Below are 57,671 nucleotides of genomic sequence, written 5' to 3' on the forward strand. Positions count from 1 at the left end.
TACAGAAGTAACTTTGGTATCATTGAATTTTGCTTTCATGTTCAAAAATCTAATTTTCTTCTTTAAATTTTTTTGATTTTGTTGTAAACTATTCATAGAAATCACCCTTTTGTGTTTTGTTTTTTTTCAATTATATTTTAACACTTAAAAGGGATGATTTCTTTTAATTTTTTTGAACAAAAAATTCTTTAATTTCAATGCCTTTCGGCATTACTTGCCGAATCCAAGTTTAAATTCTTTACTGCTTCTAATATGTTGTATGTACCAATCATGTTCACCTTCATGGTAGTCACAGGATTTTTGATAACTGTATCTATTCCAGCTACCGCCGCTAAGTGAATTACAATATTAGGCCTGAATCCATCTATGACTGATTTCAGATAATTAAAATCTAATATATTACCTTGAACTAATTTAACATTAGTTTTGTCTAATAAATTTGTATTTTTAATAGAATTCCTGTTTAAGTTATCATAAATTAAAATTTCATTATTTTCATACAATAAATTACATATTCTTGTACCAATAAATCCTGCTCCACCAGTCAAAAGTACTTTTTTATTTTTAATCATTTTTTCCTCCTTAATTATGCCTTAAATAGATTTATATAAATCTAGCAGCTGTTTAGATATTACATTCATATCGTGATATTTTTCTACATACTTTCTTCCTTTATTACCAATTTCGCTTAACATATCTCTATTATTAATAACGTATTCTAATTTTTCTTTAATGTTATCTGGACTTGCTGATATTATTGGTAATTCTTTAGGATATGTGTCCTTTAAATGATCACTTATGAAACAAACTACTGGTTTTCCCATTGCCATGGATTCTATTGCAAACAAACCATATGAACCACATAATATTTGATCTATTATTATATCCGCTTTTTGATAAATCTTTTTTGCTTCTTCATGAGGCATACCTTGAATAAGCTTGAAATCAAAATCATATTTTTGTTTTAATTCTTCAATAGCACTTAAAATATATTTTGTTCCTTTAATTTCTGGTGATGATGGAGCATGAACAATAAATAACTTGTTATTTTTATAATTCTTAATTTTATACTTTTCTAAGTCTATGGCTTGTCTTATCAAATGAACATTAAAATAGAAATCTTTCACATAATTGTACAACTCATAGTCACTTACTACGCAATGAGATATATGCTTTGAAATAAATTCTAATTTTCTTTTAATGCTATCTTCATCCATATTTTTAACTTTTACATATGGATTAAATTGTATAGCTTTAGAATACATTCTCACATCCGATCCCCAATGATGCATTAAAACTTTTTTACCTAGCTCATTGAGTAAAGATAAGTCAGAATAATCTAAAGTTAAGCTAGTTCCAAAATGAAAATGAAACACATCATTTTCTGAAATTACTTTAGCTGCTAATTTTTTAGTCTCTATATTAGCTTCATTTACATTATTAAAAGAACTAATATCTAAAGTATAATCAGATTTATATCCTAAATAATTAGGATAGTAATTTAATGTTTTAGCATCAATTCTTATTCTCTTTAAACCTGATGTTAGCGTACACATCTGATTAGCGATCTCCATAGTTCCATGAATAACCTTTAAATTGTTATTATCAATAGCCTTTAAATCGCATATAATATCATTAACTTTTACATTGCTATTTGGGTTGAATAATTTTGCAGTACTAAAGCACTCTAATGATTTTTTATTTTTTTTAGTAATATCCATTAAATAACTCAAGTTGTATAATAAGTCTTGGTTAAATGGTTCTTTTTTTAAGCCACTTTTTAATATATTTTCAGCTTCTGAATATTTTTCTTCCATAATAGCTATAACAGCTTTTATTGAATAAATTTCTATATCATTATGAACTATATCTTCGTATTGTTTAATTAACTCTTTAGCTTCTTCTAAATTTCCACTACTTATTAAAGTGTTAATATTTGATTTAACTTGAGTTTTATATTCATCAAATTGTGATTTTTGTTTTTCTTCGATTATGTCTTTTTCACTAAATAACAAATCATTTTTATAAATATCAATATATTTAGCCATTGCTTCATAAGTATTTAAAGCTTCTAGTAAGTGATTTACTATAGCTTTTTTATTATCATTTAATAAATCTTGATTAACCAAATACATAATCAAAAAGAATCTATCTTCCATATTGCTTACGCTTTTATAAATTAAAGATGCTTTTTCTATTCTATATAGTTCAGATATAAACTTAATTCCACATTTTATATATTTATCAAAAATATTTTTATATTTATCATTTATTGTGCTATTATCTCTAGCATTTATTAAAAGTAAAACAGACATTAATACTATATTTACTCTTAATACATTTATATCTGCTGCTGATACTACTTCTTCCTCTAATTGTGAAACATATTCTTCAAAAGCATTTATAAATCTTTTATCTTTTTCAATTAAATATTGAAGTATTTTTCTTACATTTAATGTTTCAACTTTTGTTAATATATTAATAAGAAATGGAATATCTTCTTTAAAATTATTAAGTACTTCTGCATAAAACAGAGGTTCTTTATCTAAGTCTAAATTTTGCAATATTAATTTTATTAAGTTTGATTTTATATTTACATCATCGGTTAATCTCAATTGATTTAACAATCCATATATATCTGTATCAGAACTAAACCGTTTGTAAATTTCAACTCTATTATTATATTCTACTTCATCTAACTTGCTCTCTAAAGTTACTAAAAATGTATCTTTTTCTTTTTTATTTGTTAAAGAAATATATAAATCATAAAGTTCATCATGTTTCTTTAACTTTATTAATATATTTATACCTGAATAAATTTTTTGATTTACAAGTGTAATATGTTTATAATTTTTGTAAGCCTCCAGATATTTTTCCTCATTTAGATAATGCTGAAATATTTCAAAATATCCATTTGAGATAGAATTTTTATCCATATGATACATAATAGTTGTTAAATCTTTAGCTATTTCTAACTTATCATATTTTTTAACTAAATCAATATATTTATTAAAATATTTAAAGGATTCTTTTTTATTTCCTAACTGCTTTTCTGATACTGCAATAATATAATACATATCTACATATTCAGATTGTACACTTATAACTTCTTTAGCAACTTTTATTGATTCACTTAACTCCCCATTTGTATATGCTATTCTAGCATGTGAGCCAAGTATATAGGTATATATATTTTCTTTAATTAAATTTTTATTTTTTAATATATTATACGCTTTTCTAAATTCCTTTAACGATTCATTATGGTCTCCATGCATATCATAACTTACACCCAATTGATATAAGTAATATAGATTTTCTGGATCTTTTTTCAATTCATATTTAAGCAATTCAACGGTTCTTTTATACTTTTTTTCCATCAATTCTTTATCAGTACTAATATATCCAAAATGCGTCAAAGCAATATCCACACTCAAATTAGGGCCTTTAAAAATTGGTTGATTATGAACTGCTCCTTCATATCTAAATTCTCCATCATTTCTGAATAATCTTGGAGAAAGTATTAAATTATATCTATCCTCATCTTTATAATCATATAAATTCTTTACTTGTACTAAAACTGTATTAAAGTTATTTAGCTCATTTGAATTTAGGAGAGTTATCATTTTATCAATATCGTCTAATCTTTCATCCGCATCTATAATAAAAATCCATTCCCCTTTAGCATAAGAAATTGACTTATTTCTCATTTCTGAAAAATTTTTATTCCACTTATGAAAATAAACTTTATCCGTATACTCTTTAGCTATTAATACTGTATTGTCTTGTGATCCTGTATCTACTATAATGAGTTCTGCTAATCCTGTATTAATTATAGGTTTTAAATTTTCAAGACATCTTCTTATGTTCTTTTCTTCATCCTTAACCATCATACATATACTAAGTTTCATAACTATACCTCACAAAATTATATTATTATTTATATTATCGTAAATTTTAATAGAAACTTAAATAGATGACTATACACATACTTATCATTTATACTTTTTTATTAATCTATTTACTTAACTAATAAAAATAGTCAGAGATTTTCTCCGACTATTTTTATTAACAAAATTTAATTTTTTAATTATCTTAATAACTGAAGAACTCCTTGTGGTTGTTGATTTGCTTGAGCAAGCATAGCTTGAGCAGCTTGTTGAAGAATATTATTCTTAGAATAATTCATCATTTCTTTTGCCATATCAACATCTCTTATTCTAGATTCTGCTGCTTGTAGGTTTTCTGATGATGTATTTAAATTATTTATAGTATGTTCAAGTCTGTTTTGATATGCTCCTAATTTTGCTCTTTCTGTAGATACCTTATTAATTGCAGCATTAATAGTACTTATTGCTTTTGATATAAGTGTTGCACTAGTTGTATTATCAATTTTAACACTTGCTGCTGCTACACCTAATGATACTGCTGTCATATTTCCAATATCTAGTTCTATAATTTGATCTTTATTAGCTCCAACCTGGAATACTATAGTACCAGCTCCAGTATTAGTGTTTAATAATTTCTTAGTGTTGAACTCAGTTTGGTCAGCTATTCTATCAATTTCAGCTTGTAACTGAACAATTTCCTTACCAATTTGATCTCTATCTTCTCCAACATTTGTGTCATTTGCACCTTGAACTGCAAGCTCTCTCATTCTTTGAAGAATTGAGTGAGTTTCATTTAAAGCACCTTCAGCTGTTTGAATTAAAGAAATACCATCTTGAGCATTTCTAGATGCTTGGTCTAATCCTCTGATTTGTCCTCTCATCTTTTCTGAAATAGCTAATCCTGCTGCGTCATCTCCAGCTCTGTTTATTCTTAAACCTGAACTTAATTTTTCCATTGCTTTTGCTGCTGAATTAACGTTTGATGTCATGTTTCTGTGAGCATTCATAGCATTTAAATTGTGGTTGATAATCATAATAAAATTCCTCCTTGAATTTTTATTTACGGGAATCCTTTCCCGTTTTATTTTGTTTACACTTACTATATCGTCTAAATTTTATATTACTTTATATATTTTATTAAAATTTTTAAATTTTTTTATTAAAAAAAACGGAACCTATTGAATATATTTTATTATAGCTTTTATTGGCATTGTTACGAATAACAAGTTTATTCATATTATTTATCAAACTAGCTCTTTTTTCTTTTATAAGTTCTAGTAATTTTTGCTCAATCATTAATATATCCAATTCTTTACATACTTCTATAAACTCTTCTTTTGAATAGTCTAGTTTATCCATTGTGTTAATTATATTTTGCCTATTAGACATTAACTGTTCTAATGCATCATAGTTTTCTTTTTCTACGCTGCTAATTATATCTAATGTTATGTTCTTATACTCTTTTAAGCCATCCTTTAGTTCCATATTACTACCACTCATTTACAATTATTTTAACTCATTCCTAATTGGCTATATAGCCAATTTGCTTGAGAATTTAATTGATTCATAGCTGTTTCTAGGCTAGCAAACATTTTATAATAATTTTCCTGCTTTGTATAATACTTATTTTGTAGCTCTTGTATGGCTTCTTCCTTTGCTTGTATATTTTTATATAAAGTATTACTTGTTGCCCATCTAGTATTTGTATAACCTGCCTTTTGGATTAAACTACCGCTACTTCCTACATACGTATCTAATAAATCATCTATCTTCTGAAGTATTCCTTTTTTATTTTTATCAGTAGAACTTTGAGTAAATAATTTTTGTACCTGGTCTCCTCTTGTTTCTAAAGCTGTCTTTAATTTATCTTCATCTATCTTTAGTTTTCCATCTGTAGCTTGATATGTTGATATACCAATGTCTGTTATACTAATTCCAGCTCCTTCTACTGCGGAATAAAATATTTCTCTCATTCCATTCAAAATACTTGTTAACTGCAAATCTCCTCTTAATATGCCTTGCTTAGCTTTTTCATTCCACTTTTCTATATCATCATCTTCCATTTCTTCTTCCTGAGCTTTTGTAAGAGGTTCATAATTATAATTTTTCTTTTCTGTCAACTTTCCATTTATTTTATCTACTAATTTATTATACTTTTCAACAAACTTTTTAAATCTTTCCACAGTCTCAGTAGCATCAGCTTTTACTGTTATAGTAGTTTCCTTTAATCCATCTTCAGGATTTATTGGGTTAGTGTCGATGACTTCTGATATGGCTATTAAATTATATTGAATATTGTCAATTGTAAAACTATTAGAGCTCCTTTCTACTAGTGTAAAGTCACTCTCTCCTGGTGATTTTATATAAACTTTAGCATTCTGTCCATATACTGCTCCTGTTGTAATACCTAATTCGTTAGCAGCTGTACCTGTAATACTTAATTTTGCATCTGCACCCGTATCACGAGTTTGTATTGTTAACTTTCCTGTAAGTTCACTATAATTTACTGTTATATAATTTCCTAATACGTCAGAACTGTTATCATCAGCTTTTGCATTCCTAAAATTATTTATTAAATCGCTTAATGTTTCAGTTTTAGCTCCATTTTCGTCTTCAGTTTTATTTACATCAATTTTAAAAGTTTTACCTTTTACTTCTATTGTTATTTCTGAAGCTTCTATACCTAAATCTGAAAGCTTTGTAGCAGTTGTAGCATTAATATCTTTTCCATTTGGATCTTTTATGGTAAAAGCATTACTCTGCATTTTAGCAGCTTCTGCTACTTGATCTACTTTAACTTTATAAACTCCAGTTATTGCTCCTGCATATGTTGTAGCTGTAAGAACATTCTCATCTCCACTTGTAGCTTTGGTTCCAGAGTAAGATGCACTTTTCATCATATTAGTATCATTAGAAGCAGATATACTCAAGTAGTCGTCTTGAAACTCTTTTAAATCCTTTATTATATCTACATAAGCTTCTTGCTGCCATTCTAATTTTTGCTTCTCTTTATATGTCTTATCTATTTTTGACTGTTCAGTAGATAGCATAGACTTTACCATAGAATCCGTATCCATACCAGTAGCAAGACCTGTTATTCTATTACTGCTGCTAGTACTACTTACACTGCTTATACTACTCATTTAATCACCCCAAACTTATATTTTTTTATTGAGAATTGAAAACCTTATACTTATGGTTCTTATTCTTCATTATTAACTACTTTTTATCTCATTCCTTTTGAAGCCTTATACGCATCATTCCAAGTATCCCTCACGTCCTCAATTAAAGGAATAACTTCATTCATTATTTCAACACTCTTTTTTATATTAGCGTCAGTTAATCTTCTTACTATAAAATCATATATACTCATTAGCTGATTTCCCCAATTCCCAGCTTGTTTAACATCAAGGGTTGCCATCAATTCATAAAATATATCTTGAGCCTTTACTATGTTTGCATGTGCTTTAGGGATATCTTTATCAATTATTGCTTGTCTACCTATTTTAGCAAACTTCACAGCTCCATCTACAAGCATTAATAATAGCTGCTCTTTTGAAGCATAGTTTATACTATTATTTTTATACGTATTATATGCATTACTTGCGTACATTGAAAAACCTCCCATTGCATAGGTTGTTATATTGTTAAGTCATAGTTTTTATCGTTATATTCTGGAAAAACTTTAGCATGCAGTACTCACCTGCATGCGGTTATCGTTTGGTATCTAGAAACCTTCCTTGAACTAAATTTGTTTCTGCCTTTGATGCCTCTATATTTACTTTTTTTATTTTAACTGCATCTACAAATATTTTCTTTTTTTTAGTTTGCTTAGCTAATTCTTTTTTAAAACTTTTGGTGTTTTGCTGCTGTTTTTCTTTTTTGTCCCTATTAACCTTTGATGAGTCTTTACTTCCATGAACCTTTCCCTCTCTTGTAGCATCATTAACTATCCTATAAGTCTCAGGTTCTATTTTATTTAATTTATATTCCATATAGAAACACCCCATCTTTTTTAATATATTAAGGATCTAATCCGCAGAACCTAGTACATTATTTTTATTAGGCTTTTTCATCCACTATAATTCCAGCAATTTTGTACATTTCTGCTACCATATCTAAAATCTTTTTCGGAGGTATTTCTTTTATTACTTCTTTAGTGTCATTGTTTATTATTTTAATAATAAATTCATTCTTTAATTTATCATGTCTTTCATATTCTATATGAGTTTCTTCCCCTTGGAGAAACTTATTTAATTTATCTACAGCTCTTTTTATATGATCTTCTTTTATATTCTTTTCATTTCCATGATTCATATCCTTTGAGGATTTTTGGTTTTCTGTTATCGGTAAATCTATTTTTTGATTAATCACTTCAGACTTATTTATGAAATTTTCATTACTGGATATTGTGCTTGTATTTATCTGTCCTCCTTGACTTAATACATTAACACTCATTTTTCTCACTCCTTTGAGAATATAATTAATCTAATCATTTATAATTTTGTATATACATTGGAATCTACCTTTTCTTTAATGACTTTAGCATAGACGTATCCATATTAACTGCATTCTTATTCTCTTCTTCTATTTCTTTATATAGCTCTTTTCTTAAAATTGCTACATTTTTAGGTGCATTTATGCCTATTTTTACAGAACCATTTTCTATGCTGACTATGTTTATTTCTATATCTTCGCCTATAAGCAGTGATTCTCCTTCTTTTCTTTTAACAACTAACATTAGAGCTCCTCCTTGAATAATGGGTGTTTTATTAAGTATTTCTCATTATCCAATATTATTTGTTCCCCTAATTTTTCTTTTATATTTATAATGATTGGAGCACGTAAGTTTATAGTTATATTTTCAAGCTTAGAGCTTAATGTAACTGTATTTATAACTAAAACATCTTCAGCTTTTTCTATTTTTAGCCTTTTAATAGTCTCATCACTTAACTTAAATTCATATTCACTCATAACATTGAAGGGAGAAGTTACTATAAGACCTATGTTACTATCTTCAATAGAATGTAGTATGCTAAAAACCTCATTGTCCTTTACGGGAAAAATTATAAACTTAGTTAAATTGTCAAACCCGGGAATACCCTTTTTAAAAAATATTACATCCTTTTCACTATATTCTTGTATACCGTGATACTTTGTTTGTAGTTTCAATGTTTAACACCCCGTTCTTTTAAAATTGACAATTGTCAATTTGTTTCATTAAAGATAGTCTATAAGTGATGGCTGCAGTACTTTAGCGCTGGTTTGAAGAGAAGCTAGATAAACTGTTTGCATAATTGCGTATTCCATAATCTTTTCTGTTATATCTATATCTTCTGTCTCTGATAATATCTCCGTCATATTAAAGTTTGCGTCTGTATTTTTTTCTTTAGCACTGTCCATTCTGTTTTGTTTTGCACCAACCTCTGAACGAATCTTAAGTAAATTGCTTATGGCATCATCCATATTTTTCAAGTCTTCACCTGTTAACTTATCTACAGAATTTTCATCTCCTAAATGATTTACTATATCAGTAAGTATTTGACGAAGATCTAAAACTTCTCCATCGCTGTTGGTAAATTCTAGTATATCTATAGCGGATACACTATAATCCATGGTAACCCCTTGAGAAATTTGAACCTTTAACTTAGATGCTATCATTTCATATTGAATGTTTCCAATTGGTTTATCATATAGTTCATCACTTATATCTGCTACTGATGTGGAATCATCTTCTGGCTTAAGAAGCTTTATTTCATTGGTTTCAAGAGAAGTCAGTTTAATATAAGATTTTGCTCCTTCTTTCACTAATTCCGCCTTCATTTTTCCCTTTAAGTTCTCATTTTCGTTAATACCATTATTAATACTTTTTACTATCTTTTCTTCATCTGTTAATGGTTTAGTTGGTGGCTCTGGATCCTCTATTGTAGAAGTATCTATTACAACTTCTAAAGGTGTATCTTCACCATTAACTTGAAATACAAGTTTCTTTCCTTGCCAGTTATCTATGTTTGTATATTGGATTAATGTTTTAATAGGTAATTCACTTCCATCTTTATTGTAATATATTAATCTTGTATTTCCACTTTCAGCAATAGTGGTTGGTTTAACTGTTACTTTATCAGCTTCACTTGGTATTCCATCGATTACTATATTATCTCCTGTGCTGTTTATAAATCTAATAGAATTTTCGGAATAAACAGGCATTGCTTTTATTCCTTCTATGCCTGCAGCTTTTAATTGTTTGTTGATTTCATCGGATAAATCACTTAATGTAAATTTAGACATATCTATACCACTTAAATCTATTGAGCCATCACCCGTACCAAGTGGATTATCATCCTTATCAAAAAAGCTTATCTTCTTTTTCCAATCTTCAATATTATTTACTACTGTCTTGTAGTCTTCTTTATAAATAAGCTCTCCAGTTACATCCACAGGCTTAGTCGTTCCCCTTGTACCGCCAAATATATATGCTCCATCAAAGTTTGTATTTAATATCTGAGCTAATTCTCCTATTTTTTCGTTTATTTCATCTTTTATAGCTTCTCTTTCATTAGAACTATACCCAGCATTTCCAGCAGACACCAAAAGTTCTCTCACTCTTTGAAGAACATCTCCAATTTGACCTAAAGCTGTATCTGTTGTATTTAACCAGTTTATTGTATCTGTTATATTATTGTTATACTGCTTATTAGCATTAATATCTGTATGTAGCTGCATAGCACGAGCAACTTTAAATGGATCATCAGAAGGTCTTCTTATTTCCTTTCCCGATGTCATCTGCTCTTGCAGCTTTTTCATATTTTCAAGATTTACCCTCATGTCTGACAAAAAAGTGTTTGATAACATTCTGTTTGTAACGCGCACTTTATACCCTCCTCAAATTAATTGACAATGCACACTGGACAATTTAAATTATAAATTTATAGTCCACTGTCAATTATCTTTTTAAGCCATTTATCACCACATCTAAAAGTTCATCAACGGTTGATATAATTTTTGCATTGGCTTGGTAGGCATGTTGATATTGGATTAAGTTTGCCATTTCTTCATCTAGTGAGACCCCTGAAATAGAGTCTCTTCTCTGTTGAAAGCTTAAGAGAAGTGTTTCTTGGTTTTTTACAACTCTTGCTGCTTCCTGCCCCTGAATTCCTAATTTATCTATGGTATCTTTAAAATAGTTATCTATGGTCATTCCTTTTATGTCGCTTTTTATAGTATTTAATCCTAAATCCATATTATATTGAAGTTCTTTTATAAAGTCACTTCTGGTAGTTTCATCTCCAATGTTTTGTATCTGCAATAAAGTATTTCTAAGCTGGGCTATGGCTAAAGCTCTCTTACCATCTTTTTCACCATCTATACTATTCAAATCTGCAGTAGCAAACTTATCATCATTTGTTCTAGTCTTTATCTGCATTACATCATCCACAAGCTGCTTGTTAATGGATATGTTCCCTGCAGTTATTTCACTCTCATGATCTAAAGCTGAGGATAGATTATCTATTTCTCCATTATACAATACTCTCTTACCAGCAGCAGTAGTTTCATAAACAGTAGTTTCAGAATTTACAAAGAAAGGAGTATAATCCTTATCTACTTTGCCGTCACTTCCATCATTAGGAACCCCACTGTGAATGGCATTAACAGAAAAAGCTAGAGCTTTTGCTAACTTATTTAACTGATCTATATAATCATCCACATCCTTCTGAACAGACATATACCCTTTTAACTCTCCTCTAAATTTATCATCTTTCAGCTCAAAAAGGGCTAGATCATTTATGTCTACAGTAGCTCCATCTTCAATAGCCTCTCCATCTTTGGTGAGAGCTAATCCATTCGCAGCATCATTGTTATCATCTTTTTGAGACCATAGTATTCTACATTGATCTAACTGTTTAAACTTATCTTCACTATCGATTCCAGTTACAGTAATAGTTCCTATGTTATCTTTATCACCGTTTTTATAATAAGTAATCGTATAGCTAGATACTCCGCTATCAAAATTTTCAGGTTCTATGCTTTTTATATAAGAAAATCTTCTTACTGCATCGTTTGGATTTTTTCTAACTAATAGTGAATCCTCTCTATCAGTCTGTCCACTTTCATCTGTAGGTCTAAGATTTATTGAATAAAAGTCATCTTGTTCTATATTTATATTAAATTTTTCACTGAGTTCATCTAAGAGAAGATCTCTACTGTCTAACAAATCGTTAGGCTCCATTCCAGAAACTTTTACGCTGATTATTTGTTGATTTAATTTATCTATTTTTTCTAAAATAGCATTAATATCAAAAACTGCCTGACCTATAGATTCTTGAGCATTTTTTTTGATCTCAATTAATTGATTATAAGTATGATTTAGTTCATCTGCTAAAGCTGAGGCTTGAGTTATAAGAACTGTTCTTGTATTGGAGCTTTCAGGCTGCTTTGATACCTGCTCCCAGGCATTGAAAAATTGTCCTATTAAATTTGAAAGTCCAGTATCAGATGGTTCGTTAAACACACCTTCTACCTCGCTTAAGTATTTATCCCTTATTTCATATTGTCCTAGTGTACTCTTTTCATTTCTAACTTGAAAATCCATGAAAGTATCTCTTATCCTTTGAATTGTTGCTACATTTACTCCAGTTCCAATCTGACCTGGTCCTGATGCAGAATTCATGCTAGGCATACAAAAAGGTCTTGTAGTTTCCATTATGGCTCTTTGTCTTGAATATCCTTCCGTATTAGCATTAGCTATATTATGTGATGTTGTATTTATAGCCTGCTGCTGTGCAAACAATCCACTTTTTCCTATATTAAAAGTTCCAAATAAACCAGACATTTTAACACCCCTTTTTAATAACTAGTTATTATCTTATTATTTTTCCATATCCATTGTAGGTCTTTGCTTGACGATCAGGATTTAGTGTTAATAGCATCCTATTAGTAAAGCTAAGACCTTGTTTTATTAAAAGCTCATTAGTATCTTTTTGAAGTTGTATCTCATGCAATAAGCCTCTGATTTTTTTAAAACTATTTTCCAATTCTTTATCCTTCATTTCCTCAATTAATTTACCAAAAGTTTTATTTTCTAGTAAACCTTTTGTTATATCTCTTCTTCTGAGCTCTAAACTTGCTATTTGTTGATTACATTTTTGTATCTTCTCCACCACTGCTTCCATATTGAAAACATCATTTTTTACTATATATAAGTGCTGCTCTTCTAAAAGATTAAGCAAAACTCCAAAAACCTTTAATTGAAGCAGCATTAATTCCTTAAGCTGTAACTTTATTTCATTGTTAGTCATGGTGTCACCTCACTTTTAACGGCTAGTATTTTTTCATTGCTTCTATCATTTTTTCTGCTACAAGCCTAGCATCTACCTTATAAGCTCCTTTTGAAATTTCATCTCTTATTTTTTCTAGCTTTTCCTTAGGCATTGAGGTTATATCTCCTTCTGCAAAGGAACTTAGAGTTTTTCCAAGGCTTGATATTTCCACAGTGTCCTTTTTAGTTATCTCCTTGTTTTTTTCAAACCCTTTTTTATTTATTTCATACATATTTATAATTTTATTCACTGATGTTCCCGTAACCTTCATTTCTCTCTCCTCGATTCCATATTAATCTTAATTTATTATCGACTTGTATTTGTATAAGTTTATAGCAATATTATAAAAAGTCCATAAGCATGCAAGAATTAATTCATATTTAAACAAAGAATAAGAGTGTTGAATTAAACTTCCTTCAATTCAACACTCTTATTCTTTTTATATTAAACTTTCCATTAAACTTCTAAACGCTCTAAAATTCCAAAACATCTCCGCCACTCTTGTCTATCCTTTTAAAGATTTAATCCTTTCTTCATTACTTACTATACTTACAATCCTAACGCCAAAGTTTTCGTCAACAACAACAACTTCTCCATAAGCAACCTTTTTTCCATTAACATATATTTCCACAGGCTCCTCAGCAAGCTTATCAAGTTCTATTAAAGATCCTGTACCAAGAGCTAGAACTTCCTTTATGGTCTTTTTGGTTTTACCAAGAACCACCGAAATTTCAAGAGGTACATCCAGTATTAAATCTATGTTTTTAGGCGCTGAATTTACAGCTACCTCTTCAAGGGGCTGAAAATTTGCGCGCTGAATGTTTACAGGCTGCTGAGGCATAGTATACTGAGGCTGATAATAAGTTTCTGCCGGCTTAGGCTCCACAATAGATTGTGGTGATGCATTTGCAGCTTGATGATGAGCATGGGATTCATTCTTTTGTGCTTGTGATGGGATTTCATCCTTTTTTGAATTTGTTTGTGATTCATCTTCTTGTCCCATCATTATAGATACAATTTTTTTAGCAGTTTCCATAGGAAGAATTTGCATAATATTGCTGTCAACTAAATCGCCAATAGTAAGTTTAAACGAAACCTTAACTATTTCTTCATCTTCGTCTATACTTTCTGATAATGGCATATCAGAAGAGCCTGTCCATATTCTAGAAATTGGAGGAGAAATATTTACTTCTCTTGAAAACATAGTTGCCATAGAAGTAGCTGCAGAGCCTATCATTTGATTCATGGCCTCGGAAACAGCACTCTCTTCAATTTCTGTAAGTTCTTGCTTTGGCTCTATCTTTCCATCTCCACCCATCATTAAGTTTGCAATTACTGCTGCATCTGGAATTTTCATCACCAATAAATTTCCACCTACAATACCACTTGTGAATTTTACTTCTAGAGCTATATTAGGAATCTCAAAAGTATTTCTTAATTCTTTTAAAGTGGTCACTGTTACTTCTGGTGTGGTTATATTAACTGGATTATTTAATATTGTAGAGAGGGCTGTCGATGCTGAACCCATGGATATATTTCCTATTTCTCCTAGTAAATCTATTTCTATATCCGAGATAGAACAGTGTTTAGCAGATTCTTCTTTTTTAGTTTCTGATATGTTTTCTGAAGCGGAGTCTTCAGAAGATGGATTATCAGATGGATAAGTTTCGCCCCCATTTAGTAGAGCATCTATTTCATCCTGAGAAAGGAATCCATTATCGCTACTCATAGTTTTCCACATCCTTATCAATAATATCTAATATTTGAACACCTCTGTTTTTACCTATAATTCCTGGTTTCGCCCACATATATGGCTGATTTTCAACTACCATTTTAACAGGATCTGAAGTTTTATTATCTAAAGTTATTACATCCCCTATAGAAAGGTTTAAAAAATCCCCAACTGTAATGTTAGTAGTTCCAAGTATTGTTGTAAGAGGTAATTCAATAATATCCATTCGCTTTCTAAGTTTTTGTTTTGATTCCTCTAATATTTCTATATCGTTTTCTCTAAACCAGTATTGAACCACAAGCTTATCTAACAGTTTCTCTATGCTCAAATAAGGTATACAAATATTAATAAATGTATTATTTCCACCCATTTCTGCTGAAAAAGTGATTAATGCAACTGGCTCATTAGGAGCCAGTGTCTGATTCAATGCTGGATTTGTTTCCAAGCCTTCAATTTCTGGTTCAACATCTAGTATATCTTCCCATGCAAGTTTAAGGTTAGATATTAGCCCTTTATTTACTTGCTTTATTATATTTTTATCTATATCGGTGAATTCCCTCAACTTATATTGACCTACACCTGACCCTCCAAGAAGTACATCTATAATCTGGTAAACAAACTGTGGATTTGTTTCAAACAATATAGACCCACTAAGAGGAGGCATTTTAAATATAGTCAATATTGTAGGATTAGGGACTGAATGAATAAATTCCTCATAAGTTATCTGCTGTACAGTCTCTATCTTAATTTTAACATTGGTTCTAACTTGTGCTGTTAAATAGTTCGAAATTATCCTTGCAAAATTATCATGAACTAGCTCCAATGTTCTTATATGATCCTTTGAAAACTTCTGAGGACTTCTAAAATCATAGGGTTTAACCTTTTGTTTTTCTTCTTCATTTTCCAGTTCCTCAGGATTCAATTCACCAGAGTTCAGGGCAGATAAAAGGGCATCTATTTCACCTTGTGTTAAAATGTCTGCCATGTTTGTCCCTCATTTCTATACTAATTTGCAAAAAGCTTATCTATATCTATAAGGGTTACTACTCTATCCTTGAAATTAATAACACCTTTTATATAGGGCTTTTTATAATCCTCAATCTTTTCTATAATATTCTCCTCTATTTCTAGTACTTCATCTACTTGATCAACAGTTATTCCAACCTGCTCCTCTTCCATCTTTAATATAATTATATTGCTTTGTCCTTCATCTTGTTTTTTAGGAATGTTTAGCAATAGATTTATATCTAAAAGGGAGATAACGTTTCCTCTTAAATTTATTAATCCTTTTATATGGCTGGGTGCCTTTGGAACTTTTGTTATTTCCATCATATCATTTATACCTTGAATCTTTGATGTTTCAACAGCAAACTGTTCATCTTCAAGCTTAAATATAACAACTTGCATATTTATTCCCCCTATTAGCCTATAGCTTTTCTAATAGCCTCAAGTACCCTATCTGCTTGGAAGGGCTTTACTATAAAATCTCTTGCTCCAGATCTTATAGCATCCATTACCATGGTTTGTTGTCCCATTGCGCTGCACATGATTATTTTAGCTGAAGGATCAAAGGCCTTTATAGCCTTTACTGCCTCTATACCATCCATATCTGGCATTGTTATATCCATTGTAACCACATCTGGTCTTTCTGATTTATATAATTCTACAGCTTTAATACCATTACTAGCCTCTGCAACCACTTCATGTCCATTTTTTTCTAATATATCCTTTATCATCATTCTCATAAAAGCAGCATCATCAACAATTAATACTCTAGCCATGTGTCTATAACCTCCATTAATTTACTCCTAATGTATTTAATATTTTTTTCAATGAACCAGGCATTGGAATATAGTAAAAATGTCCACTGATTTCTTCATGTTTATTCTGCAGAAATCTAGTTTCCAAATCAAGAACCTGGTCATCAAACTGTCCTGATTCAATAAAAGTTGTAGATAATATAGCTCCCAACATATCATAAGTAACAGCTGGCACTGAAGGAATTATTACTAAGTTAGTAAATTTAGCTATAGAATTCATATATGAGGAAGCTATTATATTACCTATTTCACAAAGGACTGAATTGCCCATTTCTGTTTGTTGGTCTGATTCTTCTACAATTAAAGTTTTTATAATTTCATCTGCAGTATTTTTTTCAAGGACAAATAATATATTGCCAGGTATATCACCAAGAACTCTTACAATGATACCTATAACGACTTTTTCTGCTCCTTCCCCTGAAAAAACTTCATCAAAAGGCAAAATGTTAACTGCAGGTACTGTCATATCAATTTTTTTATTTAACAGCTGAGACATAGCTGTTGCTGCATTACCAGCTCCAATATTCCCTACTTCTTTTAGTGCATCCAACTGCATAGGCGTCATATCTAGGTAACTCATTCAAACTCCTCCTTATATTAGTGCAGCGACGTCCAATATTAAAGTTACAAGTCCATCTCCATAAATAGTTGCACCTATATATTCTTTTAAATTCTTAAGTGTCTTTCCTAAAGGTTTTATTACAGTTTCACGCTGTCCTAACAAGCCATCTACTAGAAGTCCTACGGTCTTTTCTCCTACCTGTACAATTACAATATAATTCTTTGAACTATCTGATTTTTCAAGACCTAACTTTTCATATACTCTTATTAGTGGTATAACATTATCATTATATATGATAACTTCTCTATTGTCAGTTTTCATTACTTTATCTTCATTATAGTCTATAACTCTATCTATATATCCTAAAGATATAGCCATAGTTTCTCCTCCTACCTTAACTAGTAAGGCCTGAATAATTTGTAAAGTTAAAGGAAGTCTTATTATAAATGTTGACCCTTTTCCTTCTTCACTTATAACATCAACTGTACCTCCAAGAGAACTTATTTTTGTTTTAACTACATCCATACCAACTCCTCTTCCAGATATATCTGTTACTACTTCATTAGTACTAAATCCTTGAGCAAAGATTAGATTTTTAATATCGCTTTCACTCATACCTTCAGTATTTATTCCCATTTTATTAGCTTTTTCACGAATCTTTTCTACATTTATTCCAGCACCGTCGTCTTCTACTTTTATGATAGCTTTAGTTCCTTCTTGGTAAGCAATAAGTTTAATAGTTCCTGTAGGATTTTTCCCCTTTGAAATTCTTTCTTCTCGGCTTTCTATACCGTGATCTGCTGCATTTCTTATTAAGTGAATTAAAGGTTCTCCTATTTCATCTATAACAGTTCTATCAAGTTCTGTATCTTGCCCCTTAATTATAAAATCGATATCTTTATTTAATTCTACAGATAAATCTCTTACCATTCTTGGAAATCTGTTGAATACTGTTTCAAGAGGCAGCATTCTTATCTTCATAACAAGATCTTGCAAATCAGAAGTAGTTCTTGCTACTTGCTCTAGAGTTTCATTTAATTCTGCAGATTTATAGTTTGCACTTATTTGTTCTAATCTTGTTCTATGAATAACAAGTTCTGAAACCATGTTCATAAACTTATCTAATCTTTCCAAGTCAACTCTTACAGATTGGTGAACTTTTTTGTGCTTCCTATTATCTGTGTTTTTATCTACTTCTTTTGGTTTTATACTGTTCACACTATTTTTCGAAGTTGCATCTTGCACTTTGTCTTGTTTTTGTACATTGGTTTTCTGTGGTACTTTTTTTATATTATTACTATCTGTATTTTTAGATATCTGCATATCTTTAACTTCTACTTCTGCAACTTCTGAAATATTTACCAAAAGTTCTTTAATATCTTTTTTATTTTTATGAGTTACATAAAGCAACTGTATCTCAAAGTCAAAATTTTCATTTTCTAAATCATCAGCTGAAGGAACACATTTAATGATTTCTCCAAATTCCTCTAGGCTTTTAAATATTAGGAATGCCCTTGCTGATTTTAATAAGGTATTTTCATCTAAAATCACCTTAATCTCATAAGCATTAAACCCCTTATCTTCTGCTTGCTTTATAACATTTATATCATATTCATTTATTTCTGATTCCAATTTGTTTTCAGCCTCTACTTCTTTCTTAGTAGAAGATAGCTCTTCCTTCTCTTCACTGCTCTGCTCTTCACCGCCTTGCACAATAGCCTCTAGGCTGCTCATTATATCCTCTATAGAAGTCGCTTCTTCTAATCCTTCTGATATATTGTTTACCATTTGTTCTAAAGTATCAAGGCATTTAAACAAAACTGTTACTACCTGCTGTGTTACCTTTAACTTCCCTTCTCTAAACTCAGAAAGTACATCTTCCATTTTATGAGTTAACTCAGCCATTTCATTAAATCCCATAGTAGCTGCCATTCCTTTTATTGTATGAGCAACTCTAAAAATTTCATTTAATTTGTCTATATTATCTGGTTCCTGCTCTAATTCTAGCAATGAATCATTTAAAGTTTGAAGATTGTCAATTGACTCTTCAAGGAACATTGATAGATATTGTGAAGTATCCACAGTTTCCCCTCCTTACAGTTTCTTGTATATAAACGTGGAAGCTTTTTCAAATCCATAATCTTTATAGTTATATATGCTCTCAGTAGCACCTACAAATAGCAAACCACCTTTTTTTAATGAAGCACTAAATTTTTTATAAATTTCATTTTTAACATCTTGATTGAAATAAATTACTACATTTCTACATACTATTAAATCGAAGCCTTTCTCATAGTTGTCCAATATTAAATCATGCCTTTTAAATGTAACCATATTTCTTATTTTGGGAGCTATGATAAACTTGTCTTCTTTTTTACCAAAATATTTTTTTATATATTCAGGTTTTACATTTTTCATTTCTCCAGCTGTAAACTCGCCTTTCTTAGCCCTTTCTAGAATGCTGGTATCTATATCTGTAGCTAGAATACTGTGATTTCCTTTTATTTTCAAATTATCTAATATCATTGCTATGGAGTAAGGTTCTGCCCCTATGGAACATGCCGCACTCCATATCTTTAAATTTTTTTCTCTTAATATTAAATCATTTTCTATTTTTTTCTCCAAATCATTAAAAATTTCTGGATTTCTAAAAAACTCTGTTACATTTATGGTTATGAAATCTAAGAATTTTTGTCTTTGGTTCTCATCTTTTTTTAAGAGAGTTATATATTCTTCTACAGAATTAACACCAACTCTCGACATAATGCTTAATATTCTCCTATGAAGCTGATTAGACTTATATGCTGATAAATCAATATTAAATTCTCTAAATACCCATTTTTTAAAGTCTTCTAAATCCATACCACTATCCTCCTAAAGCTCCTGTCGTATTCTTTACTATAGCCTCTGCAATCTCATCAATAGGTAGGACTTCATCCACTTTACCAGTTTCAAAGGCAACCTTTGGCATACCATATATGGTGCAAGTAGATTTATCTTCTGATATTGTGATTCCTCCTTTATTTTTTACCTCTATGGTGCCTTGAGCCCCATCCTTTCCCATGCCTGTTAAAACTATGCTTAAAAGGTTAGAGCCATAGACTTTAGCTGCAGATATAAATAGCTTATCTACTGCTGGTCTAACTCCCCATATAGGCGGTTCTGTTGTTAAATGAATTTTTTTGTCTAACCCTATTTCCATATGAAAACCACCTGGTGCCACATACACCACATTTTTTTCTATAGACTCTCCTTGAGTTGCTTCAACAACCTTTATCTTGCTATTAGAATTTAATCTTTCTGCAAAAGCTTTAGTAAAACCTACTGGCATATGTTGAACTACAAAAATTGGAACTTCTAAATTCTCAGGTAATTCAGTTATTACTTTATAAAGAGCCTTAGGACCTCCTGTAGACGCTCCTATGACAACTGCATTTATCTTTTGATTCTTTCTTTCTATTCTATGAGATAAATCTTTTCTTTTAACATGGATTTTAGATTTTAAAATACCTTTTTCTTCTTGACTTGTCTTGTAATAAGCTAGTCTTATTTTATTTATTAGCTCTTCTCCTATTTTTTCTATATCTAAAGATATAGCTCCTGATGGCTTGGCAACAAAATCGAAGGCTCCATTTTCGAGACACTCCATAGTAAGTGCCGTCCCATTTTTAGATATACTACTAAGCATAATTATAGGAACAGCATAGTTTCTTAATTTCATTTCCTTTAGAGTAGTTATGCCATCCATCTTTGGCATCTCCACATCTAAAGTTATTACATCTGGAACATCTTTGCTTAACTTTAAAAGCAAATCTTCTCCATTTCTTGCTGTGCCTATAACCTCAATGTCCTGCTGTGAGTTTAATATATCTGACACAATTTTTCTCATTAAAGCTGAATCATCTACAACTATAACTCTAATTTTTTTCAAAATAATATCACTCCATTAAATTTCTCTTATTCCAACTCCCACAGTTTTTATTTGAACGACACCATTTGTTGTATCAAAAATCATAGTTCTTCCTTTGTTTCCCCCAATATCTTCACTTATGATGGGTATATCAAGTTCTTTTAAAACCTTTTTTACAGAAATACTATTTCTATTGCCAATATCCATAATCATACTCTTATCTGAGAAATTAAACATAGAAGCTCCTCCAGCAATCTTAGCTTTTAAATTCCTCTTTATAGCTCCTTGTTTTTGCATTCTTTCTAAGAGTATTGGAATTGCAAGGTCAGCAAACTTCATAGGATTAGTAATATTATTGAACTGAGTGCTATCAGGAAGCATAATATGAGCAAGCCCCCCTATTTTATTATTTGGATCATATATAGCTATACCAATGCAAGAACCTAATCCTACAGTTATTAACTTTTTAGGAGAGACTGCAGTATTAAGGTCTGCAATTCCAACTCTTATTTCTTCGTTATTCATATGATACACCTTACTTTAAAATGGATTCTTTCTCTTCTTGAGTTAACACTGTAGCCAGGTTTAAAAATATTATTATTTTACCATTTAATTTTATAAGTCCTTTTATATAGCGTTTTGATATACCAGATACTATCTCAGGAGCTTCTTCTATGTTATCTGCCTTTATATCAGAAACTTCCGAAACCACATCAACAATTATTCCTATTTTACTATCATCCTGTTTTGCTACAATAATTTTAGCTTCATTATTAGCACCAGTATATGGAATACCAAACCTTTTTGCCAGACTCATTATAGGAAGTATTCTTCCTTCATAATTAATTACACCTTCTATAAAGTCAGGTGAATCGGGAAGCTGAGTTGGAGTTTCATATCCTAGAATTCTTTCTACTTCCATAATATCTGTAGCATAGTACTCATTATTTATGCTAAATATAAGTACCTTCACATCTTTATTGTTCATTTTATCTATCCTCCTATAACCTATAATACAAATTTATCTACTACTATTTCTTTATCCTTATCTAGATATGCATGAATATCTTTGCTTGCCACTTCCAAAGTATATTCTCTTTTTCCTATAATAAAAGTTGTGTTTTGATAAGCAACATCAACCCATATATGTCCTTTTTCTTCTACAATAAGTTTTGTACATACTCCTCCTTCACTACCTACACTTTTACATCTTATTTCATCTTTGGCCTTTATAACTCCGCCCCTGGCTAAACTTCCATAAGATTGAAATTCTATACTTCCATTAGCAGTTATCCTGGATACATATTCGCCTTTGCCTGTAATTGTTATATTACCTGAGCTTGTTATTATGGAATCTTGACAATAGCTTATTTTTATATTTACCGGTACACTCAATGAACCTTGCAATATATTTATATATTTATCTATTTTTTTTGTTAAATCATCAAGCTCTAAAACATTTTTAATATTTAAAGGTGAAAGGCCTATTAGAGTTTCTTTTAATTTTCCTACTATACTCCTTTCTTCATCATTACCATTTACTGCTACCTTCATTATAAAATCATTACACAGTTTTGCTATATACTTAAATTTATTTTCTATAAGAACTTTTATAATTTCTCCATCATGAACTTCTTTTCCCAGAAGATTAAATTTTTTAATACCATCCACTGTATTTATCAAGTTATAGATATTTTTATTTAAGCTCTCTAGTACCTCCAACTTACTAAGCTTAACTATATCTCCTCCACCTGCATTAAGATTTGAACCTATTACATTACCTAAAACTATCATATCTCCTTTTGAATATAACTTTGCATGTTCTACATTTTTATTTACTATAAGGTTATGACCGGCTCTTACTTCCATACCCTCTTTTATATTTCCGTATATTATAACATCACCTGTAAAATCTATATTGCCAGTTTTAATATCTACATCCTTGCTCACTTCATGAACCTTATGAACCCTTATTACATTGCCACTTATAGAAGGCTTGCCCTCTATTGATGCAACTATAGTATTCTCATCTTTGAACTCACAGCCTTCTCCAGCTTTTAGCTTTATCCTTTTAGCTATCTTATGTCTTTTTACTCCTCCTTTTACATCTATACCATCTTTACCTTCTCTTCCATCTATTTTTACTGCTAAAACTTGCCCTTTTTTTACTGTATTAACATATCCTATACTCTTATAATCTATCCTACCTCTATTGTCTTCTACAAGCTTTTTATCCTCATTTTTATCGAATTTTAAATCTAATATATCATCTGTAGCATCCAATGGTTCTTGCCCTTTTGCAACAAGAAGATTATTCACATTTTTAAGCTCAGTTAACCCTTCTAAAACGCTTTCTAATATACCAAACTTAACTCCAGCTAATCTGAGTTGTTCCTTTATTTCCTCTACAGTGTATATTGGGGGAAATATCTGTTCCTTCAACCTTAACTTAGGAGTTAATTCATGAACTTCTTCTGAATCCTCTATATCGTAAATATTTTGTGGTATATAGTATATATTTATATATGCTTTCATCTTATCAGGGCTTATATTTATATCTAATTTTCTTTCAGCAGTATTTTCATTAAAAAAGAATTCTATTTTGCTGCTTTCAAAAACTTCTACTTTATTTTTTATTTCCTCGCCATTAACAAAAACCTTAACCTCTTTATTTGGATTAATACAAGCTGGATTTCCACCCTCTTTAGGATTTTTAACTACAATTTTTCCGTCCTTTATACTTATACTTCCATTTATGTTTTCCTTAGGTTTTTCTTCTTCCACTTCAACAGAAATGGTAACCCTCTTTCTAAAAACACCTTGCCTTTTTTCTATTATTTTATAATTTAGGTTTTGCTTTTCTATTTTTAGCTCGGAAGCTGCTAATCTTAAACATTCATCTAGGGTTTTTGAGGTAAATACTTTTCTATCCAATTGACCAACTCCCTGCATCATTTATTATAAGAAAAGTATACCATATTTTTATCCATTATTTTAATTATTTTATCGTTATTTTATTTATATACTTTATAATCAAATCCATAAAGTGCTATTAAAGAGTAATTTTAAAAATAGGTAAAAAACAGAATGCGAACCAAAATTCCATAAAGAATTTTTAAATTCGCATTTTTAAATCTATCTATTACTATTTATATATTCTTCAAGAATTCTGTCGTACTCATTCATTATTGCAGTTATAATTTTATTTTTAGCATCAAATTTTTTATTTTCTACCTGAGAGACAGGAAGTACCTTAGGAGATGTGCCAGATATAAATAAACCTTCAATGTTTTCTATATCCTTATAATGTATACTTTCCTCTATAACTTCATATCCTAAATTTTCACAAGCCTTTATTATATAATCTCTTGTTATGCCTGGAAGCACTTTACAAACTGGTGCAGTATATACATTGCTATTTTTTATCATAAATATGTTGGACCTGCTTCCTTCTGTTATATATCCATCTTTATTGACTAAAATTACTTCATATACTCCTCTTTCCTGTATTATTCTATCTGTAGCTTCTCTAAGATTAGTATTTATAACTTTTGCAGTTGGATTTTCTCTTTCTGCTTGATATAAAACTGTTTTAACTCCCTTTTCATACATTTCCTTAGAAGGGTACTTTGTCCTTATGAAATAGCACAAAAAATTCTTATTATTATCCTTATTATAGTTAAATATTATCTTAACGTTTCCATTTTCTATGCTGTTTATCTTTGAAAGCTCTTTAATGCTTTTTTCTATATCTTCTCTTTTAAGCCATATTTCTAAATTTGTAGTCTCAGCAGATTTATATAATCTTTTTAAATGATCTTCCAAGAACAAAGGTACTCCTTTTATTATTCTTATTACTTCATATAATGACTTTCCATCATATAAAAATTTTTCATTGAACTCAGATTTTTCTTTTATACATTCATTTATAATAAATTTATCACTATAACATTCACTCATATTTTATCATCCTTATCTCCACTTTAAATTTTTTATATTATTATATTTTTTCTTAGAATTTATTAAATAAGCATTTCCAACTAATTTAAATAAAGGTAGGTCCGATAAAGAATCTGAAAACATATAAGAATTTTTAAAATCCACTTGTATATTTTGTTTATCCAGCACTTCCTTAAGCCTTCTTACTTTCTCTTCTCCTTTGTTGTTTTCGCCTTCGAATACACTCTTATATACTCCATTTTCTTTTTTAAGCTTTGTACCTATTATCATGTCAACTTCTTTTATATTATATAATTCTTTTAAATATAACTCTGGAGATGCTGAAATTAAATAAATCTTACACCCCTCAGCTTTTAACTTTTTCATAGTATCTATGGCATCTTTATATAATATTTTGCTTAGCCTTTTTTCATAAAACTCTTTTACCAAAGACTTCATATCTTCCTCGTGAATTCCTTCTAAGAATTTAATAAAAGACTGCTTTGCACGCCCTGCATCATATATTTTAAAAGCATAAAGGATTCCAGATATTATAGCTCTTGGTATATGTAATAATAATTTAGGATCTTTTTTCAACATAAACATATATAATTCCATTAATGTCTCTCGTTTAGTAAGAGTATAATCCACATCGAATATGGCCAGTCTTTCCAAAATACCACTCCCTATGTATATAAAATAAGCCCCTCTTCTGTATCCTTAGAGAATTAAAAAATAATCAAAAAATTATAATATTGAAATATATGTTTATGAAAAAAGTCGATGCAAATGCAGCGACTTTTTTTTCTATTCTTCGTTTTCTAATAAACTCTCATAGTATGCTGTAGCTTCCTTAAATTCATCATCCTCTGGTACAACTAATTCTCCATCTTCGTCTTCTCCAATGACTTTAAATAAATATACTGAACCATCCTCTGGATTTTGTACAAGGGCATATTCATTATCTTTATATTCAAAACCATCTACTACTTCACATGGAACTACATTACCGTTTTCATCTTCTAATTCAACAATTAAACTTTCATGATCGTGATCATGGCAGCCGCATCCACATCCGCAGCTTTCATCTTCACATCCACAATCATGTAATTTTTCATTATCCATATTATACCTCCTATAGTTACATTTCTTATTTTTAATAATTTATATAGCAATATTTTTATTGTAACCTTTATTTCACAATATTAAAAGTATTTTTTTCATTTTTTAATAAAAAAATAAAATACTTCATCAATCCTCATAAAACAAAAGTGCTGAATTAAGCAAAGCTTAATTCAGCACTTACAGATTTTTATTTAGAATTTTAAACTTCTAAATTACTTCTTTTAATATACTGTGCTTTTTATTGATTAGCAAGTCTCTTGTAGTTTTCTAATCTTTCGAAAGCATCCTTCTTAGTCTTTTCGAATAATTGTTCAGCTACTTCTGGGAATTGCTTAGCAAGTGAAGCATATCTTACTTCTCCCATTAAGAATTCTCTGAAGTCTCCTGTTGGTTCTTTTGAGTCTAGAATGAATGGGTTCTTTCCTTGTTCTTTTAATGCTGGGTTGTATCTGTATAGAGCCCAGTATCCACATTCAACAGCTTTCTTAGCTTCATCTTGAACCTTAGCCATACCACATTTTAATCCATGGTTGATACATGGTGAGTATGCGATTATTAATGATGGTCCTGGATAAGCTTCAGCTTCAGCTATAGCTTTTAATGTTTGATTTTTATCAGCACCCATTGATATTTGTGCTACATAAACATAACCATAGCTCATAGCCATCATACCAAGGTCTTTCTTCTTAGTTCTCTTACCAGATGCTGCGAATTTAGCTATAGCTGCTGTTGGAGTAGCTTTTGAAGATTGTCCACCTGTATTTGAGTAAACTTCTGTATCAAATACAAGAACATTTACATCTTCTCCTGATGCAAGAACGTGGTCTAATCCGCCGTATCCGATATCATAAGCCCAACCGTCTCCACCGAAGATCCAGTTTGATCTCTTAACTAAGAAGTCTCTATCTTCATATATTTCATTTAATAATTCATTGTTTCCTTTTTCAGCTTCAAGTAAAGCTATTAGTTTATCAGCTCTTTCTCTTGAGCCTTCTCCAATGTTCATATTTTCTTTCCAATCTATAAGAGCAGCCTTTAACTCTTCGCTTACTCCAGCCTTAATAGCTTCTTCAGCTTTCATAGCTAATCTTTCTCTTATTTGAGTAGCTCCAAGATACATTCCGAAACCATATTCAGCATTATCTTCAAATAATGAGTTAGCCCAAGCTGGTCCATGTCCTCTGTGGTTCTTAGTGTATGGAGTTGATGGTGCTGATGCTCCCCAAATTGATGAACATCCTGTAGCGTTAGCTATAGTCATTCTATCTCCAAATAACTGAGTTACAAGTTTAGCATATGAAGTTTCCATACATCCAGCACAAGATCCTGAGAACTCAAGTAAAGGTTGTTCAAATTGGCTTCCTTTTACAGTGAACTTGTTCATTGGGTTCTTCTTAGGAGATACATTCATAGCGAAGTCCCAAGCTTTAGCCTTTTCTAATTGGCTATCAAGCGGCTTCATTATAAGAGCCTTTTCTTTTGATGGACATATGTTAGCACAGCTTCCACATCCTGTACAATCAAGTGGTGATACAGCTATTGTAAACTTAAGTCCTTTAGCTCCTATAGCATCTTTAGCTTCAAATGAAGCTGGTGCTTTAGCTAATTCTTCTTCAGTTGTAAGAATTGGTCTTATAGCAGCATGTGGACATACATATGCACATTGGTTACATTGAATACATTTATCCATTTGCCATTCAGGTACAGTTATTGCTATTCCTCTCTTTTCATAAGCAGCAGTTCCATGAGGGAATGTACCATCTTCCATTCCTATGAAAGCACTTACAGGAAGTTTATCTCCTTCTAGTCTATTCATTGGATTAACAATCTTGCTTATGAATTCTGGAACTTCAACAGCTGCAGCTGCTTCTTCTTGTGCCTCAGCCCATGAAGCTGGAACATCTATCTTAACTAATGCTTCAATACCTTTATCAATAGCAGCATGGTTCATATCAACAATATCTTGTCCTTTTTTACCATAAGAAGCAACAACAGCATCTTTTAAGTATTTGATAGCATCTTCAACTGGAATAACATTTGAAAGTTTAAAGAATCCAGCTTGCATTATCATATTAATTCTTCCGCCAAGACCTATTTCTCTTGCAATCTTAACAGCGTTTAATGTATAGAATTGAATATTATTTTCTGCTATAAATTTCTTATAAGAAGCAGGTAATTTTTCTTCTAATTCTTCTGGAGTCCAGATAGTATTTAATAGGAATGTACCGCCTTTTTTCAATCCGTCTAATACGTTATATTTATAAACATAAGATTGGTTATGACAAGCAACAAAATCAGCCTTATTTATTAAATATGGAGATTTAATTGGCTTCTTACCAAATCTTAAGTGAGAAACTGTTACACCACCAGATTTCTTAGAATCATAGAAGAAGTATCCTTGTGCATACATATCTGTATGGTCTCCTATGATCTTAATAGCACTCTTATTAGCTCCAACAGTACCGTCTGATCCTAGTCCCCAGAACTTACAAGCTTTAGTTCCTTCTGGTGTAGTATCTATATCTTCTCCAGCTGGTAATGAAGTATGTGTTACATCATCAACTATTCCAACTGTAAATCCATTCTTTGGAGCATCTAATTTTAAGTTATCGAATATTGGAAGGATTTGACTTGGAACTGGGTCTTTTGAACCTAATCCGTATCTTCCTCCAACTATTACTGGTTGCCATTCTTTGCCATAGAACGCATTTTTAACGTCTAAGTATAAAGGCTCACCAATTGATCCTGGTTCTTTAGTTCTATCAAGAACAGCTATCTTCTTAACTGTCTTTGGTATATACTTGAAGAAATGTTCGATTGAGAATGGTCTATATAAATGAACAGTTAATAAACCAACTTTTTCTCCCTTTGCCATTAAATAATCTATTGTTTCTTCTATAGTCTCACATACAGAACCCATAGCTACAATCATTCTTTCAGCATCTGGTGCTCCATAGTAATTGAATAGATGATATTCTCTTCCTGTTAACTTAGTTATTTCTTGCATGTATCCTTCAACAATTTCTGGAAGTGCATTATAGTAATTGTTTACAACTTCTCTTTCTTGGAAGTATATATCTGCATTTTGAGCAGTACCACGAGTTACTGGATGATCTGGATTTAATGCATTTCTTCTGAAAGCTTTAACAGCATCCATATCAACTAATTTTGCTAAATCATCGTATTCTAATACTTCGATTTTTTGTATTTCGTGTGAAGTTCTAAATCCGTCAAAGAAGTTTAAGAAAGGAACTCTTCCTTTTATTGCTGATAAGTGAGCAACTGCTCCTAAGTCCATAACTTGTTGAACTGAGCTTTCTGCTAACATTGCAAAACCTGTTTGTCTTGCTGCCATAACGTCTTGGTGGTCACCAAAAATGTTAAGTGAGTTTGCAGCTAAAGCTCTAGCTGATACGTGGAATACTCCTGGTAGAAGTTCTCCAGCAATCTTATACATATTTGGGATCATTAGTAGAAGACCTTGTGATGCAGTATATGTAGTAGTTAAAGCACCAGCTTGTAATGATCCATGAACAGCACCTGCTGCTCCAGCTTCAGACTGCATTTCCATAACCTTTACAGTTTGTCCAAAAATATTTTTTCTTCCTTGAGCTGCCCACTCATCAACATGTTCAGCCATTGGAGATGAAGGTGTTATAGGGAAAATAGCTGCAACATCAGTAAATGCATAGGAAATATGTGCTGCTGCAGTATTTCCATCCATTGTTTTCATCTTTACCATCTTATATACCCTCTTTCTATAATAATTTTTAACTCACTATGATTTATGTTAGAAAACATAATAAGTTAACTGACTGATTATATTACTTTCTTTTACCAAAGAAAGTTTTGATTATTTAATATTTAAACGGAATACTCAAACATATGGAAAAATCAATAACGAATGTGTATTTCTTCCATATGTTTTTGCACTATATGATATTAAATAAATCTGACTTACTTGATATAAAATATTACTTCTTACAGTTAATATATTTTTAATATATTTTATTATATATTAATCTGTTACATATATTATATAAATCTGTTTCATTCTTTGTCAACCATTTCATATGGGATGTAAAGACTAAAATTCTATGAATTTCTAATGAATTCATAAAAATACTTGCTTTTATAATAAATAAAATCTATCTATCTCGAAATATCTACATTATTTTCTTATTTATATAAAGTTTATTTATCATAAAACTTTTTACCTATATAAAGGATACTTATAACAGATTTCTTTAACTCTATTTCTTATTTCATCTAAGTTTTTATCTTTATTATCTATTACATAATTAATTAAGTATGCAATTTCCTTCATTTCTTCTTCTCTGAATCCTCTAGTAGTTACAGCTGGTGTTCCTATTCTTATTCCACTAGTTATAAAAGGACTCTTAGTTTCAAAAGGAATAGTATTCTTATTTACAGTAATACCTACACTGTCTAAGAGTTTTTCTGCATCCTTGCCTGTTATATCCTTATTTGTTAAGTCTATTAAAAGCAAATGATTATCTGTTCCACCTGAAACTATTCTAAAATTATATTTTTTTAATTCTTCTTCTAAAACTTTAGCATTTTTAACTACCTGATTTATATATTCCTTATACTCTGGCTTTAGAGCCTCTCCAAAGCATACCGCTTTAGCTGCGATTATATGCATTAATGGCCCTCCCTGTATGCCTGGGAAAATTGCCTTATCTAAATTTTTCGCATATTTTTCTTTGCAAAGAATTGCGCCTCCTCTTGGACCTCTTAAAGTTTTGTGAGTTGTTGTAGTTACAAAATCCGCATAAGGAACTGGTGAAGGATGATACCCTGCCGCTACAAGCCCTGCAATATGTGCCATATCCACCATAAAATAAGCCCCTACTTCATCGCATATGGACTTTATTCTTTCAAAGTCTATTATCCTTGAATAAGCACTTGCTCCAGCTACTATCATTTTTGGTTTATGCACAATTGCCAAGTTTCTTAACTCATCATAATCTATAAGTTCTGTTTCTTTATTTACTCCATAAGATATAAAATTAAACAGCCTTCCTGAGAAGTTTACAGGACTTCCATGAGTCAAATGTCCACCATGGCTTAAATTCATTCCAAGTATTGTATCTCCTGGATTTAAAACTGAAAGATATACAGCCATATTAGCTTGAGATCCAGAATGTGGTTGAACATTAGCATGTTCAGCTTTAAATAATGTCTTAAGTCTTTCTATAGCTAGTTTCTCAACCTTATCTACTTCTTCACAACCACCATAGTATCTTTTATCCGGATACCCCTCTGCATACTTATTTGTAAGACATGAACCCATAGCCTCCATTACAGCCTTACTGGTGAAATTCTCTGATGCAATGAGCTCAATATTATGGTTTTGACGACGACTTTCCATTTCTATAATTCCGTATACTTCTTCATCTACTACTTTTAAGTTATCAAAATTCATATATTGTTCCTCCTCACTTTATTATTTCTAGCCTAAACTAAATTATTTTTCTCACATACAACTATGGTTTCCCCCCTATAGCTTCCTATACTCTTGAGATGAAAGTAAATCACTGTATAATTTAGTGTTAGTTAGATTATAATTCTTTATTCTCATATTTTCAACAAAGTAAGTATTATTTTCTTTGAATGCATTCATATGAAAATACTTAAAGTAAAGTCTAATAAAAAATTTATAAAAATTGTGATATAATATCATTATAATTTCCATAGAAAGGATTAAAATTTATGAAAGAAACTGATAGGGTAATTCATCTAGCTGCAGAGGCTGGAAGGATAATTTTACAAAGCGGTGGCGAAACTTATAGAGTTGAAGAGACTATACTCAGAATTTGTTATGCATTTAACGTAAAAAAAGCGGATAGTTTTGTTACTCCTACTGGGTTAATGATTTCTCTTACAGATAAAGATGGTAAAACCATTTCCCTTGTAAAAAGAATTAGCAGTAGGACTGTTAATCTAGAAAAAATTTCGCAAGTTAACGATCTATCAAGGGCCTTAAGTAGTAAATCTCTATCTTTAGATTATGTTGAACAAAGATTAGAAGAAATTGATAAAGCTCCTGGCTACAGCGATAAGATTTTAATATTAGCCTCAGCCCTTATTGCTGGTTTTTTTACTCTTCTATTTGGTGGAAACTTAAGAGACTTTTTTGTTTCATTGCTAATTGGTGTAATTGTTAAATTATTATCTTTATCACTTAATAATATACGTATAAATGAATTTTTTATAAATTCTCTTGGTGGAGCAGTAGCTTCTCTAATTGCACTTATAAGTGTATATTTAGGAATTGGTCAAAACGAAGATAAAATTATAATTGGTTCCATAATGCTCCTTGTTCCTGGTCTTATAATTACCAATGCTATTAGGGATACAATAGCAGGAGATTTGGTTTCAGGTATATCAAGAGCTGTGGAAGCGACTTTTATAGCTATTGCTATTGCAATTGGCTCAGGTACTGTTATAAAGCTTTGGTTTACATATCTTGGAGGGTTCAATATATGATTTTGAATTCAATATATGCTCTATTATCCAGTTTAGGTTTTGCATTTCTATTTAATATTAGAGGAAAAAACTTAATTTTTACCTCTTTTGGCGGAGCCATAGGTTGGTTTCTTTATCTTTTATTCATTAATCATTCTTTTTCAAAAGTATTTGCTTTATTCATAGCTTCTATATCCGTAAGCGTTTATTCAGAAATCATGGCAAGAGTTTTAAAATCTCCTGTTACTATATTTTTAATTTGTGGTATAATTCCTCTAGTACCGGGAGCCGGAATGTACTATACTATGTACGAAATCACCATGGGTAATATTAATGCTTCTCTATCTATAGGTTTAGAAACTATAAGCAGCGCTGGGGCTATTGCTGTTGCTACAGTTTTAGTAGCCTCAACTACGAAAGTTATAGTTATGTTAAAAAAGGCACATAATGCTTAAAACATTATGCGCCTTACTTTACTTCATAAACATAGTTAAAGTGGCTACTAACTCATCTATTTTGGCTTCGTAATCACTATCTTTTTTATCTCCCATGCATTCCTTAGCATAATTTTGAAGTATTAATGCACCTACTTTATTTATAGCAGCTCTAACTGCTGCTACCTGAACTAATACATCTTTACAACAAATATTACTTTCCATCATTTTCTCTATGCCTTTTACCTGACCTTCTATTCTTCTAAGTCTTACTTGTATATCTTTCTTGCTATTCTTCTCATTTGCCATGATATTAATCCCTACCCTTTATTACAGATTAGAAATTAAAAGTTAGAAACCCAAATCACTATTATTGTTGCCTTCTAACTTATAATGTATAATATCTAACCTTTAACACTTGAATTGTAATTTCTAACCCGAGCCTGTTATACCTATGCCCCGTATCTAACATTCAAATAGATTATATCATTATGCTTTTTTAATTTCAATAAAAAATTCCTGCTCTACCGTAAAGCAAGTAATAGTTGAACCTGTTCCTAAACAGGTGGGCATCTCCTTTTTGCTTCCTGTCCTTTAAATAATATTAAAGTTTCATTCCACAAAAAGAGTCCGATTCCCTCATTAATAAGTGTTGGGTCAATATATACTTGCATTACCAATATCGCAGGAATTTTTATTTCAATTATATTATACTACATTTTCTCTAAATTATAATATATATTTCATAAGATTTAATTATTTGATTGCAGATTTATTCCTAACTCTCTTAATTGTTTATCATCTACTACATTCGGAGCCTCAGTAAGAGGACAATAAGCATTTTGATTCTTAGGAAATGCTATAACATCCTTTATATTATCTGTTCCTGCTAAGAACATAATCATTCTATCAAATCCATAGGCTAATCCACCATGTGGAGGTGGTCCAAATTTAAAGGCATTTAGTAGGAACCCAAATCTTTCCCATGCGCTTTCCTTTGTAAACCCAAGGACATTAAACATTTTTTCTTGAAGAGCAGTATCATGTATTCTTATACTTCCTCCTCCAAGCTCTTCTCCATTTAATACTATGTCATATGCCTTTGCTCTAACTCTTCCTGGATCTGTTTCTAGATAAGGTATATCTTCCTCCATAGGCATTGTAAATGGATGATGTTCAGCTTGATATCTTCCTTCTTCTTCGTTATATGATAATAATGGGAATTCAGTAACCCATACAAATTTGAATTCTTTATTATCCTTTAGCATCTCTAATTTTTTAGCCATCTCCAATCTTAAAGCACCAAGAGATTGAAGAACCACACTATCTTTATCTGCAACTATCAATATTAAATCTCCAGGAACAGCATTTAGTTTTGAAATTATTCCCTTAATTTCTTCTTCTTTTAAGAACTTTGAAATCGGAGATTTAATTTCTTCTTCTTTATATGCAATCCATGCAAGACCTTTTGCTTTAAATGTCTTTACAAATTCAGTAAGCTTATCTATTTGTTTTCTTCCCATGTCAGCACTGTTAGGTACTTTTATAGCTCTTACACTTCCACCTGATTCTATTGCATCTTTAAACACCTTAAACTCAACATTCTTAACTACATCAGTTATATTATTGATCTCCATGCCGAATCTTAAATCTGGTTTATCAGAACCATATTTGTCCATAGCTTCTTTATATGTTATTCTTTGTATAGGAAGTTGTATCTCTACATTTGCTACTTCTTTAAAGACTCTTTGAATTAATCTTTCGTTTAAGTCAATAACATCTTCCATATCTACAAAAGAAAGTTCCATATCAATCTGAGTAAATTCTGGCTGTCTATTAGCTCTTAAATCTTCATCTCTAAAGCATTTAGTTATCTGGAAATACTTATCATATCCTGATACCATTAATAATTGCTTAAATAATTGTGGTGATTGAGGTAGTGCATAAAACATACCTGGATAGTTTCTACTTGGAACAAGATAGTCTCTAGCTCCTTCTGGAGTGCTCTTAGTAAGCATTGGAGTTTCTATTTCTAAAAACCCATTCTCATCCATAAAATCTCTTACTACTTTAGCTGTTTTATGTCTTATTTTAAATATTCTCTGAATATCTGGTCTTCTAAGATCTAAAAATCTATATTTTAACCTTACTGCCTCGTCCGTATCAAGATTTTCTTTTATGTATATAGGTGGAGTTTCTGATTCAGATAATATCTTTATACTTTCTCCTTTTAATTCAACCATTCCTGTAGGCATATTTTCATTAGGAGATTCTCTTCTAACAATTTCCCCCTCTACAGCTATACAATATTCTGACTTTACTAAATCAGCCTTTTCAAAAGCTTCTTTATTTATTTTTTCACCAAAGACAACTTGAAGAATTCCTTCTCTATCTCTAAGGTCTACAAAAACAAGTCCTCCTAAATTTCTCTTCCTCTGGACCCATCCCATAACTACATGTTTTTGTCCTATATGTGACTCTCTAAGTTCACCACACATTATGGTTCTCTTAAGGCCACCTAATGTTTCTCCCATTCTTTCTTCCTCCCATTCTTATTAGTAACCATTGACAATCTTCATTAAACTTCTTTTACAAGTTTTACTATTTCATCCAGGTTGTTTAGTGATACTTCAATCTGGTTTCCATCTTCCATTCTTTTAAGTTTTGCTTTGCCTTCTGATATTTCTGTATCCCCTATAATCATACTATAAATTGCGGCAATTTTATTTGCATATTTCATTTGAGCCTTGACAGATTTACCCATATGGTCACAATCTGCTTTTATACCTTTTTGTCTTAAAGCATTAGTTATTTTTAAACTTTCTATTTTCCCTTTTTCGCCCATAGAACCTATATATACATCCATATAATTTGGTTCAGGAATTGATATGTTATTTTCTTCTAAGGTCAAAAGAAGTCTTTCAATTCCCATACCAAATCCTACTGCTGGTGTTGATTTTCCTCCTATTTGTTCAATAAGATTATTATATCTTCCACCACCGCACACAGTTATATCATTATTGATTATTTCAAATACTGTTTTTGTATAATAATCAAGACCTCTAACTATATAAGGGTTAACTTTATATGTAATATTAAGAGCTTCTAAATATTTTTTTAAATTTTCAAAATGCTCCTTGCAATCATCACAAACATAATCTAATATTATAGGAGCATCTTTTCCTACTTCCTTGCATTTTTTGTTTTTGCAGTCCAAAATTCTCATTGGATTTCTATCGTATCTGCTCTTACATGTATCACAAAGCTCTTCATATCTTTCATTGAAATAATTTTTTAAAGCTTCATTATACTTACTTCTACATTCTGGACAACCTATGTTATTTATGTTTAATTCCAAATTATTTATACCAAAATTTTTAAAGGCTGTCATAGCTAAATTTATAACTTCAGCATCCACAGAAGCTTCTGTAGAACCAAAAATCTCTATCCCAAACTGATGATGCTGTCTTAATCTGCCTTTTTGAACATTCTCATATCTAAATACTGGAGTAAAATAATACATTTTTATAGGTAAGGCTTCATTAAAAAGTCCATGTTCAATAAAAGCTCTTGCAGCTGGGGCTGTTCCTTCTGCCTTTAATGTAACACTTCTATTTCCTTTATCTAAAAAAGTATACATTTCCTTTTGAACTACGTCTGTAGTTTCACCAACTCCTCTTTCAAAAAGCTCAGTATGCTCGAATATAGGAGTTCTAATTTCTCTGCATCCATATAGTTTTGCTATGTTACTTAGTTTTTCCTCTATATACTGCCATTTATATGAATCCATAGGAAGCAAATCCTTTGTACCCTTTGGAGCTTGGATGGCCATATTTTCACTCTCCTTTTGTTTCATGAATTAGTCATTGCACTAAGTATAAATTATAAAACCAAAATGAGAAACTGTAAACTGTTTACTCATAAAGAGCTTCTAAAAACCTTATTTTTCCTTCTACTTTCTCTTTTATCCTATTTATATATTCTTTAACATCTTTTAAATTTCCAAATCTCTCTATTTTATTTGTTTCTAAGAAAACTGCTTTAGTTACAGCATCTGCTCCTAGGGCTATTATAGTTTGTTTATCTTCAATCATTTCAATATTATATAATCCTTCTTTGTTAGGCTTACAATATCCCACATTCTCCATATTGCCAACCATATTCTTTTGTCTATACATATAATAAGGTTTCATATCAAGTCTTTTAGCCAATTCAGCAGTTTCCTCATACATTTGAATCAATTCATCTTGCTGTTTCATTTCTAACTTTTTATTAAAAATCTGCTCATGAAGTATTGAGGCTCTCTTTAAAGACATTCCATGTACCGTTATACTATCTGGATTCAGTTTTAAAATTTCCGAACAAGTTTTCTCTATATGTCTTAATCCCTCATTTGGTAATCCAACTATAATGTCCATATTAATATTTTCAAAACCTAACTCTCTAGCTAAGTTAAACTTATCTATTATATCTTGAACAGTATGATTTCTCCCAATAGCTTTAAGAGTATCATCATTCATAGTTTGAGGATTAATGCTTATTCTGTTCACATTGAACTCTTTCATTGACTTTAGCTTGCCTTCAGTTATACTATCAGGCCTTCCACATTCTACATTAAATTCCTTTACAGCTCTTCCTTTCACAAAGCTTTCATATATTTTACATAAAATGCTTCTAAATTCTTCATCGTTTATAGCAGTTGGTGTGCCTCCTCCAAAGTAAACGCATTCTATATTAAGTCCTTTGATTTCAATAAACTTTTTTATTTCTTCAATTTCATAGCTTAAGGCCTCAAGATAAGGAGTTACTAAATTTCTACAGCTTCTTATAGGGTTTGAGGCAAAAGAACAATATAAACATCTTGTAGGACAAAATGGCATACCAATATATATGCTTATAGTTTTAGAATCCTTGTTTACCTTTTCTTTTTCAACCTTTGCTACATCTATACAAAGCTTTGCCTTATCTTCTCTTACGAATCTTTTATTCTTAAAAAATTTTATTATTTCATCTTCACTTAATCCTCTGTCCATCATGTCAAGAGCTATTTTTGTAGGTCTTATTCCTATAAGTATTCCCCAAGGAAGCTCTTTCCCTGTTCTATCTTTTAAATACCTAAAAACAGATTCTCTAACCTGCTCTTTAATATTCACTTCATTATTTATTTTAAAATTTCTAAACTTCTCATCTTTGCCCTTTATAGAAAGCTTATTTTTAATTATATCAACTTCATAATCATAATCTTTATCTACAAAATCAATATTTGTAAAGCTATAAAAAAGATTAAACATATGATATACATCATAGCGATAAGCTTCATCATTTAATTTTATCTTTATCATTATTTTTTGCTTCACCCCTTTTGGCATTAAGCAGCATCCAGTAACAAATTTAATTGTCAATTTTTAAAGAAATGGATTATGTTCTCTTTCAAAGCCAATGCTGCTTTTACCTTCGTGTCCAGGAAGAACAATTATATCATCACTAAGAGACATAAGCTTAGTCTTTATGCTACTTATTAACTCCCTATAGTCCCCTCCTAGAAAATCCGTTCTTCCAATGGAGCCATGAAATAAAGTATCTCCTGTAAATATTACATTGTTAACCAAAAAACACATTCCTCCTGGAGTATGCCCTGGGGTTTCAATACATATAATTTCAAGATCTCCAAGCCTTAATACATCTCCATCTTTTATATCCTTATCTTCCTCAGTTACATTCCAGAGAAAGCCGAAAACTCCTCCTCTTCCATTCATAAGTTCTTTATCCTTCCTATTTATATAAACAGGAATATTATAATTCTTCTTTAGTTCTTCAACGCCTCCAACATGATCTATGTGTCCATGTGTTAATAGTATAAATTTGGGTTCTATTTTAGAATTATTTATTTCTTTTATAAGTACATCTGCATCTCCACCTGGATCTATTACACATCCAACTCTTGTATTTTCATCATATAGTATATAGCAATTTGCACCATAAATTCCTGCAGGAATTCTCTTTATTTTCATTCTACTAACTCCTTTTTATAATAATATTCTAAAAAGTTTTTTTACTGTCTATCATTAAAGTAACAGGGCCATCATTTTTTATGTCAACTTCCATCTCTGCTCCAAAAACACCTGTTTCAACTTTATCCAGTTCTTGCCTACACAAATTTACAAAATCTAAATAAAGCTTTTTGGCTTCTTCTCCTCCAAGAGCTTCCATAAAATTAGGCCTTCTTCCTTTTCTACAGTCTCCATATAATGTGAACTGAGAAACAATAAGAAGTTCTCCTCCTACTTCTTTTAATGATTTATTAAGCTTTCCATCTTCATCTTCAAATACTCTTAGATTTATAATTTTATCCTTCAAATACTTAGCATCTTCTATAGTATCATTTTTTGATATACCTAATAATACGTTAAATCCTTTTTTTATTTCTCCAACAATATTACCGTCTACTTTTACTTTAGAACATTTGACTCTTTGGACCACAGCCCTCATTATTCTACACCCCATTTATATATTTTATAACTAAAATTAAAGTATATAGAACTAACACTCTAATTTTTAGTTCTATATACTGCAATTATTCCTTTTATTTTTCTCATTTTTCTCATAACTTCTTTTAGTTTTTCAATATCAGATATTCTTAGTTTAATAGTTATTATAGCTACATTAGCCTTAGAAGGTTTAGCATTTACTGCATATAAAGCAATTTTTGTATGGATAATAGCCTCCATTATTTCTGCTAAAATTCCATGCCTATCTTCCGCTCTAACTTCAATTTCCGTAATATATTCTGACTTTCTTGATTTCTCATCTTCCCACTCTACTTCTATAATTCTACTTCCATCATTTAGTATTAAGGCCTTTGCATTTTCACAGTCTTGTCTATGTACAGACACACCCCTGCCTTTGGTTATATATCCTGTTATAGCATCGCCTGGAACAGGGTTACAGCATTTTGCAAATCTAACCAACACATTATCTATGCCCTTAACCCTAACTCCCGGTGAATTGGCTTTCCTTTTATTACTAGATGCATGTTGTAGCTGTTGTTTTATCTCTTCTAAACTTTCTTCTTCCTTTTCTTGACTCTTTATAAAACCTATTAATTTATTTATAACAGAAGATGCATTCAGCGCTCCTATAGCAATTGCAACATATAAGTCATCTATTGTATTAAAATTATATTTCTTTAATACGCTCTCTAACGCTTCTCCTTTTGCAACTTTCCCAAAGTTAATTCCTTGCCTTTTGCATTCTTTTTCTATAATTTCTTTACCTTTTTCTATATTTTCTAGTCTTTTTTCTTTTTTGAACCAAGCTTTTATCTTAGATTTTGCCTGATTACTCTTAGTTATATTTAACCAATCTATACTAGGTCCTTTAGGCACTGATGATGTCAATACTTCTACTATTTCTCCTGTTTTTAATCTATAATCCAGTGGAACTATTTTACCATTTACCTTTGCCCCTATACATCTATGACCTATATCAGTATGAATTCTATAAGCAAAATCTATAGGAGTAGAATCATATGGTAAGTTTATAACTGCCCCTTTTGGAGTAAACACAAAAACCTCATCCGAGAACATATCAATTTTAAAGTTTTCCATAAACTCTTCAGGATTGGAAGTTTCTCTTTGCCATTCTAGCACTTCTCTAAGCCAAGCCAATTTAGTCTCAAAATCTTTATCTTCATTTTTAGCTGTACCTTCTTTATACTTCCAATGGGCTGCAATACCATATTCGGATGTATGATGCATTTCATAAGTCCTTATTTGTATTTCAAAAGGCTTTCCTTGAGGACCTATCACCGTAGAATGAAGAGATTGGTACATATTAGGTTTAGGCATAGCTATATAATCTTTAAACCTGCCTGGAATTGGCTTATACATTGTATGAACTATACCTAAAGCTGCATAACAATCTTTTACATCATTAACAAGTATTCTAACTGCTGTCAAATCAAAGATTTGATCAATAGTTTTATTTTTAACAACCATCTTTCTGTATATGCTGTAAAAATGCTTAGGTCTTCCCTCTATTTCCGCTTTTATATCCGCAGAATCAAGCTTATCTTTTAACTCTTTTATTATTTTACTTATATATTCTTCTCTTTCTCTTCTCTTTTCTGCAACTTTTCTCACCAAGTCATAGTATTCATTTGGATGTAGATATCTTAAAGATAAATCTTCAAGTTCCCATTTTATTTTAGATATGCCTAGCCTATGAGCTAAAGGTGCGTAAATATCTAAAGTTTCTTTTGCTTTTTCTTTTTGCTTTTCAACAGGCATATACTTTAAAGTTCTCATATTATGAAGCCTATCGGCTAGTTTTATCAATATGACCCTTATATCTTTAGTCATGGCAAATAGCATTTTTCTTACATTTTCCGCCTGTTGTTCTTCCTTGGTCTTATACTCTATTTTACCAAGCTTAGTTACTCCTTCAACTAAATTAGCTATCTCAGAATTAAATTTATCCTCTAAGTCTTTATAGGTAAATTCAGTATCTTCTATTACATCATGAAGCAAACTTGCTGCAATTGTATTTTCATCAAGACCCATTTCAGCTAAAATACAAGCCACCTCAACTGGATGTACAATATAAGGTTCTCCTGAAACTCTTTTTTGCATCTTATGTGCACTTTCAGCATAATTATAGGCCTTAATAATTATCTCTTTATTTACATTATTACAGTTTCTATCGATTACTTGTAATAAATCATCCAGCATACAAATTCTCTCCTAAAATCAAAAGCTGGTTTATATAACCAGCCGACATTTTTTATAATAATTATATAATATCATGTAGAACTTTGCAATAAAAACCGCACAGTAATACAATTAGATATCATATTTTACTAAAGACATTACATCATAATTTTTTAATCTTTCTCTTCCTTTTAAATCTGTTAACTCAATTATAAAGTCAACACTTACAACTTCTCCTCCAAGCTTCTCAATCAATTTTATTACAGATTCTATAGTTCCTCCAGTAGCAAGCAAATCATCTACTATTGCTACTCTTTGACCTGGCTTTATAGCATCTTTATGCATTTGTAAAGTATCAGTGCCATACTCTAAATCATAATCAACGCTTATTGTTTCGCATGGTAGTTTACCTTTTTTTCTTACAGGCACAAATCCAGCACCTAAAGCGTATGCAACTGGAGTACCAAATAAAAATCCTCTAGCTTCTGGTCCAACAATTATATCTATATTCTTATCTTTTAGATAGTCTACTATTTGATCTATAGAACTCTTAAAAGCTTCTCCATTACTTAATAGTGTTGTTACATCCTTAAAACTTATTCCTTCCTTTGGAAATCCTTCAATTATTCTTATATTTTCTTTTAAATTCAACTTATATTCCCCCTATATCTATATACAGATACACATTATTTTTTATTAATTCGTACTTATAAATTATATATTAAAGTCGCTCTTTTATTCAAGAGTAATTAACAATCTACGATGATATTTTAATAGTTTAATAATCCAATTTTCAATTTTCTAGTTTTATTCATGTATTTTGCTATCTGCTCTGCTCTTTCTTTATCTAAAGTTGTAAAAAGTTCAACGGCTATTCTGGCATCATCCATTCTTCCTATGGCATTTATTTTAGGCATAATAATATTGCTTAGATATAATAGCGCCTCATAATCTATATTATCTATATTATTAATCTTTCTTATAGCATTTATACCATAATTATTTGTATTAGATAGGTATTTCATGCCTTTTTTAAGCATAATAAGATTTTCTCCAACTAAAGATTTACCTGATGAAACTATACCTATGGCTACTAAATCTAAGTATTTTTCTATGCAATTCATATGATATTGCTTTGCTATAGCATAAGCCAGTTTATATACTACACCTACTGCATTTAAATCCTTAAAAGGGTAAGGACACCCTGGCTGATTGGGATTAATGACTATTGTATTAGGAATTAAATCTTTAGGATGATGATAATCTGTAATAATAATATCTATTCCAAGTTTTCTACATAATTCTACTTCCTCAAATGAATTAATACCGCATCCTACTGTAATTATTAAATCTGCACCTAATAATTTTATATGGTCCTCTATGACCTTGGAATTAAATATGTTTTCTTCTATAGTATCTGGTATGTAATATTCTACATTTGCATTTAAGTATTTCAAAATGAGCATAAGCAAAGAAACACTGGTAATTCCATCCACGTCATATGAACCATAGACAACTATTCTTTCTCTATGGTTAACAGCTTTAGTAATTCTACTTAGTCCTTTTTCTAATCCCATTAGCAAAAATGAATCATATAAATTTGTTAAATTTAATAAATCATTATACGAATCATCATAAGAATAATATTTTTTCATACATATAATCCCCCAGAATTTATAGGAAGCAAATAATATTATAATTTAAATTCTTCATTATTACAAATACTTTTTTATAAATCGACAATATGCATATAAAAATAAAGCTAATCCTGCAAAGAACTAGCTTTATTTTATAGAATCATTTTATTATGCTGCTACTTTTTTTCTATTTTTCTCATATTTTTTTAGAAGAACCCATATAGGACTTGCTACGAATATAGAAGAATAAGCTCCTGATACAATACCTATTATTAGAGGAAATGCAAATTCTCTAACCGATGGAACAAATATATAAACAGCCACTATTGTAATCAATGTAGTCAAACTTGTATTAATAGATCTTGACATGGTTTGAGTTACACTTGTATTAACAATTTCAGTTATATTTTTCCCCCTCATTTTTTTTCTATTTTCTCTTATTCTGTCAAATATTACTATAGTATCATTAATAGAGTATCCTATTATAGTAAGCATTGCTGCTATAAAAGGAGAATTTACCGGTATTTGAAAAATAGCATATACACCTATAGTTACTAGAACGTCATGAACTAATGCTAAAATAGCTGATATTCCAAATTTTATTTCAAATCTAAATCCTACGTATATAAGCATAGCTGCTGTTGCAACTAGCAGTGCATTTACTGTCTTTTTCTTCAGCTCATTACCTACAGAAGGACCAACATTGTTTTGTGATAATAGTGCTTTTTCTTCAAGTTTATATTTACCTTTTAGCTCGTTGAACATTTTACTTATGCTGTCACTATTTAGATTATTGCTTTTAATCTCTAATTGCGTCTCATTAGCTATATAAGTTAATGCTTGAGAATCGTATTTTTTTATTATTGTATCAGCTTCTTCTTTTACCTGCTGATTAAAATTTTTACCCATCTCTATTGTAACTACAGTACCACCTTGAAAATCTATTCCATAGTTTAAGCCTTTAACTCCTAATGCTATCATACCAACAACTATTGTGATGATTGATATAGCAAACCATACTTTTGTTTTTTCTACAATCTTTAGCATGCTCCTTACCCCCTCTTAACGCCGAAATGAGAAACATTATTTAAGATTCCCATTTCCATACCTAGTTTAATCAGTGCTTTTGTAATTGTAAGGGCAGTAAAAATACTTATTATTATACCTATCATAAGAGTAGTTGCAAAACCTTTTACAGCACCTGAGCCTAAATAATATAATACTACGGCTGCTATAATAGTTGTAATGTTAGAATCTAGTATTGAAGATAATGCTCTATTAAAACCTGCATCTACTGCCGTTTTAATACTTTTACCTAACTTTAGCTCTTCTTTTATCCTTTCAAATATAAGTACATTAGCATCAACAGCCATACCTACAGTAAGCAAAAATCCTGCAATACCGGATAAAGTTAATGTAACTCCAACTGCTGCAAAAGTTCCTAAAACTAATATAACATAAATAATTAAGGCAATACTAGCCATAATGCCTGGTCTTCTATAGTAAATAATCATAAATAATAGTATTAAACTTATTCCAATTGCTCCTGCTTTCATACTTAAAGGAAGAGCATTTGAACCTAGAGTAGCTCCAACTGTTTTAAATTCAACAGCTTCTAGGGTTACTGGAAGTGCTCCTGACTTTATTATGTTTGCTTGTCTTTTAGCTTCTTCTAGCGACTTACTTCCTGTTATAGTTGCTTTTCCATTTGTTATAACTGATTGTACTGTAGGACTAGTAAGCAATTCTTCATCCATATATATTGATATAGGCTGGTTAAGAAACTTTTTAGTAGCTTCTGCAAATTTTTTTGTTCCCTCAGATTTAAGCTCAAGTCCTATTGTTGGATTTCCCATATCATCTAAATATGCTGTTGCATTTTCAACATCGCTACCTGTTAAAATAACTTTATCATCTGGCCCTTTAAATTCAAGTTTACCAGTTTTTCCTATGCTATCTAAAACTTTTTTAGAATCAAACTCTCCAGGAATTTCAATTCTTATTTTATTTTTTCCTTCTCTTTGAATTGAAATTTCCTTTACTCCATCTGGATTAACTCTCATAGATAGCATCTCTATAGTTCTTTCTATAGTGTCATTATCTACATTATCAGCTTTAATTTCTTCCAGCACGGATATACCACCTTGTAAGTCTAATCCTCTATTTATAGCCTCACTAAATGGTTTTACTCTATATCCAAAAATATTTTTAATTCCTGCAAATCCACTATAAGCTAATAAGCCAACAAGGCATACTAAAACTATAAAAATAACTGTGCTTTTAGTCTTTTGGGACTTATTGCTTCTTACGTTTCTCATGTTTATCCCCCTTCGCACTTTGTTTTAAGCATAATTATAATTTATTATATTACTTTTAAACATTATAGTCAATAATAGGTAATTGTTGTACTATTCTTCCATTTTTTTTGCTTTTAGTGCAATAGCACATTCTATTCTCTTTTTTTGCATTTCACATCCTATTTCATAAGGCACATGGATATCTCCATTAAAATTATAGTTATTAGCTTGACATCCACCGCTGCAGTAAAATCTTGCCCAACACTCTTTACAAATTGGTTTGTTATATATATGTGCAGCTTTAAATTTTTTTCCAATATTCCAATTTATTTTTTCATCTTCATCGAATATAGTTCCTATTTTAAAGTCTTCATTTCCTACAAATTGATGACATGGATATATATCTCCATCTGGTGTCACAGCTATATATTCATGTCCTGCTCCACATCCTGATATTCTCTTATAAACACAAGGACCTCCTTGAAGATCTATATTAAAGTGATAAAATTTAAATTCATTTCCTTCCTTTTGTCTTTGAAGCATATCTTTATATAATTTATCATAATTTTCAAATATAGTAGGTAAATCTTCTTTTCTCAAAGATAATGGGTGCTCATCTGGAAGAACTACTGGTTCCACTGATATTTCTTTAAAACCTAAATCTGCAAAATGCTTTATGTCCTCATAAAAATCAGTGTTATCCCTTGTAAAAGTTCCTCTTACATAATAAGATTTAGATTTATCTCTTTTCTCTACCATTCTTTCTATTTTAGGAAGAATGTCTTCATAGGTTCCTTTCCCGTCTACCCTTATTCTAGCATTATCATTTACTTTTTTTCTTCCATCAATGCTTAAAACTATGTTCCCCATTTCTTTATCAATATAGTCCATAATTTCTTCCGTTAAAAGAGTAGCATTAGTAGTCATAGTAAATCTTATTACTTTATTATGAATTTTTTCTTGCTCTCTTGCATAAGCTACAATTTCCTTTATTTCTTTTAAAGCTATTAATGGTTCTCCACCAAATAAATCTATCTCTATGTTTCTTCTAGGTCCACTGTGAGAAATAACAAAATCTATTGCTTTTTTACCAACTTCAGGAGACATAACTTTTCTTGCCCCATGATACTTACCTTCATCTGCAAAGCAATATTTACACCTTAGATTACAATCATGAGTAATGTTAAGGCATAAGGCTTTTATAAAGTCTTTAGAATTTTGGCTACTTAATGCTATATCTTCATAGCTGTCTTTTGAATATAAATAGCCTTCTTTTTTAAGTTCAAGTATTTCTTCATAAGCTTCATCTATATCCTGAGCAGAATACTTATGCCCAAATTCTTTAATAAGTTCTTCCTTTGACTTAAGTATATTGTCATCTAACAAATCATAAACCAGTTCATCAACTATATGTACTGAACCTGTGTTTACATCTAATATAAAAAATTCTCCATCCTGAATAAATTTATGTATTAGTGCCAATTTCTTTTCCTCCTTATATAAGTACAAAGCAGTAACTTTGCGTTACTGCTCATTTTAAGATATTAATTTTCACAAGCTAAGTTAGCAACTGTGCAAGATGTTTTACATGCTGATTGACATGAGTTAGCACATTCTTTGCAACCTGGTTTATTTAAACTTTCTTTTATGTTTTGTTTGTTTACTGTTTTAATATGTTTCATATAAATCCCTCCATCGTCACTATAAAATTGTACTGTAAGATTATATCACACATTTTTTATTAAATAAAGCAATTTTATATATTTATACCTAGCATACCAGAAAGTGTACCTACAAAAAGAGCTAAAACTATTCTAAGTATTCCATAGCTTGAAATACTAAAACCCCTTCCGTTAAGTGCTGATACTAAAAAAACAACTAACATGTATATAATTGCAACAGAAAGTCCAATAAGCCATCCTCTTTTTTGTATCTTTTTTACAGAGTATATGGAACCATACATTACACTAAAGGCTGTTATAGCTACAAAATATACCGAATCTATTTTGGGATTGGATTTTACGAAGTACGTTACTACAGAATAGAGAATTAACATGGCCAGGGTAAGAAAAAATCCTCTAATTACTCCTTGCCCAATAAAGATTAGATTGCCCTTTTCCTCCACCTAAAACACCTCCTATCTACTAATATCTATGTATCTAAGAAGTGTTTTATTCCTGGCTTTAGACTATTTTTCCTCTAACTTTTCACTTAAGACAGCTGCAATACCATTCTTTTTTATTTTAAACCTTATTCTATCAGGCCCTGATTCTATTATAGCAAAATCATCTTCAAGTTTTACAATTTTGCCTATAATTCCTCCTCTTGTCAATATCTCATCATTTATTTTCATTCCTTCTAACATATCATTGTATTTTTTTCTTCTTTTTCTTTCTGGAACCAATATAATTATGTAGAATAAGCCTAACATAATTACAAATGGTAATGCAGCGGCTATAAGACTACTTCCTTGTGTCATAATTTCACCTCTTCTCTTTAATATAATATTTTCTGACTATGTCGTCTTAAGCTCTTCCTCCCCATTCTTCTAGTTTTTGTGCCTTAAAGTCTTCAAAATATCCTCCATCAATAGCATCTCTTATATCTTCCATTAACTTATTATAGAAATATAAATTATGAAGTACACAAAGACGCATAGCCAACATTTCTTTAGCCTTAAATAAATGTCTAATATAAGCTCTGGTATAATGTTGACACGCTGGACAATCACATCCTTCATCAATAGGTCTGCTGTCAAGTTCAAATTTAGCGTTCATCAAATTTATTTTACCATATTTAGTAAATACATGTCCATGCCTTCCATTTCTAGCTGGCAATACACAGTCAAAAAAGTCAACTCCTCTTGATACCGCTTCAAGAATGTTACTTGGAATTCCAACTCCCATTAAATATCTTGGTTTATCTTCTGGAAGATATGGATCTACAGCTTCTATAATTCTATACATTTCTTCATGAGTTTCCCCTACTGCAAGACCTCCAATAGCATAACCATCTAAATCCATCTTTGAGATCTCTTTAGCATGAGCTATTCTTATATCTTCATAAACTCCACCTTGATTTATTCCAAATAGCATTTGCTTTTTATTTATGGTATCTGGCAGAGAATTTAATCTATCCATTTCTATTTTACATCTCTCAAGCCATCTTGTAGTTCTAGCCACGGATTTCTCTACATAATCTCTTGGGGATGGGTTTTCTATGCATTCATCAAATGCCATTGCTATAGTAGAAGCTAAATTGCTTTGTATCTGCATACTTTCCTCTGGTCCCATGAATATTCTTCTTCCATCTATATGAGACCTAAAGGTTACTCCTTCTTCTTCTATTTCTCTAATTTTAGATAAAGAAAACACTTGAAATCCGCCTGAATCTGTAAGTATTGGTCTATCCCAATTCATAAATTTATGAAGTCCGCCTAATTGTTTTATAATTTTATCCCCTGGTCTTAAATGTAGATGATATGTATTAGATAGCTCTACTTGACATCTAATATCTTTTAAATCCATAGTGGATACTGCACCTTTTATGGCAGCTAAAGTCCCTACATTCATAAATACAGGAGTTTGTATAACTCCATGAGGAGTTATAAATTCTCCACGTCTTGCTCTTTTTTCCTTCTTATGTAACTTAAACACTATATTTTCTCCCTTCGTACTATTTTAAGAACATTGCGTCTCCAAAGCTAAAGAACCTATATTTTTCTTTTACAGCTTCCTCATAAGCTTTCATAATAATTTCTCTACTTGAAAAAGCACTTACTAACATGATTAATGTAGACTCTGGCAAATGGAAGTTGGTTATTAATGCATCTACTATCTTAAATTTATATCCTGGGTACATAAAAATACTAGTCCATCCAGATTGCTCTCTGACCCTTCCTTCTTCGTTTGCTATTGTCTCTAAAGTTCTGCAGGATGTAGTTCCTACTGCAATTACTCTTCCGCCTTTTTCTTTTGTTTCATTTATGATTTCTGCTGTTTCTTTAGACATAGTATAGTATTCTGAATGCATATGATGTTCTTCTATAGTATCAACTTTAACTGGTCTAAAGGTACCAAGTCCAACATGCAGTGTTACGAAAGCTAACTTTATTCCTTTATCCTTTATCTTAGTTAAAAGTTCCTCTGTAAAGTGCAGCCCTGCAGTTGGTGCAGCAGCAGATCCTGCTTCCTTTGAATATACTGTTTGATACCTCTCTTTATCCTCTAGTGTTTCAGTTATATATGGAGGTAGAGGCATTTCACCCAGTCTATCTAAAACTTCCTCAAAGATTCCTTCATATTCAAATTGAACTATTCTGCTTCCATCTTCTCCAATTTCTTTAACCTCTGCTTTAAGCTCTCCTCCACCAAAAATAAATCTTGCTCCAATTTTTGCTCTCTTTCCCGGCTTAACTAAAGTTTCCCATGTATTAACATCAATTCTTTTTAAAAGAAGAAATTCCATCTTTCCTCCAGTGCCTTCTTTTTCCCCTATAAGCCTTGCTGGAAGCACTCTTGTATTATTAAGAACAAGACAATCTCCTTCGTTTAGATAATCTATTATATTTTTAAATATTCTATGTTCTATATTTCCACTATTTTTGTCAACCACCATTAGTCTTGACTCATCCCTTTTTTCTAGTGGGTGCTGTGCTATCAATTCTTCTGGTAAATAAAAATCAAAATCTTTAACTTTCAAAGTTTTCACTCCTCTTATGTCAACTTAGTTTGTTCTCCAAATTTTCTTCCTACATGTCTATAAGCTTTTTCAGTAGCCTTTCTTCCTCTAGGCATTCTTACTATAAAGCCTTTTTGCAAAAGATAAGGCTCATATACATCTTGTATAGTATCCAGCTCTTCTCCTATAAAATAGGCTAATGTTTCAATTCCTACAGGTCCACCATTAAAATTTTCTATTATTGCCTCTAATATTTTATTATCTATCTTGTCAAAGCCTTCTTCATCAACTTCCAAAAGTTGCAAAGCTTCTTTTGCCAATTCTAAATCAATTTTTCCATTCCCTTTTACTTCGCAATAATCTCTAACTCTTTTTAAAATTCTATTAGCTATTCTAGGAGTTCCTCTAGATCTTCTAGCAATTTCTGAGGCTGCATCCTCCGTTATTGGTATTCCTAATATTTTTGAAGATCTTATTATTATTTCTCTCAGCTCATCCTCTTGGTAAAATTCCATAGCACTTAAGACTCCAAATCTATCTCTGAGAGGTGCTGTTAAAAGTCCTATTCTTGTTGTAGCTCCAATTAAAGTGAATTTAGGTAAATCTAGTCTTATAGACTTTGCTGCCGCTCCCTTACCAATTACTATATCTAAAGCATTATCCTCCATAGCTGGATATAATATTTCCTCCACAGTTCTGTTAAGTCTATGAATTTCATCTATAAATAACACATCATAATCATTTAAAGTAGTAAGTATAGCTGCTAAGTCTCCTGCTCTTTCTATAGCCGGTCCTGATGTTACTTTTAAAGACCCTCCCATCTCCCTTGCTATAATATTGGCTAAAGTAGTCTTACCAAGTCCAGGAGGGCCATATAAAAGAACATGATCTAAAGATTCTTTTCTCAACTTTGCTGCCTCTATAAAGATGCTCAGCATTTCCTTAACCTTTTTTTGGCCTATATATTCTTTAAGGGTTTGAGGTCTTAAAGAGTACTCTATTTCCGTATCCTCTTTTTTATAAGAAGAGGATAGAATTCTATTCTCCACGTCTACTCCCCCCTAGTTCATTAGATATCTTAAGCTATTTTTAATTATCTCTTCTAAGCTTTCATTTATATCTACAGTTTTAAGAGCTTTTTCCGCTTCCTTTTGTGAAAATCCAAGAGAAAGTAAAGCTTCAATAGATTCATTATATTTCTTAGAAGTATTATCCGATAAGCTTGCAGCAACTTCTAGGTAATCTTCCTCTTCATTTGTTATTGCTCCTATTTTGTCCTTAAGTTCTAAGGTTATCCTCTGTGCTGTCTTCTTTCCTATCCCAGGTGCCTTAATTAATGTATTATAGTCTTCAGACAAAATTGCTAATCTTAAATTATTTACATTACTAATGGAAAGAAGTGATAATGCAGCTTTGCTTCCGACCCCATTAATGGTTAAAAGTAAATTAAACATTTCTCTTTCTTCTTCTGTTAAAAATCCATATAAACCTATAAAATCTTCCCTCACTATTTGCTCTATGTATATTTTAACTTCTTCATTTATATTAGGCATCTTAGCCATAGTGCTCCCTGAAGTGTATATTTTATACCCAATATTATTATTTTCTACAATTATATAATCTTTATTTAATCCTTTGTATACACCCTTAATATAATCAAACAAGACAAATACCTCCAGAAATTTCTTTATACAATATAATACTTTATCATTTTGAATATAAATTATCAACTCTAAGTACCATCACATCATTAAATGAAATATAATTTATAGCAAAAATAAGATATGAAACACCTTATTCAGGCATCTCATATCTTATATCAAAATCCTTTATACCATCATTTAATTTTTCAATACTGTCAAACTGTATAGATTCATCTCCATTTATTATATTGAATATATCCTGCTCTCTTAAACTATATATTTTTGTTCCAGTACCTTCTCTTTTTATAATGTTTCCATTTTCATCAAATATACTTCCATTGTTATCACTTTTAGCTATTACAATTTCATTGTTTTCACATAAAAGCACATATCTATTTGGCTTATATTTTATGGGTTCCCTAATCATTTCTACTTTCCCGTTATCAATTTTCTTCAACTTATACCCATATTTTTTATACTTTTCTTCTAAATCTACTCCTTTTTTACCTACTAGTCCTTCTTCTTCAGCAGTTTTACTTCTCTCTACAATAAATTTTCCGTTTTTATTGCAATTAATTTCAAACAAAATCTCGTCACCTTTATTTACTTGTTTTTTCAAAGCCTCTTCATCATATATTTTTTTCGCATTTGTATCAATGGCTAGCCCTTGGTACTGACTCTTAGAAATATTTGATGAATCTTTTTTATTAGTTTTTACTATATAATATCCTACTGAAAAAGTAAGAACTAATAAAATAGCAACTCCTAAAGAAAATAACTTCTTTTTTTCCATAATATCACTCCCTTGGTGGATATTATGGACAAAAAATGTGATATTTATACATATCAAAAATATTTTTCAACAAAAATATTTTGATTATATTATTCTGTTTCAACTAACTGAGGAATTATATATTTTTGAACAAATCCTTCTATATCAACTTTTTCTTTTAACTTTGTTAGTGCCGATTCTGTTAATTGTCCTAAACAATTTATTAGTACATCTTGTTTTATATTTAATTTTTCTTTATTTTCCCTTTTATCATCTTCCATATAAACACTTCTTACCCCTGCCATTATTCCTGGAATTATGACTTCTTCTAACATATTTTCTTCTATAAACTTTTCTTTTGCTTTATCAAAAACATTTTCGCTTACTTCACTTATAGATGCTCCTATTTTATTTACTTTTTCCGCAAGTCTCTTTTTTGTCTTTCCTTTGTGTTCTTTATTTTCTTTACAATGTATATGCTTTTTAGAAAGAGGATTTAAGTAAAGTATATAGTTATATTTTATTCCATGTTCCAGATTATCTGTAATAATCTCAAATAACATATCTCTATATAGAATATATGGAAGCTGATGTCTTATTTTTCTATAAGTTTCTACTGCTTTTAACTCTTTAAATAAAGCTTTTCTTATACCTTCAACATAGGATTTAGGCTTTTCAACTTTCTCACAATTATCCACATCTATGTCTCTTCCAGTAAGATCTCTGTAAATTCTTCTAAGCATAATGTTATGTTTTTTCTTATCATCCTTTATAGACTTAATTATCTCTTTTTGTTCTTTTGTAGGTGCCATGTCCACAAGACAATCATAGAACATTTCATCTTCCTTTTCTCCTGATACAGTTCTTTTGATTAACTTTAGAACATCATTTAAAGCTTTCTTATAAAAATCCGCCATAACATATGGTCCCATATTATTTTCCATATGATTTCTTATATATGCCATTAAAAAATTACCTCCTATAGTTTACTACCATATATATTATGAAGTTACTTCTAAAGTTGTAACACTTAATATATTCTTAATAAAATTATAATTTCTATCAGGTTATAAACTCAAAAGGCGGAATCACCGATGCTTGAACTTGTCCTAATGCGGTTTCATCAAACAACACTTTTGTTGATATAACTGCACCTACTATACTTAAAACACTGCCTATAAATTTAAGCATATTCAATTCTTCTGGTATAGGATTCTCCGAATTTCTATTTTCATTCACGTATATCATAGTAGATTGAGTTAAAATAATACCTGCAACTAATTTTATTAGCGCCGCTTGTAAAATTGCTATTGGATCTGTTGTAGATACAACAATGGCATCCCCTATAAGCATTAATCTATATCCAATATTTGATAAAGCCTTGGCTTCGGCCAGTGCCGTTTCAGATATATTATTAAATCCTTTTGATCTTATTTTTTTTTCTTTTTTACTTCTATCACGATTCCCCTCCACCTATACCACCTTCCTTAATATATAATATTTTTAGCAAAATATAAATGTACTTGAAATTAAACTTTAACTTAGGAAATTTTGTTTCAATAAAATTTTAATTAAGATATTGTAAAATTCTACGGTTTGTATTAATATAAGTACTGCTGCATAAATATAAAAATACTTAGGAGGAAATTATGATAGAAACAACTAATAAAAAAGAGAATAAATATTCTCTTAAAAGCTACTTTAAATTTCTTATACCCTCTTTTATAGGTATACTTCTATTCATGACACCTATACGTTTAGATAAAGAGATTACAATACCAGTTGCATTTTTTTCTCAAAATATTCAAATTTTTCTAGAAGATTATTTACCTTTAATAATGATGATTTTAATAATAATATCATCTTTTATAACAATAATTACTAAAATATTTAAACCTAAATTTATAACAAATAATGATTATTTAAAAAATCTCTTTGATATAACTCCAGCTTGGTTTTTAACCAGAATCTTGGGAATGATATTTGTAATATCTACTTTCTTTAAAATTGGAAGTGAGATTATATACTCAGAAGATACTGGTGGGCTTTTATTATATAGTCTCCTTCCTATATTATTTGCTGTTTTTTTATTCGCAGGTTTGTTTCTTCCTTTAATACTGGACTTTGGACTGCTTGAGTTTTTTGGAACTTTGCTTACTAAATTTATGAGACCAGTTTTTAACTTACCTGGGCGTTCGTCAGTTGACTGTATAGCATCTTGGCTTGGGGATGGAACTATAGGAGTTCTTTTAACAAGTAAACAATATGAAGACGGCTACTATTCAGCTAGAGAAGCTGCTGTAATAGGTACCTCTTTTTCTGCAGTATCTATTACATTTTCTTTAGTAGTTATTTCTCAAGTTAGGCTTGGACATATGTTCATACCATTTTATCTTACAGTAACTTTATCTAGTATAATAGCTGCATTTATAGTCCCAAGAATACCTCCTCTTTCTAAAAAACCTGACACTTATTATAATAACAATAAAAAAGCTGCTAGCGAGCTTATTCCAAATGGGTATTCTGCTTTTAGCTGGGGACTTTCGCAGGCAATAGAAAGAGCTGATAAAAATAATGATATAAAAAAGTTTTTCTTGGACGGAATAAAAAATGTTTTTGATATGTGGTTTGGAGTTACTCCAGTAGTCATGGCCTTAGGCACTCTTGCATTGATGTTTGCTGAATATACACCTATATTCAACTTACTTGGAATGCCTTTTATTCCATTGCTTAAAGTTTTAAGAGTACCAGAGGCTGCTTCTGCCGCTTCTACTCTAGTGGTTGGTTTTGCAGATATGTTTCTTCCTTCTGTAATAGCTGCTGGAACTATAAAAAGTGAACTTACTCGTTTTATAGTAGCTTGTATTTCAGTAACACAGCTCATATATATGTCTGAAGTAGGAGGCCTTTTAATAGGTTCCAAGATTCCAGTTGATTTAAAAGATTTATTTATTCTTTTCATTGAACGAACTTTAATAACCTTGCCAATTATAACTTTAATTGCCCATTTTTTATTCTAAATAGTACAAGCCCCGAAAAAGCATATTTAGTTACTTTTACGGGGCTTTTATTATTAACTATTTTTATCCTTCCCATCCATCAGGAAATTCTGCATTGTGGTAAACACTTTGCACGTCATCATCATCTTCAAGCATATCTAAAAGCTTTTGAACCTTTGGTGCTGTTTCCATATCAACTGACGTCATAACATCTGGTATCATTGTTACGTCTGCCTCTATAAAATTATACCCTGCCTTTTCAAGTTCTTCACGAACTGAAGAAAAGTCTGCTGGATCTGTTGTGATTTCAAACACCTCTTCTTCAGCATTGAAGTCTTCAGCACCTGCTTCTAATGCTTGCATCATTAATTCATCTTCATCAATTTCATCAGTTTTTTCGATTATAATCTGTCCCTTTCTCTGGAACATATATGACACACATCCAGTTGCACCTAGATTTCCGCCGCATTTATCAAAAATATGCCTTGCACTTGCAGCACTTCTATTTCTGTTATCTGTTAAGAACTTAACCATAACCGCAACTCCACCTGGTGCATATCCTTCATAAATTATTTCTTCATAGTTTACACCGCTAAGCTCCCCAGCACCCTTTTTAATTGCTCTTTCAATAGTATCATTAGGCATGTTTGCAGCCTTTGCTTTTGCAATAACGTCTCTTAACTTAGAATTTGTTTCTGGATTTGAGCCTCCATCTCTAGCCGCTAAAATAAGCTCTCTACCTATTTTAGTGAATATCTTACCTTTTTTAGCATCATTTTTACTTTTTTTAGCTTGTATATTATGCCACTTAGAATGTCCTGACATAAAAATTCCCCCTAACTAGTTATGTATTACTTCAAATCGAAAATATGTTTATTCTAATAGATCCTCTTTGTTAAACAGTCGCCTAATATTATATCACAAGCAACAATTTCATTTCAAATTATTGTTCTACTATTCATATAGCCTGTTTCCAAGCTTAAAGTAGTATCTTTTCTCATCTTCTTTAAACTCTGATTTTCCAGAAGTGCATTCTGTAATTGTATTTTTTATTTCCTCCACTTTATCAATTTCAGTTAGAATAGTTAAGTTTACCTTGTCTGTATAATCTGTATTTTCAATATGCCATAGGTTTTGAGCACATACATATTGAACTTTACCTAATAAATCATAATCTAATTTTATGTTTAAAGGCAATCCTTCTACCTTTTCCACTATACCAGCCTTACTTATAGCTAATGCAGCTCCTTTTGAATATGCTCTTACTAATCCTCCTGCCCCTAACAAAATTCCTCCAAAATACCTTGTTACTACAACAGCAATATCAGTAACTTCATTTTTCTTTATTACTTCTAATACTGGAATACCAGCTGTCCCTTGAGGTTCCCCATCATCACTATATCTTTGAATTCCCATGTTTTCTCCAATTATGTATGCGTAAACATTATGTGTTGCTGTTTTATGTTTGTTTTTTATCTTATTTACAAATTCTTTAGCTTCTTCTTCAGTGTGTACTCTTTTAGCATGGCCTATGAAAATAGATTTTTTCTCTTCAAACTCTTCTATTGCTTCATCTTTTATCGTAAAGTATCCCATAAAATTCCCCCTTAAAAATTATGTATTCTGCTGCGGCAGTAAAGTGGATATACTCTCAAAATATTTCTCTGAAGCTCTTTTTAAATAAGACTTTTCAGTAGTATTTTTTATGTGTTCTATT

General features: G+C 30.6%; 57 protein-coding genes, 1 other RNA gene and 2 pseudogenes (1 of these 60 running past the window's edge). 3 read left to right on the forward strand and 57 right to left on the reverse strand.

The window, feature by feature from the left end:
• Nucleotides 1–194: 194 nt before the first annotated feature.
• The 31 genes and pseudogenes from CPAL_RS02780 to glyA form a co-directional block, all read right to left on the reverse strand.
• Nucleotides 195–572, reverse strand: coding sequence for a GDP-mannose 4,6-dehydratase (locus CPAL_RS02780; RefSeq protein WP_106024050.1), 378 nt, complete (start codon nucleotides 570–572; stop codon nucleotides 195–197).
• A gap of 21 nt (nucleotides 573–593) precedes the next feature.
• Nucleotides 594–3,908, reverse strand: coding sequence for a glycosyltransferase (locus tag CPAL_RS02785; protein ID WP_106024051.1), 3,315 nt, complete (start codon nucleotides 3,906–3,908; stop codon nucleotides 594–596).
• A gap of 179 nt (nucleotides 3,909–4,087) precedes the next feature.
• Nucleotides 4,088–4,921, reverse strand: a complete 834-nt coding sequence (gene hag / locus CPAL_RS02790) for a flagellin Hag (RefSeq protein ID WP_106024052.1) — start codon at nucleotides 4,919–4,921, stop codon at nucleotides 4,088–4,090.
• A 112-nt stretch (nucleotides 4,922–5,033) separates the two neighbouring features.
• Nucleotides 5,034–5,372, reverse strand: a complete 339-nt coding sequence (locus tag CPAL_RS02795; RefSeq protein ID WP_106024053.1) for a flagellar protein FliT — start codon at nucleotides 5,370–5,372, stop codon at nucleotides 5,034–5,036.
• Between the two features lie 26 nt (nucleotides 5,373–5,398).
• On the reverse strand, nucleotides 5,399–7,030 hold the full coding sequence (gene fliD / locus CPAL_RS02800) for a flagellar filament capping protein FliD (RefSeq protein ID WP_106024054.1): 1,632 nt from the start codon (nucleotides 7,028–7,030) through the stop codon (nucleotides 5,399–5,401).
• Between the two features lie 83 nt (nucleotides 7,031–7,113).
• Nucleotides 7,114–7,500, reverse strand: coding sequence for a flagellar export chaperone FliS (gene fliS, locus CPAL_RS02805; RefSeq protein WP_106024055.1), 387 nt, complete (start codon nucleotides 7,498–7,500; stop codon nucleotides 7,114–7,116).
• A 100-nt stretch (nucleotides 7,501–7,600) separates the two neighbouring features.
• Nucleotides 7,601–7,882, reverse strand: a complete 282-nt coding sequence (locus CPAL_RS02810) for a hypothetical protein (protein ID WP_106024056.1) — start codon at nucleotides 7,880–7,882, stop codon at nucleotides 7,601–7,603.
• A 67-nt stretch (nucleotides 7,883–7,949) separates the two neighbouring features.
• Nucleotides 7,950–8,345, reverse strand: coding sequence for a flagellar protein FlaG (locus CPAL_RS02815; RefSeq protein ID WP_106024057.1), 396 nt, complete (start codon nucleotides 8,343–8,345; stop codon nucleotides 7,950–7,952).
• Nucleotides 8,346–8,409: 64 nt separating this feature from the next.
• Nucleotides 8,410–8,628, reverse strand: coding sequence for a carbon storage regulator CsrA (csrA, locus tag CPAL_RS02820; protein WP_106024058.1), 219 nt, complete (start codon nucleotides 8,626–8,628; stop codon nucleotides 8,410–8,412).
• Complete coding sequence (gene fliW, locus CPAL_RS02825) at nucleotides 8,628–9,059, reverse strand: flagellar assembly protein FliW (protein WP_106024059.1); 432 nt, start codon at nucleotides 9,057–9,059, stop codon at nucleotides 8,628–8,630. The genes csrA and fliW overlap by 1 nt, the downstream gene beginning before the upstream one ends.
• Before the next feature lie 48 nt (nucleotides 9,060–9,107).
• A complete protein-coding gene (gene flgL / locus CPAL_RS14245; RefSeq protein ID WP_423237157.1) occupies nucleotides 9,108–10,757 on the reverse strand; it encodes a flagellar hook-associated protein FlgL in 1,650 nt (549 codons plus the stop codon).
• Nucleotides 10,758–10,830: 73 nt separating this feature from the next.
• Nucleotides 10,831–12,717, reverse strand: a complete 1,887-nt coding sequence (flgK, locus tag CPAL_RS02840) for a flagellar hook-associated protein FlgK (protein ID WP_106024060.1) — start codon at nucleotides 12,715–12,717, stop codon at nucleotides 10,831–10,833.
• A 28-nt stretch (nucleotides 12,718–12,745) separates the two neighbouring features.
• Nucleotides 12,746–13,183: a flagellar protein FlgN gene (locus tag CPAL_RS02845; protein WP_106024061.1), complete on the reverse strand. Its 438-nt coding sequence runs from the start codon at nucleotides 13,181–13,183 to the stop codon at nucleotides 12,746–12,748.
• 22 nt (nucleotides 13,184–13,205) lie between these two features.
• Entirely contained in the window at nucleotides 13,206–13,475 is a 270-nt protein-coding gene (flgM, locus tag CPAL_RS02850) for a flagellar biosynthesis anti-sigma factor FlgM (protein ID WP_106024062.1), read from the reverse strand.
• A 234-nt stretch (nucleotides 13,476–13,709) separates the two neighbouring features.
• A complete protein-coding gene (fliY, locus tag CPAL_RS02855; protein ID WP_207654913.1) occupies nucleotides 13,710–14,933 on the reverse strand; it encodes a flagellar motor switch phosphatase FliY in 1,224 nt (407 codons plus the stop codon).
• Complete coding sequence (gene fliM / locus CPAL_RS02860) at nucleotides 14,926–15,921, reverse strand: flagellar motor switch protein FliM (RefSeq protein WP_106024064.1); 996 nt, start codon at nucleotides 15,919–15,921, stop codon at nucleotides 14,926–14,928. The genes fliY and fliM overlap by 8 nt, the downstream gene beginning before the upstream one ends.
• Before the next feature lie 20 nt (nucleotides 15,922–15,941).
• A complete protein-coding gene (locus CPAL_RS02865; RefSeq protein ID WP_061856981.1) occupies nucleotides 15,942–16,343 on the reverse strand; it encodes a chemotaxis protein CheW in 402 nt (133 codons plus the stop codon).
• A gap of 14 nt (nucleotides 16,344–16,357) precedes the next feature.
• Entirely contained in the window at nucleotides 16,358–16,717 is a 360-nt protein-coding gene (locus CPAL_RS02870; protein WP_061856982.1) for a response regulator, read from the reverse strand.
• 16 nt (nucleotides 16,718–16,733) lie between these two features.
• Nucleotides 16,734–17,336 (reverse strand): chemotaxis protein CheC, encoded by a 603-nt coding sequence (locus tag CPAL_RS02875; RefSeq protein ID WP_106024065.1) that lies wholly within the window; start codon nucleotides 17,334–17,336, stop codon nucleotides 16,734–16,736.
• 12 nt (nucleotides 17,337–17,348) lie between these two features.
• Nucleotides 17,349–18,614 (reverse strand): annotated as a pseudogene (locus CPAL_RS14250) (chemotaxis protein CheA); the annotation flags it as partial.
• A 48-nt stretch (nucleotides 18,615–18,662) separates the two neighbouring features.
• A pseudogene (locus CPAL_RS14255) lies at nucleotides 18,663–19,400 on the reverse strand (Hpt domain-containing protein); the annotation flags it as partial.
• Nucleotides 19,401–19,412: 12 nt separating this feature from the next.
• Nucleotides 19,413–20,180 (reverse strand): CheR family methyltransferase, encoded by a 768-nt coding sequence (locus CPAL_RS02885; RefSeq protein ID WP_061856985.1) that lies wholly within the window; start codon nucleotides 20,178–20,180, stop codon nucleotides 19,413–19,415.
• Between the two features lie 4 nt (nucleotides 20,181–20,184).
• On the reverse strand, nucleotides 20,185–21,249 hold the full coding sequence (locus CPAL_RS02890) for a protein-glutamate methylesterase/protein-glutamine glutaminase (protein WP_061856986.1): 1,065 nt from the start codon (nucleotides 21,247–21,249) through the stop codon (nucleotides 20,185–20,187).
• A gap of 15 nt (nucleotides 21,250–21,264) precedes the next feature.
• Entirely contained in the window at nucleotides 21,265–21,753 is a 489-nt protein-coding gene (locus CPAL_RS02895) for a chemotaxis protein CheD (protein ID WP_106024066.1), read from the reverse strand.
• A 10-nt stretch (nucleotides 21,754–21,763) separates the two neighbouring features.
• Nucleotides 21,764–22,216: a chemotaxis protein CheW gene (locus CPAL_RS02900; RefSeq protein WP_061856988.1), complete on the reverse strand. Its 453-nt coding sequence runs from the start codon at nucleotides 22,214–22,216 to the stop codon at nucleotides 21,764–21,766.
• A 20-nt stretch (nucleotides 22,217–22,236) separates the two neighbouring features.
• Nucleotides 22,237–24,162 (reverse strand): DUF342 domain-containing protein, encoded by a 1,926-nt coding sequence (locus CPAL_RS02905; protein WP_242976278.1) that lies wholly within the window; start codon nucleotides 24,160–24,162, stop codon nucleotides 22,237–22,239.
• A 201-nt stretch (nucleotides 24,163–24,363) separates the two neighbouring features.
• Nucleotides 24,364–25,188 (reverse strand): aminotransferase class IV, encoded by an 825-nt coding sequence (locus CPAL_RS02910; RefSeq protein ID WP_061856989.1) that lies wholly within the window; start codon nucleotides 25,186–25,188, stop codon nucleotides 24,364–24,366.
• 12 nt (nucleotides 25,189–25,200) lie between these two features.
• Nucleotides 25,201–25,842, reverse strand: coding sequence for an HAD-IB family hydrolase (locus tag CPAL_RS02915; RefSeq protein ID WP_061856990.1), 642 nt, complete (start codon nucleotides 25,840–25,842; stop codon nucleotides 25,201–25,203).
• Nucleotides 25,843–25,974: 132 nt separating this feature from the next.
• Complete coding sequence (locus tag CPAL_RS02920; RefSeq protein WP_106024067.1) at nucleotides 25,975–26,292, reverse strand: DUF1292 domain-containing protein; 318 nt, start codon at nucleotides 26,290–26,292, stop codon at nucleotides 25,975–25,977.
• 238 nt (nucleotides 26,293–26,530) lie between these two features.
• The gene (gene nifJ / locus CPAL_RS02925; protein ID WP_106024068.1) at nucleotides 26,531–30,034 is read right to left on the reverse strand and encodes a pyruvate:ferredoxin (flavodoxin) oxidoreductase; all 3,504 of its coding nucleotides are present in this window, start codon (nucleotides 30,032–30,034) and stop codon (nucleotides 26,531–26,533) included.
• A 471-nt stretch (nucleotides 30,035–30,505) separates the two neighbouring features.
• Nucleotides 30,506–31,741, reverse strand: coding sequence for a serine hydroxymethyltransferase (glyA, locus tag CPAL_RS02930; RefSeq protein WP_061856993.1), 1,236 nt, complete (start codon nucleotides 31,739–31,741; stop codon nucleotides 30,506–30,508).
• 287 nt (nucleotides 31,742–32,028) lie between these two features.
• On the opposite strand from glyA, the gene CPAL_RS02935 reads away from it, so the two are divergent.
• Together CPAL_RS02935 and CPAL_RS02940 are read left to right on the forward strand one after the other, a co-directional pair.
• Complete coding sequence (locus CPAL_RS02935) at nucleotides 32,029–32,805, forward strand: threonine/serine exporter family protein (RefSeq protein ID WP_061856994.1); 777 nt, start codon at nucleotides 32,029–32,031, stop codon at nucleotides 32,803–32,805.
• A complete protein-coding gene (locus CPAL_RS02940) occupies nucleotides 32,802–33,239 on the forward strand; it encodes a threonine/serine exporter family protein (RefSeq protein WP_061856995.1) in 438 nt (145 codons plus the stop codon). The genes CPAL_RS02935 and CPAL_RS02940 overlap by 4 nt, the downstream gene beginning before the upstream one ends.
• 18 nt (nucleotides 33,240–33,257) lie before the next feature.
• On the opposite strand, the gene CPAL_RS02945 is transcribed toward CPAL_RS02940, so the two are convergent.
• From CPAL_RS02945 to CPAL_RS03055, 23 genes are all read right to left on the reverse strand, one after another.
• Entirely contained in the window at nucleotides 33,258–33,527 is a 270-nt protein-coding gene (locus tag CPAL_RS02945) for a metal-sensitive transcriptional regulator (protein ID WP_061856996.1), read from the reverse strand.
• 203 nt (nucleotides 33,528–33,730) lie between these two features.
• A non-coding RNA gene (gene ssrS / locus CPAL_RS02950) (6S RNA) lies at nucleotides 33,731–33,912 on the reverse strand.
• Nucleotides 33,913–33,970: 58 nt separating this feature from the next.
• On the reverse strand, nucleotides 33,971–35,752 hold the full coding sequence (gene aspS / locus CPAL_RS02955; protein WP_061856997.1) for an aspartate--tRNA ligase: 1,782 nt from the start codon (nucleotides 35,750–35,752) through the stop codon (nucleotides 33,971–33,973).
• A gap of 44 nt (nucleotides 35,753–35,796) precedes the next feature.
• Nucleotides 35,797–37,050: a histidine--tRNA ligase gene (gene hisS, locus CPAL_RS02960; protein ID WP_106024069.1), complete on the reverse strand. Its 1,254-nt coding sequence runs from the start codon at nucleotides 37,048–37,050 to the stop codon at nucleotides 35,797–35,799.
• An 82-nt stretch (nucleotides 37,051–37,132) separates the two neighbouring features.
• The gene (locus CPAL_RS02965; protein ID WP_061857294.1) at nucleotides 37,133–38,563 is read right to left on the reverse strand and encodes a coproporphyrinogen III oxidase; all 1,431 of its coding nucleotides are present in this window, start codon (nucleotides 38,561–38,563) and stop codon (nucleotides 37,133–37,135) included.
• 60 nt (nucleotides 38,564–38,623) lie between these two features.
• Nucleotides 38,624–39,229 (reverse strand): MBL fold metallo-hydrolase, encoded by a 606-nt coding sequence (locus CPAL_RS02970; protein WP_106024071.1) that lies wholly within the window; start codon nucleotides 39,227–39,229, stop codon nucleotides 38,624–38,626.
• Nucleotides 39,230–39,257: 28 nt separating this feature from the next.
• A complete protein-coding gene (gene dtd / locus CPAL_RS02975) occupies nucleotides 39,258–39,707 on the reverse strand; it encodes a D-aminoacyl-tRNA deacylase (protein ID WP_061857000.1) in 450 nt (149 codons plus the stop codon).
• Nucleotides 39,708–39,766: 59 nt separating this feature from the next.
• Complete coding sequence (locus CPAL_RS02980) at nucleotides 39,767–41,947, reverse strand: RelA/SpoT family protein (RefSeq protein ID WP_106024072.1); 2,181 nt, start codon at nucleotides 41,945–41,947, stop codon at nucleotides 39,767–39,769.
• Nucleotides 41,948–42,058: 111 nt separating this feature from the next.
• Nucleotides 42,059–42,577, reverse strand: a complete 519-nt coding sequence (locus tag CPAL_RS02985; protein ID WP_061857002.1) for an adenine phosphoribosyltransferase — start codon at nucleotides 42,575–42,577, stop codon at nucleotides 42,059–42,061.
• 119 nt (nucleotides 42,578–42,696) lie between these two features.
• Entirely contained in the window at nucleotides 42,697–43,581 is an 885-nt protein-coding gene (locus CPAL_RS02990; RefSeq protein WP_106024073.1) for a DHH family phosphoesterase, read from the reverse strand.
• 150 nt (nucleotides 43,582–43,731) lie between these two features.
• Nucleotides 43,732–44,610: a protein translocase subunit SecF gene (gene secF / locus CPAL_RS02995; protein ID WP_106024074.1), complete on the reverse strand. Its 879-nt coding sequence runs from the start codon at nucleotides 44,608–44,610 to the stop codon at nucleotides 43,732–43,734.
• 5 nt (nucleotides 44,611–44,615) lie between these two features.
• Nucleotides 44,616–45,881 (reverse strand): protein translocase subunit SecD, encoded by a 1,266-nt coding sequence (gene secD, locus CPAL_RS03000; RefSeq protein WP_106024075.1) that lies wholly within the window; start codon nucleotides 45,879–45,881, stop codon nucleotides 44,616–44,618.
• Nucleotides 45,882–45,971: 90 nt separating this feature from the next.
• Nucleotides 45,972–47,342, reverse strand: a complete 1,371-nt coding sequence (gene scfB / locus CPAL_RS03005; RefSeq protein WP_061857006.1) for a thioether cross-link-forming SCIFF peptide maturase — start codon at nucleotides 47,340–47,342, stop codon at nucleotides 45,972–45,974.
• A gap of 62 nt (nucleotides 47,343–47,404) precedes the next feature.
• Nucleotides 47,405–47,542, reverse strand: a complete 138-nt coding sequence (gene scfA / locus CPAL_RS03010) for a six-cysteine ranthipeptide SCIFF (RefSeq protein ID WP_061857007.1) — start codon at nucleotides 47,540–47,542, stop codon at nucleotides 47,405–47,407.
• Nucleotides 47,543–47,616: 74 nt separating this feature from the next.
• Nucleotides 47,617–47,985, reverse strand: a complete 369-nt coding sequence (locus CPAL_RS03015) for a TIGR04086 family membrane protein (protein WP_061857008.1) — start codon at nucleotides 47,983–47,985, stop codon at nucleotides 47,617–47,619.
• A 63-nt stretch (nucleotides 47,986–48,048) separates the two neighbouring features.
• Nucleotides 48,049–48,339, reverse strand: a complete 291-nt coding sequence (gene yajC, locus CPAL_RS03020; RefSeq protein ID WP_061857009.1) for a preprotein translocase subunit YajC — start codon at nucleotides 48,337–48,339, stop codon at nucleotides 48,049–48,051.
• A 46-nt stretch (nucleotides 48,340–48,385) separates the two neighbouring features.
• The gene (gene tgt, locus CPAL_RS03025; protein WP_061857010.1) at nucleotides 48,386–49,516 is read right to left on the reverse strand and encodes a tRNA guanosine(34) transglycosylase Tgt; all 1,131 of its coding nucleotides are present in this window, start codon (nucleotides 49,514–49,516) and stop codon (nucleotides 48,386–48,388) included.
• A gap of 19 nt (nucleotides 49,517–49,535) precedes the next feature.
• Nucleotides 49,536–50,561 carry a tRNA preQ1(34) S-adenosylmethionine ribosyltransferase-isomerase QueA gene (gene queA, locus CPAL_RS03030; RefSeq protein WP_106024076.1) on the reverse strand — a complete coding sequence of 342 codons (1,026 nt, stop codon included), beginning with the start codon at nucleotides 50,559–50,561 and terminating at the stop codon, nucleotides 49,536–49,538.
• 14 nt (nucleotides 50,562–50,575) lie between these two features.
• Complete coding sequence (gene ruvB, locus CPAL_RS03035) at nucleotides 50,576–51,589, reverse strand: Holliday junction branch migration DNA helicase RuvB (protein WP_061857012.1); 1,014 nt, start codon at nucleotides 51,587–51,589, stop codon at nucleotides 50,576–50,578.
• Nucleotides 51,590–51,601: 12 nt separating this feature from the next.
• Complete coding sequence (gene ruvA, locus CPAL_RS03040; RefSeq protein WP_061857013.1) at nucleotides 51,602–52,204, reverse strand: Holliday junction branch migration protein RuvA; 603 nt, start codon at nucleotides 52,202–52,204, stop codon at nucleotides 51,602–51,604.
• 130 nt (nucleotides 52,205–52,334) lie between these two features.
• Nucleotides 52,335–52,976, reverse strand: a complete 642-nt coding sequence (locus tag CPAL_RS03045) for a hypothetical protein (RefSeq protein WP_106024077.1) — start codon at nucleotides 52,974–52,976, stop codon at nucleotides 52,335–52,337.
• 89 nt (nucleotides 52,977–53,065) lie between these two features.
• Nucleotides 53,066–53,920, reverse strand: a complete 855-nt coding sequence (locus CPAL_RS03050; RefSeq protein ID WP_061857015.1) for a ferritin-like domain-containing protein — start codon at nucleotides 53,918–53,920, stop codon at nucleotides 53,066–53,068.
• Between the two features lie 97 nt (nucleotides 53,921–54,017).
• Nucleotides 54,018–54,428, reverse strand: a complete 411-nt coding sequence (locus CPAL_RS03055; protein ID WP_061857016.1) for a hypothetical protein — start codon at nucleotides 54,426–54,428, stop codon at nucleotides 54,018–54,020.
• Nucleotides 54,429–54,604: 176 nt separating this feature from the next.
• On the opposite strand from CPAL_RS03055, the gene CPAL_RS03060 reads away from it, so the two are divergent.
• The gene (locus CPAL_RS03060) at nucleotides 54,605–55,975 is read left to right on the forward strand and encodes a YjiH family protein (RefSeq protein ID WP_106024078.1); all 1,371 of its coding nucleotides are present in this window, start codon (nucleotides 54,605–54,607) and stop codon (nucleotides 55,973–55,975) included.
• Between the two features lie 63 nt (nucleotides 55,976–56,038).
• On the opposite strand, the gene CPAL_RS03065 is transcribed toward CPAL_RS03060, so the two are convergent.
• The 3 genes from CPAL_RS03065 to CPAL_RS03075 form a co-directional block, all read right to left on the reverse strand.
• The gene (locus CPAL_RS03065; RefSeq protein ID WP_061857017.1) at nucleotides 56,039–56,779 is read right to left on the reverse strand and encodes a YebC/PmpR family DNA-binding transcriptional regulator; all 741 of its coding nucleotides are present in this window, start codon (nucleotides 56,777–56,779) and stop codon (nucleotides 56,039–56,041) included.
• A 129-nt stretch (nucleotides 56,780–56,908) separates the two neighbouring features.
• Nucleotides 56,909–57,550, reverse strand: coding sequence for a YigZ family protein (locus CPAL_RS03070; RefSeq protein WP_061857018.1), 642 nt, complete (start codon nucleotides 57,548–57,550; stop codon nucleotides 56,909–56,911).
• 18 nt (nucleotides 57,551–57,568) lie between these two features.
• Nucleotides 57,569–57,671 carry the 3' portion of a HEAT repeat domain-containing protein gene (locus tag CPAL_RS03075; RefSeq protein ID WP_106024079.1) on the reverse strand. Its footprint extends 575 nt past the window's final position, so 103 of the gene's 678 nt are visible here — the last part of the coding sequence; its start codon lies beyond the right edge, outside the window; it ends in the stop codon at nucleotides 57,569–57,571.

It is taken from the genome of Clostridium thermopalmarium DSM 5974 (assembly GCF_002995795.1).
Classification (GTDB): Bacteria; Bacillota; Clostridia; order Clostridiales; family Clostridiaceae; genus Clostridium_H; species Clostridium_H thermopalmarium.

What these genes read in the sequence shown, in the direction of transcription:
- CPAL_RS02780 (WP_106024050.1), bottom strand. Translation starts at nt 572, where the DNA reads ATGATTAAAAATAAAAAAGTACTTTTGACTGGTGGAGCAGGATTTATT.
- CPAL_RS02785 (WP_106024051.1), bottom strand. Translation starts at nt 3,908, where the DNA reads ATGAAACTTAGTATATGTATGATGGTTAAGGATGAAGAAAAGAACATA.
- hag (WP_106024052.1), bottom strand. Translation starts at nt 4,921, where the DNA reads ATGATTATCAACCACAATTTAAATGCTATGAATGCTCACAGAAACATG.
- CPAL_RS02795 (WP_106024053.1), bottom strand. Translation starts at nt 5,372, where the DNA reads ATGGAACTAAAGGATGGCTTAAAAGAGTATAAGAACATAACATTAGAT.
- fliD (WP_106024054.1), bottom strand. Translation starts at nt 7,030, where the DNA reads ATGAGTAGTATAAGCAGTGTAAGTAGTACTAGCAGCAGTAATAGAATA.
- fliS (WP_106024055.1), bottom strand. Translation starts at nt 7,500, where the DNA reads ATGTACGCAAGTAATGCATATAATACGTATAAAAATAATAGTATAAAC.
- CPAL_RS02810 (WP_106024056.1), bottom strand. Translation starts at nt 7,882, where the DNA reads ATGGAATATAAATTAAATAAAATAGAACCTGAGACTTATAGGATAGTT.
- CPAL_RS02815 (WP_106024057.1), bottom strand. Translation starts at nt 8,345, where the DNA reads ATGAGTGTTAATGTATTAAGTCAAGGAGGACAGATAAATACAAGCACA.
- csrA (WP_106024058.1), bottom strand. Translation starts at nt 8,628, where the DNA reads ATGTTAGTTGTTAAAAGAAAAGAAGGAGAATCACTGCTTATAGGCGAA.
- flgK (WP_106024060.1), bottom strand. Translation starts at nt 12,717, where the DNA reads ATGTCTGGTTTATTTGGAACTTTTAATATAGGAAAAAGTGGATTGTTT.
- CPAL_RS02845 (WP_106024061.1), bottom strand. Translation starts at nt 13,183, where the DNA reads ATGACTAACAATGAAATAAAGTTACAGCTTAAGGAATTAATGCTGCTT.
- flgM (WP_106024062.1), bottom strand. Translation starts at nt 13,475, where the DNA reads ATGAAGGTTACGGGAACATCAGTGAATAAAATTATAAATATGTATGAA.
- fliY (WP_207654913.1), bottom strand. Translation starts at nt 14,933, where the DNA reads ATGAGTAGCGATAATGGATTCCTTTCTCAGGATGAAATAGATGCTCTA.
- fliM (WP_106024064.1), bottom strand. Translation starts at nt 15,921, where the DNA reads ATGGCAGACATTTTAACACAAGGTGAAATAGATGCCCTTTTATCTGCC.
- CPAL_RS02865 (WP_061856981.1), bottom strand. Translation starts at nt 16,343, where the DNA reads ATGCAAGTTGTTATATTTAAGCTTGAAGATGAACAGTTTGCTGTTGAA.
- CPAL_RS02870 (WP_061856982.1), bottom strand. Translation starts at nt 16,717, where the DNA reads ATGGCTAGAGTATTAATTGTTGATGATGCTGCTTTTATGAGAATGATG.
- CPAL_RS02875 (WP_106024065.1), bottom strand. Translation starts at nt 17,336, where the DNA reads ATGAGTTACCTAGATATGACGCCTATGCAGTTGGATGCACTAAAAGAA.
- CPAL_RS02885 (WP_061856985.1), bottom strand. Translation starts at nt 20,180, where the DNA reads ATGGATTTAGAAGACTTTAAAAAATGGGTATTTAGAGAATTTAATATT.
- CPAL_RS02895 (WP_106024066.1), bottom strand. Translation starts at nt 21,753, where the DNA reads ATGAATAACGAAGAAATAAGAGTTGGAATTGCAGACCTTAATACTGCA.
- CPAL_RS02900 (WP_061856988.1), bottom strand. Translation starts at nt 22,216, where the DNA reads ATGAACAATAAAGATGTGAAGGTACTTATATTTAGCATAAATAATGAG.
- CPAL_RS02910 (WP_061856989.1), bottom strand. Translation starts at nt 25,188, where the DNA reads ATGAGTGAATGTTATAGTGATAAATTTATTATAAATGAATGTATAAAA.
- CPAL_RS02920 (WP_106024067.1), bottom strand. Translation starts at nt 26,292, where the DNA reads ATGGATAATGAAAAATTACATGATTGTGGATGTGAAGATGAAAGCTGC.
- nifJ (WP_106024068.1), bottom strand. Translation starts at nt 30,034, where the DNA reads ATGGTAAAGATGAAAACAATGGATGGAAATACTGCAGCAGCACATATT.
- glyA (WP_061856993.1), bottom strand. Translation starts at nt 31,741, where the DNA reads ATGAATTTTGATAACTTAAAAGTAGTAGATGAAGAAGTATACGGAATT.
- CPAL_RS02935 (WP_061856994.1), top strand. Translation starts at nt 32,029, where the DNA reads ATGAAAGAAACTGATAGGGTAATTCATCTAGCTGCAGAGGCTGGAAGG.
- CPAL_RS02940 (WP_061856995.1), top strand. Translation starts at nt 32,802, where the DNA reads ATGATTTTGAATTCAATATATGCTCTATTATCCAGTTTAGGTTTTGCA.
- CPAL_RS02945 (WP_061856996.1), bottom strand. Translation starts at nt 33,527, where the DNA reads ATGGCAAATGAGAAGAATAGCAAGAAAGATATACAAGTAAGACTTAGA.
- aspS (WP_061856997.1), bottom strand. Translation starts at nt 35,752, where the DNA reads ATGGGAGAAACATTAGGTGGCCTTAAGAGAACCATAATGTGTGGTGAA.
- hisS (WP_106024069.1), bottom strand. Translation starts at nt 37,050, where the DNA reads ATGGCCATCCAAGCTCCAAAGGGTACAAAGGATTTGCTTCCTATGGAT.
- CPAL_RS02970 (WP_106024071.1), bottom strand. Translation starts at nt 39,229, where the DNA reads ATGAAAATAAAGAGAATTCCTGCAGGAATTTATGGTGCAAATTGCTAT.
- dtd (WP_061857000.1), bottom strand. Translation starts at nt 39,707, where the DNA reads ATGAGGGCTGTGGTCCAAAGAGTCAAATGTTCTAAAGTAAAAGTAGAC.
- CPAL_RS02980 (WP_106024072.1), bottom strand. Translation starts at nt 41,947, where the DNA reads ATGCTGGATGATTTATTACAAGTAATCGATAGAAACTGTAATAATGTA.
- CPAL_RS02990 (WP_106024073.1), bottom strand. Translation starts at nt 43,581, where the DNA reads ATGAAAAAATATTATTCTTATGATGATTCGTATAATGATTTATTAAAT.
- secF (WP_106024074.1), bottom strand. Translation starts at nt 44,610, where the DNA reads ATGCTAAAGATTGTAGAAAAAACAAAAGTATGGTTTGCTATATCAATC.
- secD (WP_106024075.1), bottom strand. Translation starts at nt 45,881, where the DNA reads ATGAGAAACGTAAGAAGCAATAAGTCCCAAAAGACTAAAAGCACAGTT.
- scfA (WP_061857007.1), bottom strand. Translation starts at nt 47,542, where the DNA reads ATGAAACATATTAAAACAGTAAACAAACAAAACATAAAAGAAAGTTTA.
- yajC (WP_061857009.1), bottom strand. Translation starts at nt 48,339, where the DNA reads ATGACACAAGGAAGTAGTCTTATAGCCGCTGCATTACCATTTGTAATT.
- CPAL_RS03045 (WP_106024077.1), bottom strand. Translation starts at nt 52,976, where the DNA reads ATGGAAAAAAAGAAGTTATTTTCTTTAGGAGTTGCTATTTTATTAGTT.
- CPAL_RS03050 (WP_061857015.1), bottom strand. Translation starts at nt 53,920, where the DNA reads ATGGCATATATAAGAAATCATATGGAAAATAATATGGGACCATATGTT.
- CPAL_RS03060 (WP_106024078.1), top strand. Translation starts at nt 54,605, where the DNA reads ATGATAGAAACAACTAATAAAAAAGAGAATAAATATTCTCTTAAAAGC.
- CPAL_RS03065 (WP_061857017.1), bottom strand. Translation starts at nt 56,779, where the DNA reads ATGTCAGGACATTCTAAGTGGCATAATATACAAGCTAAAAAAAGTAAA.
- CPAL_RS03070 (WP_061857018.1), bottom strand. Translation starts at nt 57,550, where the DNA reads ATGGGATACTTTACGATAAAAGATGAAGCAATAGAAGAGTTTGAAGAG.